Origin of the sequence: Burkholderia sp. CCA53 (genome assembly GCF_001685525.1) — a bacterium.
Taxonomy (GTDB): domain Bacteria; phylum Pseudomonadota; class Gammaproteobacteria; order Burkholderiales; family Burkholderiaceae; genus Burkholderia; species Burkholderia multivorans.
Map to the genome: position 1 here is coordinate 851,368 of NZ_BDDJ01000001.1, position 55,013 is coordinate 906,380.

General features: G+C 66.0%; 57 protein-coding genes, 1 tRNA gene, 3 pseudogenes and 1 riboswitch (1 of these 62 running past the window's edge). Of the genes and pseudogenes, 33 read left to right on the top strand and 28 right to left on the bottom strand.

Translation table 11 applies throughout. The features are described from left to right. The 4 genes from BCR55_RS03950 to BCR55_RS03965 all read left to right on the top strand — a co-directional run. On the top strand, positions 1-872 hold the 3' portion of the coding sequence (locus BCR55_RS03950) for a 2-hydroxyacid dehydrogenase (protein ID WP_006401540.1). Its footprint begins 127 nt before the window's first position; only the last 872 of its 999 coding nucleotides appear in the window; the start codon falls outside the window, past its left edge; it ends in the stop codon at positions 870-872. Between the two features lie 199 nt (positions 873-1,071). Then, complete coding sequence (bluB, locus tag BCR55_RS03955) at positions 1,072-1,899, top strand: 5,6-dimethylbenzimidazole synthase (RefSeq protein WP_006401541.1); 828 nt, start codon at positions 1,072-1,074, stop codon at positions 1,897-1,899. A 214-nt stretch (positions 1,900-2,113) separates the two neighbouring features. Next, entirely contained in the window at positions 2,114-3,283 is a 1,170-nt protein-coding gene (locus BCR55_RS03960; protein WP_006401542.1) for an MFS transporter, read from the top strand. A 116-nt stretch (positions 3,284-3,399) separates the two neighbouring features. Continuing rightward, the gene (locus BCR55_RS03965; RefSeq protein ID WP_006401543.1) at positions 3,400-4,560 is read left to right on the top strand and encodes an MFS transporter; all 1,161 of its coding nucleotides are present in this window, start codon (positions 3,400-3,402) and stop codon (positions 4,558-4,560) included. A gap of 96 nt (positions 4,561-4,656) precedes the next feature. Here BCR55_RS03965 and fahA read toward each other — a convergent pair whose 3' ends face one another. The 5 genes from fahA to BCR55_RS03990 are packed head-to-tail and all read right to left on the bottom strand — an operon-like array spanning position 4,657 to position 10,586. Continuing rightward, positions 4,657-5,961: a fumarylacetoacetase gene (gene fahA, locus BCR55_RS03970; protein ID WP_006401544.1), complete on the bottom strand. Its 1,305-nt coding sequence runs from the start codon at positions 5,959-5,961 to the stop codon at positions 4,657-4,659. After that, positions 5,958-7,292, bottom strand: coding sequence for a homogentisate 1,2-dioxygenase (gene hmgA / locus BCR55_RS03975; RefSeq protein WP_006401545.1), 1,335 nt, complete (start codon positions 7,290-7,292; stop codon positions 5,958-5,960). Before hmgA ends, fahA begins: the two co-directional genes overlap by 4 nt. Before the next feature lie 20 nt (positions 7,293-7,312). After that, on the bottom strand, positions 7,313-8,665 hold the full coding sequence (locus BCR55_RS03980) for an MFS transporter (protein WP_006406384.1): 1,353 nt from the start codon (positions 8,663-8,665) through the stop codon (positions 7,313-7,315). Next, positions 8,662-8,892: a DUF2783 domain-containing protein gene (locus BCR55_RS03985; protein WP_006406385.1), complete on the bottom strand. Its 231-nt coding sequence runs from the start codon at positions 8,890-8,892 to the stop codon at positions 8,662-8,664. Before BCR55_RS03985 ends, BCR55_RS03980 begins: the two co-directional genes overlap by 4 nt. A 26-nt stretch (positions 8,893-8,918) precedes the next feature. Further along, positions 8,919-10,586 carry an FAD-dependent oxidoreductase gene (locus BCR55_RS03990; protein WP_006406386.1) on the bottom strand — a complete coding sequence of 556 codons (1,668 nt, stop codon included), beginning with the start codon at positions 10,584-10,586 and terminating at the stop codon, positions 8,919-8,921. Between the two features lie 372 nt (positions 10,587-10,958). Here BCR55_RS03990 and BCR55_RS03995 point away from each other — a divergent pair, with 372 nt between their 5' ends. Continuing rightward, a complete protein-coding gene (locus tag BCR55_RS03995; RefSeq protein ID WP_006406387.1) occupies positions 10,959-11,762 on the top strand; it encodes an EAL domain-containing protein in 804 nt (267 codons plus the stop codon). A gap of 137 nt (positions 11,763-11,899) precedes the next feature. On the opposite strand, the gene BCR55_RS04000 is transcribed toward BCR55_RS03995, so the two are convergent. Together BCR55_RS04000 and BCR55_RS04005 are read right to left on the bottom strand one after the other, a co-directional pair. Then, positions 11,900-12,310: a GFA family protein gene (locus tag BCR55_RS04000; protein ID WP_065494215.1), complete on the bottom strand. Its 411-nt coding sequence runs from the start codon at positions 12,308-12,310 to the stop codon at positions 11,900-11,902. Between the two features lie 143 nt (positions 12,311-12,453). Next, positions 12,454-13,245, bottom strand: a complete 792-nt coding sequence (locus tag BCR55_RS04005) for an IclR family transcriptional regulator (protein ID WP_006406388.1) — start codon at positions 13,243-13,245, stop codon at positions 12,454-12,456. Positions 13,246-13,321: 76 nt separating this feature from the next. Here BCR55_RS04005 and BCR55_RS04010 point away from each other — a divergent pair, with 76 nt between their 5' ends. Continuing rightward, the gene (locus tag BCR55_RS04010) at positions 13,322-14,509 is read left to right on the top strand and encodes an acyl-CoA dehydrogenase (RefSeq protein WP_006406389.1); all 1,188 of its coding nucleotides are present in this window, start codon (positions 13,322-13,324) and stop codon (positions 14,507-14,509) included. 118 nt (positions 14,510-14,627) lie between these two features. Here the strand turns inward: BCR55_RS04010 and BCR55_RS04015 are convergent, their stop codons facing one another. After that, on the bottom strand, positions 14,628-15,266 hold the full coding sequence (locus BCR55_RS04015) for a peroxiredoxin (RefSeq protein ID WP_006401554.1): 639 nt from the start codon (positions 15,264-15,266) through the stop codon (positions 14,628-14,630). Positions 15,267-15,582: 316 nt separating this feature from the next. Here BCR55_RS04015 and BCR55_RS04020 point away from each other — a divergent pair, with 316 nt between their 5' ends. The 3 genes from BCR55_RS04020 (at position 15,583) to BCR55_RS04030 (ending at position 16,878) form a co-directional block, all read left to right on the top strand. Next, entirely contained in the window at positions 15,583-15,885 is a 303-nt protein-coding gene (locus tag BCR55_RS04020) for a YqjD family protein (protein WP_006401555.1), read from the top strand. Positions 15,886-16,004: 119 nt separating this feature from the next. Next, complete coding sequence (locus tag BCR55_RS04025; protein WP_006401556.1) at positions 16,005-16,394, top strand: phage holin family protein; 390 nt, start codon at positions 16,005-16,007, stop codon at positions 16,392-16,394. A gap of 43 nt (positions 16,395-16,437) precedes the next feature. Next, complete coding sequence (locus BCR55_RS04030; RefSeq protein WP_053297587.1) at positions 16,438-16,878, top strand: DUF3318 domain-containing protein; 441 nt, start codon at positions 16,438-16,440, stop codon at positions 16,876-16,878. 64 nt (positions 16,879-16,942) lie between these two features. Here the strand turns inward: BCR55_RS04030 and BCR55_RS04035 are convergent, their stop codons facing one another. From BCR55_RS04035 to glyA, 7 genes are all read right to left on the bottom strand, one after another. After that, positions 16,943-17,386 carry a type IV pilin protein gene (locus BCR55_RS04035; RefSeq protein WP_006406390.1) on the bottom strand — a complete coding sequence of 148 codons (444 nt, stop codon included), beginning with the start codon at positions 17,384-17,386 and terminating at the stop codon, positions 16,943-16,945. Between the two features lie 6 nt (positions 17,387-17,392). Then, complete coding sequence (locus BCR55_RS04040) at positions 17,393-17,890, bottom strand: hypothetical protein (RefSeq protein WP_006406391.1); 498 nt, start codon at positions 17,888-17,890, stop codon at positions 17,393-17,395. A gap of 86 nt (positions 17,891-17,976) precedes the next feature. Next, positions 17,977-18,819, bottom strand: a complete 843-nt coding sequence (locus BCR55_RS04045) for a type IV pillus assembly protein (protein ID WP_006408668.1) — start codon at positions 18,817-18,819, stop codon at positions 17,977-17,979. After that, the gene (locus BCR55_RS04050) at positions 18,809-19,225 is read right to left on the bottom strand and encodes a prepilin-type N-terminal cleavage/methylation domain-containing protein (protein ID WP_006401561.1); all 417 of its coding nucleotides are present in this window, start codon (positions 19,223-19,225) and stop codon (positions 18,809-18,811) included. The genes BCR55_RS04045 and BCR55_RS04050 overlap by 11 nt, the downstream gene beginning before the upstream one ends. After that, entirely contained in the window at positions 19,222-19,785 is a 564-nt protein-coding gene (locus tag BCR55_RS04055) for a GspH/FimT family pseudopilin (protein WP_006406393.1), read from the bottom strand. The genes BCR55_RS04050 and BCR55_RS04055 overlap by 4 nt, the downstream gene beginning before the upstream one ends. Positions 19,786-19,935: 150 nt before the next feature. Continuing rightward, positions 19,936-20,415, bottom strand: a complete 480-nt coding sequence (nrdR, locus tag BCR55_RS04060) for a transcriptional regulator NrdR (protein WP_006401564.1) — start codon at positions 20,413-20,415, stop codon at positions 19,936-19,938. Positions 20,416-20,421: 6 nt separating this feature from the next. Then, complete coding sequence (gene glyA, locus BCR55_RS04065) at positions 20,422-21,669, bottom strand: serine hydroxymethyltransferase (protein ID WP_006401565.1); 1,248 nt, start codon at positions 21,667-21,669, stop codon at positions 20,422-20,424. Positions 21,670-21,805: 136 nt separating this feature from the next. Beyond that, a riboswitch (ZMP/ZTP riboswitch) is annotated at positions 21,806-21,905 on the bottom strand. Positions 21,906-22,084: 179 nt separating this feature from the next. Between glyA and BCR55_RS04070 the strand changes: the two genes are divergently transcribed. The 9 genes from BCR55_RS04070 (at position 22,085) to BCR55_RS04110 (ending at position 28,601) form a co-directional block, all read left to right on the top strand. Then, complete coding sequence (locus BCR55_RS04070) at positions 22,085-22,831, top strand: SDR family NAD(P)-dependent oxidoreductase (RefSeq protein ID WP_006401567.1); 747 nt, start codon at positions 22,085-22,087, stop codon at positions 22,829-22,831. Positions 22,832-22,931: 100 nt separating this feature from the next. After that, positions 22,932-23,417, top strand: coding sequence for a tol-pal system-associated acyl-CoA thioesterase (ybgC, locus tag BCR55_RS04075; protein WP_012467499.1), 486 nt, complete (start codon positions 22,932-22,934; stop codon positions 23,415-23,417). Positions 23,418-23,580: 163 nt separating this feature from the next. Further along, entirely contained in the window at positions 23,581-24,258 is a 678-nt protein-coding gene (gene tolQ / locus BCR55_RS04080; protein ID WP_006401569.1) for a protein TolQ, read from the top strand. Between the two features lie 10 nt (positions 24,259-24,268). Next, positions 24,269-24,718 carry a protein TolR gene (gene tolR / locus BCR55_RS04085; RefSeq protein ID WP_006401570.1) on the top strand — a complete coding sequence of 150 codons (450 nt, stop codon included), beginning with the start codon at positions 24,269-24,271 and terminating at the stop codon, positions 24,716-24,718. After that, complete coding sequence (gene tolA, locus BCR55_RS04090) at positions 24,715-25,767, top strand: cell envelope integrity protein TolA (RefSeq protein WP_065494216.1); 1,053 nt, start codon at positions 24,715-24,717, stop codon at positions 25,765-25,767. Before tolR ends, tolA begins: the two co-directional genes overlap by 4 nt. Before the next feature lie 109 nt (positions 25,768-25,876). Further along, positions 25,877-27,172 (top strand): Tol-Pal system beta propeller repeat protein TolB, encoded by a 1,296-nt coding sequence (gene tolB, locus BCR55_RS04095; protein WP_006401572.1) that lies wholly within the window; start codon positions 25,877-25,879, stop codon positions 27,170-27,172. Positions 27,173-27,189: 17 nt separating this feature from the next. After that, complete coding sequence (pal, locus tag BCR55_RS04100; protein WP_006401573.1) at positions 27,190-27,699, top strand: peptidoglycan-associated lipoprotein Pal; 510 nt, start codon at positions 27,190-27,192, stop codon at positions 27,697-27,699. A gap of 19 nt (positions 27,700-27,718) precedes the next feature. Next, on the top strand, positions 27,719-28,468 hold the full coding sequence (gene ybgF, locus BCR55_RS04105) for a tol-pal system protein YbgF (RefSeq protein ID WP_006401574.1): 750 nt from the start codon (positions 27,719-27,721) through the stop codon (positions 28,466-28,468). A 57-nt stretch (positions 28,469-28,525) separates the two neighbouring features. Beyond that, positions 28,526-28,601, top strand: a tRNA-Lys gene (locus BCR55_RS04110). A gap of 286 nt (positions 28,602-28,887) precedes the next feature. Here BCR55_RS04110 and BCR55_RS04115 read toward each other — a convergent pair. The 8 genes and pseudogenes from BCR55_RS04115 to BCR55_RS04130 form a co-directional block, all read right to left on the bottom strand. Next, positions 28,888-29,139, bottom strand: coding sequence for a PAAR domain-containing protein (locus BCR55_RS04115; RefSeq protein ID WP_065494908.1), 252 nt, complete (start codon positions 29,137-29,139; stop codon positions 28,888-28,890). A 12-nt stretch (positions 29,140-29,151) separates the two neighbouring features. Next, positions 29,152-29,871, bottom strand: coding sequence for a hypothetical protein (locus BCR55_RS30105; RefSeq protein ID WP_208449861.1), 720 nt, complete (start codon positions 29,869-29,871; stop codon positions 29,152-29,154). A gap of 82 nt (positions 29,872-29,953) precedes the next feature. After that, a complete protein-coding gene (locus tag BCR55_RS04120) occupies positions 29,954-30,310 on the bottom strand; it encodes a lysozyme inhibitor LprI family protein (protein WP_065494909.1) in 357 nt (118 codons plus the stop codon). A 9-nt stretch (positions 30,311-30,319) separates the two neighbouring features. Further along, positions 30,320-30,727, bottom strand: a pseudogene (locus tag BCR55_RS32205) (hypothetical protein); the annotation flags it as partial. Between the two features lie 32 nt (positions 30,728-30,759). Further along, complete coding sequence (locus BCR55_RS30110; RefSeq protein ID WP_254661818.1) at positions 30,760-31,410, bottom strand: hypothetical protein; 651 nt, start codon at positions 31,408-31,410, stop codon at positions 30,760-30,762. Between the two features lie 8 nt (positions 31,411-31,418). Next, positions 31,419-32,708 (bottom strand): annotated as a pseudogene (locus tag BCR55_RS33250) (glycoside hydrolase family 108 protein); the annotation flags it as partial. Then, positions 32,707-33,360: pseudogene (locus BCR55_RS30125) on the bottom strand (phage late control D family protein); the annotation flags it as partial. The pseudogenes BCR55_RS30125 and BCR55_RS33250, both read right to left, overlap by 2 nt. A gap of 541 nt (positions 33,361-33,901) precedes the next feature. Further along, a complete protein-coding gene (locus BCR55_RS04130) occupies positions 33,902-34,852 on the bottom strand; it encodes an AraC family transcriptional regulator (protein WP_065494217.1) in 951 nt (316 codons plus the stop codon). A 129-nt stretch (positions 34,853-34,981) separates the two neighbouring features. On the opposite strand from BCR55_RS04130, the gene BCR55_RS04135 reads away from it, so the two are divergent. From BCR55_RS04135 to BCR55_RS04165, 7 genes are all read left to right on the top strand, one after another. Next, positions 34,982-35,311 (top strand): carboxymuconolactone decarboxylase family protein, encoded by a 330-nt coding sequence (locus BCR55_RS04135; RefSeq protein WP_006401580.1) that lies wholly within the window; start codon positions 34,982-34,984, stop codon positions 35,309-35,311. A gap of 97 nt (positions 35,312-35,408) precedes the next feature. Next, positions 35,409-36,242: a class II glutamine amidotransferase gene (locus tag BCR55_RS04140; RefSeq protein ID WP_012214048.1), complete on the top strand. Its 834-nt coding sequence runs from the start codon at positions 35,409-35,411 to the stop codon at positions 36,240-36,242. Between the two features lie 202 nt (positions 36,243-36,444). After that, complete coding sequence (rfbB, locus tag BCR55_RS04145) at positions 36,445-37,506, top strand: dTDP-glucose 4,6-dehydratase (RefSeq protein ID WP_065494218.1); 1,062 nt, start codon at positions 36,445-36,447, stop codon at positions 37,504-37,506. Between the two features lie 11 nt (positions 37,507-37,517). Further along, a complete protein-coding gene (rfbA, locus tag BCR55_RS04150; RefSeq protein WP_065494219.1) occupies positions 37,518-38,411 on the top strand; it encodes a glucose-1-phosphate thymidylyltransferase RfbA in 894 nt (297 codons plus the stop codon). Then, on the top strand, positions 38,396-38,947 hold the full coding sequence (gene rfbC / locus BCR55_RS04155; protein ID WP_048805208.1) for a dTDP-4-dehydrorhamnose 3,5-epimerase: 552 nt from the start codon (positions 38,396-38,398) through the stop codon (positions 38,945-38,947). Before rfbA ends, rfbC begins: the two co-directional genes overlap by 16 nt. Positions 38,948-38,955: 8 nt before the next feature. Then, positions 38,956-39,867, top strand: a complete 912-nt coding sequence (rfbD, locus tag BCR55_RS04160; protein ID WP_065494220.1) for a dTDP-4-dehydrorhamnose reductase — start codon at positions 38,956-38,958, stop codon at positions 39,865-39,867. A 134-nt stretch (positions 39,868-40,001) separates the two neighbouring features. Continuing rightward, entirely contained in the window at positions 40,002-40,814 is an 813-nt protein-coding gene (locus BCR55_RS04165; RefSeq protein WP_065494221.1) for a mechanosensitive ion channel family protein, read from the top strand. Positions 40,815-41,003: 189 nt separating this feature from the next. Here BCR55_RS04165 and BCR55_RS04170 read toward each other — a convergent pair whose 3' ends face one another. Beyond that, positions 41,004-41,687: a DedA family protein gene (locus BCR55_RS04170; RefSeq protein ID WP_006401587.1), complete on the bottom strand. Its 684-nt coding sequence runs from the start codon at positions 41,685-41,687 to the stop codon at positions 41,004-41,006. Positions 41,688-41,859: 172 nt separating this feature from the next. Between BCR55_RS04170 and mutL the strand changes: the two genes are divergently transcribed. Further along, complete coding sequence (gene mutL, locus BCR55_RS04175; protein WP_065494222.1) at positions 41,860-43,845, top strand: DNA mismatch repair endonuclease MutL; 1,986 nt, start codon at positions 41,860-41,862, stop codon at positions 43,843-43,845. Next, a complete protein-coding gene (miaA, locus tag BCR55_RS04180; RefSeq protein WP_065494223.1) occupies positions 43,842-44,819 on the top strand; it encodes a tRNA (adenosine(37)-N6)-dimethylallyltransferase MiaA in 978 nt (325 codons plus the stop codon). The genes mutL and miaA overlap by 4 nt, the downstream gene beginning before the upstream one ends. A gap of 93 nt (positions 44,820-44,912) precedes the next feature. Here the strand turns inward: miaA and BCR55_RS04185 are convergent, their stop codons facing one another. Continuing rightward, positions 44,913-45,308 carry an SgcJ/EcaC family oxidoreductase gene (locus BCR55_RS04185; RefSeq protein ID WP_006401590.1) on the bottom strand — a complete coding sequence of 132 codons (396 nt, stop codon included), beginning with the start codon at positions 45,306-45,308 and terminating at the stop codon, positions 44,913-44,915. A 100-nt stretch (positions 45,309-45,408) separates the two neighbouring features. Then, complete coding sequence (purM, locus tag BCR55_RS04190) at positions 45,409-46,464, bottom strand: phosphoribosylformylglycinamidine cyclo-ligase (protein ID WP_006406403.1); 1,056 nt, start codon at positions 46,462-46,464, stop codon at positions 45,409-45,411. 238 nt (positions 46,465-46,702) lie between these two features. Between purM and hda the strand changes: the two genes are divergently transcribed. The 6 genes from hda to panB are packed head-to-tail and all read left to right on the top strand — an operon-like array spanning position 46,703 to position 51,790. Further along, on the top strand, positions 46,703-47,437 hold the full coding sequence (gene hda, locus BCR55_RS04195) for a DnaA regulatory inactivator Hda (protein WP_065494224.1): 735 nt from the start codon (positions 46,703-46,705) through the stop codon (positions 47,435-47,437). Positions 47,438-47,448: 11 nt separating this feature from the next. Beyond that, complete coding sequence (locus BCR55_RS04200; RefSeq protein WP_006401594.1) at positions 47,449-48,126, top strand: HAD family phosphatase; 678 nt, start codon at positions 47,449-47,451, stop codon at positions 48,124-48,126. Between the two features lie 5 nt (positions 48,127-48,131). After that, on the top strand, positions 48,132-49,670 hold the full coding sequence (gene pcnB / locus BCR55_RS04205; RefSeq protein WP_065494225.1) for a polynucleotide adenylyltransferase PcnB: 1,539 nt from the start codon (positions 48,132-48,134) through the stop codon (positions 49,668-49,670). 35 nt (positions 49,671-49,705) lie between these two features. Then, entirely contained in the window at positions 49,706-50,245 is a 540-nt protein-coding gene (gene folK, locus BCR55_RS04210; RefSeq protein ID WP_006401596.1) for a 2-amino-4-hydroxy-6-hydroxymethyldihydropteridine diphosphokinase, read from the top strand. Further along, positions 50,242-50,928 carry a deoxynucleoside kinase gene (locus tag BCR55_RS04215; protein ID WP_006401597.1) on the top strand — a complete coding sequence of 229 codons (687 nt, stop codon included), beginning with the start codon at positions 50,242-50,244 and terminating at the stop codon, positions 50,926-50,928. Before folK ends, BCR55_RS04215 begins: the two co-directional genes overlap by 4 nt. A gap of 46 nt (positions 50,929-50,974) precedes the next feature. Further along, positions 50,975-51,790, top strand: a complete 816-nt coding sequence (gene panB, locus BCR55_RS04220) for a 3-methyl-2-oxobutanoate hydroxymethyltransferase (RefSeq protein ID WP_065494226.1) — start codon at positions 50,975-50,977, stop codon at positions 51,788-51,790. Positions 51,791-51,893: 103 nt separating this feature from the next. Here panB and pabB read toward each other — a convergent pair whose 3' ends face one another. After that, the gene (pabB, locus tag BCR55_RS04225; protein WP_065494227.1) at positions 51,894-53,756 is read right to left on the bottom strand and encodes an aminodeoxychorismate synthase component I; all 1,863 of its coding nucleotides are present in this window, start codon (positions 53,754-53,756) and stop codon (positions 51,894-51,896) included. Between the two features lie 3 nt (positions 53,757-53,759). Then, complete coding sequence (dnaJ, locus tag BCR55_RS04230) at positions 53,760-54,890, bottom strand: molecular chaperone DnaJ (RefSeq protein ID WP_053297605.1); 1,131 nt, start codon at positions 54,888-54,890, stop codon at positions 53,760-53,762. Positions 54,891-55,013 lie beyond the last annotated feature (123 nt).

Here is a 55,013-nt window from a genome sequence, read left to right on the forward strand (position 1 = left end):
ACGGCTACGACGTCGTGTGCCCGTTCGTCAACGACGCGCTGAATGCGGCGGTGCTCGAACGGCTCGCGGAAGGCGGCACGCGCTTGATCGCGCTGCGCTCGGCGGGTTTCAACCATGTCGACCTCGCGGCGGCCGAGCGGCTCGGCATCACGGTCGTGCGCGTGCCGGCCTATTCGCCGCACGCGGTTGCCGAACACGCGGTCGCACTGATTCTCGCGCTGAACCGTCGGCTGCCGCGCGCGGTCGCGCGCACGCGCGAAGGCGACTTCTCGCTGAACGGGCTGCTCGGCTTCGATCTGCACGGCAAGACGGTCGGCGTGATCGGCACGGGGCTCATCGGCAGCGTGTTCGCGAAGATCATGATGGGCTTCGGGATGCATGTGCTCGCGCATTCGATGCCGCCGTACGACGACGAGCTGATCGCGTTCGGCGCGCGCTACGTCGACCTCGACACGCTGCTGCGCGGCGCCGACATCGTCAGCCTGCACTGCCCGCTGCTGCCGTCCACGCATCATCTGATCAATGCGCGCACGCTTGCGCAGATGAAGCCGGGCGCGATGCTGATCAATACGGGCCGCGGCGGGCTCGTCGACACGCAGGCGCTGATCGATGCGCTCAAGAGCGGCCAGCTCGGCCATCTGGGCCTCGACGTCTACGAAGAGGAAAGCGGGCTGTTCTTCGAGGATCATTCCGACCTGCCGCTGCAGGACGACGTGCTCGCGCGGCTGCTGACGTTCCCGAACGTGATCGTCACGTCGCATCAGGCGTTCTTCACGCGCGAAGCGCTGGCGGAAATCGCGCATACGACGCTCGCGAACATCGAAGCGTGGCATGCGGGCACGCCGCAGAACGTCGTGGCGCCGAGCCGCTGACGAGCCGGGCGCGCCTTCCGCCTTCCGCCTTCCGCCTTCCGCCTTCCGCCTTCCGCCTTCCGCACTCCGTCTTCGGCCTCCAGCCACACACCGCACACTACCGCACACCTTTGCCGCGCCGGCGTTTTTCGCCGAAGCACCGCGGCGCGCCCGCACTCTGCTATCGTTCGCCGACCTTCCTCTGCTGCCGCTGCCCGTCATGCGTTTCGACGATTCCGCCCTCGACGCCGTTTACCGCGCCATCTTCGAGCGGCGCGACATGCGCCATTTCACGTCGGCTCCGGTCGATCCGGCCGTGCTCGCACGGCTGCTGCGCGCGGCACACCATGCGCCGAGCGTCGGCTTCATGCAGCCGTGGCGCTTCATCCGCATCACCGATCCGGCACGGCGCGACGCGATCCACGCGCTCGTCGACGCCGAGCGGCGCGCGACCGCCGACGCGCTCGGCGAACGCCACGACGAATTCATGCGACTGAAGGTCGAAGGCGTGCGCGAGTGCGGCGAGCTGCTCGTCGTCGCGCTGACCGACGATCGCGAGCGCCATGTGTTCGGGCGGCGCACGCTGCCGGAGATGGACCTCGCGTCCGCCGCGTGCGCGATCCAGAACATGTGGCTCGCGGCGCGCGCCGAAGGGCTCGGGATGGGCTGGGTCTCGCTGTTCGACGTCGACGCGCTGCGCACGCTGCTCGGCATGCCGGCCGGCGCGAAACCGATCGCCGTGCTGTGCCTCGGCCACGTCGACGCCTTCTACGCGAAGCCGATGCTCGAACAGGAGCGCTGGGCCGCGCGGATGCCGATCGAAGCGTGCCTGTTCGAAAACGGCTGGGGTGAGCCGGCGGGGCATGGGCCGGCGGTTACCGCGACGGTCGATCCCGATGGCGGATCCGGCCGCACGGCCGCCTCGGCCGTCAGCGAAGTGCCGACCGCCGCGCAACCCGACACGTCCGCTCCGACGCCTGCACCGCACGCCTGCGACCCGGAACCCGCGGTCGCGCTTTCCGCTCGATCGGCCGAACGACCGACCTAGGCGTGCGCCCGTCCCGACCCGCGCGCGATCGCTGCCCGCATCGCCGTCCCGTCCCACACTGGGGGCGCGGTCCGTCGCACGTCGGCAACATCCGTTCCGGCCCCCGGCATAAGGGTTTTTACTGAAGTAGAATCGCCGCTATCGCCCTGCCGTCCACCCGCTCCGCGCGTCCTGCGCCGCTCCTGGCCGACGGCCTTTCCCGGAATCCCCCGCGATGCCCTTACCTCTGTTCGCCCTCGCCGTTGCCGCGTTTGGAATCGGTACCACCGAATTCGTCGTCATGGGACTGCTGCCGAACGTCGCGCGCGACCTCGGCGTGTCGATCCCGGCCGCCGGCATGCTCGTGTCCGGCTACGCGCTCGGTGTGACGATCGGCGCGCCGATCCTCGCCGTCGTCACCGCGAAGATGCCGCGCAAGCGCGCGCTGATGGGGCTCATCGGCCTGTTCATCGCGGGCAACCTGTTCTGCGCGATCGCGCCCGGCTACGCGGTGCTGATGGCGGCGCGCGTCGTGACCGCGTTCTGCCACGGCGCGTTTTTCGGCATCGGTTCGGTGGTCGCGAGCAGCCTCGTCGCGCCGAACCGCCGCGCGCAGGCGATCGCGCTGATGTTTACCGGCCTCACGCTCGCCAACGTGCTCGGCGTGCCGCTCGGCACCGCGCTCGGCCAGGCATACGGCTGGCGCGCGACGTTCTGGGCCGTGACCGGCATCGGCATCGCCGCGGCCGCCGCACTCGCCGTCTGTCTGCCGAAACACCTCGCGATGCCCGAAACCAGCATCACGCGCGAATTCGGCGTGCTCAAGCACCCGCAGGTGCTGATGGTGCTCGGCATCAGCGTGCTCGCGTCCGCGAGCCTGTTCAGCGTGTTCACGTACATCACGCCGATCCTCGAGGACGTGACCGGCTTCTCGCCGCACCAGGTCACCTGGGTGCTGCTGCTGTTCGGGCTCGGGCTGACGGTCGGCGGCACGCTCGGCGGGCGGCTCGCCGACTGGCGCCGGATGCCGTCGCTGATCGCGACGCTCGCGCTGATCGGCGTCGTGCTCGCGCTGTTCGCGGCGACCATGCATTTGCCGTTCGCCGCGCTCGCGACGATCTTCGTGTGGGGCGTGCTCGCGTTCGCGATCGTGCCGCCGCTGCAGATCCTGATCGTCGATCGCGCGAGCGACGCGCCGAACCTCGCGTCGACGCTGAACCAGGGCGCGTTCAACCTCGGCAATGCCACCGGCGCGTGGCTCGGCGGCAGCGCGATCGGCGCCGGCGTGTCGCTCGTGAACCTGCCGTGGGTCGGCGTCGCGATGGCCGTCGCCGCGCTCGCGCTGACGCTGTGGTCCGCATCGCTCGAACGCCGCCCGGCTGCGGTACCGACCGAATACGTCTGACGCGCGCCGCGCGATCGTTGCTCGCGCATCGTAACGCGACGCAGCGCAGCTGCAGCGACACCGTACGCCGGCCGCGTCATGGACCGTTCAAGGGCTGCGGTGTAGCATCTCGGCCGATGAAAGCCATACTCAATCGCGATTTCGTCGCGCTGATCCTGAGCGTCGCGGTCGTCGGTCTCGGCACCGGCGCCACCCTTCCCCTCACCGCGCTCGCCCTGACCGAAGCCGGCCACGGCACGAACGTCGTCGGCATGTTGACCGCCGCGCAGGCCGGCGGCGGCCTCGCGATCGTCCCGTTCGTCACCGCGCTGGCGCGGCGCATCGGTGCGCGCCGCGCGATCGTCGTGTCGGTCGTCGTGCTCGCCGCGGCGACCGCATGGATGCAGTTCACGTCGAATCTCGTCGTCTGGGGCGTGCTGCGCGTGCTGTGCGGCGCCGCGCTGATGCTGCTGTTTACGATCGGCGAGGCATGGGTCAACCAGCTCGCCGACGATGCGACGCGCGGCCGCGTCGTCGCGATCTACGCGACCAATTTCACGCTGTTCCAGATGGCGGGCCCCGTGCTCGTCAGCCAGATCGCGGGCGCGACCGGCATCCGCTTCGCGCTCTGCGGCGCGCTGTTCCTGCTCGCACTGCCGACGCTCGCGACGATCCGCCGCGCACCGCTCGCCGGCGACGACGCACAGCACGCGCAACACGATCGCTGGCTCGCGGTGCTGCCGCGCATGCCGGCGCTGATCATCGGCACGGGTTTCTTCGCGCTGTTCGATACGCTCGCGCTGTCGCTGCTGCCGCTGTACGCGATGGATCACGGCGTCGCCAGCGAAACGGCGGTGCTGCTCGCGTCGATCATGCTGTTCGGCGACACCGCGATGCAGTTCCCGATCGGCTGGCTCGCCGACAAGCTCGGCCGCGAACGCGTGCATTTGGGCGCGGGCGCCATCGTGCTCGCGGGACTGCCGCTGCTGCCGTTCGTCGTCGCGAATCCGCTGCTGTGCTGGCCGCTGCTGTTCGTGCTCGGCGCGGCGGCCGGCAGCATCTATACGTTGTCGCTCGTCGCCTGCGGCGAACGCTTCCGCGGCGCGGCGCTCGTTACCGCGAGCTCGCTCGTCTCCGCATCGTGGAGCGCGGCCAGCTTCGGCGGCCCGCTCGTCGCCGGTGCATTGATGGAGCAGCTGGGCAGCAACGCGCTGGTCGGCGTGCTGGTCGTCTGCGTCGCCGCATTCGTCGCGGCCGCGCTGTGGGAGCGGCGTGCCGCGTTGTCGCGCGCCGTATGAGGCCCGTGCGCCCCGCGCACGCATCGTGACACCGCTGAAACGACGACGGCCCGCGCGAAGCGGGCCGTCCGGGACCAGCGCGTCACGCGCGATGCGTCACGCTTGCAATGCAGGCAGGATCTTGCCGACGCAGGTGCCGAAGCCGACACGATAGCCGTCGCCCTGGCACCAGCCGGCGAGCGTCAGCTCGTCGCCGTCCTCGATGAACGTACGCGTGCCGCCGCCGTTCAGTGCAACGGGCTCCTTGCCGTTCCACGTGAGCTCGAGCAGGCTGCCGAACGAATCCTTCGTCGGCCCGCTGATCGTGCCCGAGCCCATCAGGTCGCCGACCCGCGTATTGCAGCCCGACACCGTGTGATGCGCGAGCTGCTGCGCCATCGACCAGTACATGTACTTGAAGTTGGTCCGGCAGATCGTCGTCGCTTCGGCCGCGTCCTGCGCGCGCAGCGTCACTTCGAGCGCGATGTCGAACGCGTGCCGGCCCGCATGCTGCAGATACGCGAGCGGCTGCGGCGACTGCTCGGGCTGCGCGGTGCGGAACGGCTCGAGCGCGTCGAGCGTGACGATCCACGGCGAGATCGTCGTCGCGAAACCCTTCGAGTTGAACGGGCCGAGCGGCACGTATTCCCATTGCTGGATGTCGCGCGCGCTCCAGTCGTTCAGCAGCACCATGCCGAAGATGTGCGCTTCCGCGTCCTCGCATGCGATCGGCTCGCCGAGCGCATTGCCCTTGCCGACGATGAAGCCCGTCTCGAGCTCGATGTCGAGCTTGCGGCACGCGCCGAACACCGGGCGCTCGAGATCCGGCAGCTTCAGTTGCCCGTTCGGGCGACGCACCGGCGTCCCGCTGACGACCACCGACGACGCGCGGCCGTTGTAGCCGATCGGCATCTCCGACCAGTTCGGCAGCAGCGCATTCTTCGGATCGCGGAACATCGAGCCGACGTTCGTCGCATGCTCCTTCGACGAATAGAAATCGGTGTAGCCGGGAATGTCGACGGGCAGATGCAGCGTCGCATCGCGCTGCGCCACGAGCACCCGCGCGCGCAGCGCCGCATCGTCGCGCAGCCGCGCGTTGTCGCGCGAGAACAGCTCGGACAACTGCACGCGCACGCTGCGCCACGCATCGCGGCCGAGCGCGATGAAGGCGTTCAGCGTCGGCGCGGCGAACACGTCCGCGCCGCCCGGCAGCGTCAGCAGGCCTGCGCGCCCGAGCGCCGCGAGATCGACGATCGCGTCGCCGAGCGCGACGCCCGCGCGACGCGCCGGCTGCTTCGCATCGCTGAAGATCCCGAACGGCAGGTTCTGGATCGGAAAATCGCAGGCGGGATCGTTCGCCGACTCGACCCAGCTCTTGCGGGCCGGGTCGAGCGTCGCGCGCCAGTCTTGGGTATCGCTCATCGTTGCTCCGGATTGAAGTGTTTCCTGATGCCTTGCCAGCATTCGAAGTAGTTGGCCTGCAGCTGCGCAGTGTCGAGCGCGTAGCGCGTCGGCCGGATCAGCGTGCGCGTTTCGAACATGAACGCCATCGTGTTGTCCACCTTGTGCGGCTTCGTCGTATCGCTCGCCGACGCCTTCTCGAACGTGTCCGCATCCGGGCCGTGGCCCGACATGCAGTTGTGCAGGCTCGCGCCGCCCGGCACGAAGCCTTCGGCCTTCGCGTCGTACGCGCCGTGCACGAGCCCCATGAACTCGCTCGCGACGTTGCGGTGGAACCAGGGCGGACGGAACGTATCCTCGGCCGCGAGCCAGCGCGGCGGGAAGATCACGAAGTCGATCGCGTCGACGCCCGGCGTATCGGTCTGCGAATGCAGCACGAGGAAGATCGACGGATCGGGATGATCGAAGCTGATCGAGCCGATCGTGTTGAACAGGCGCAGGTCGTATTTGTACGGCGCATAGTTGCCGTGCCACGCGACGACGTCGAGCGGCGAATGGCCGATGTCCGCGCGCCAGAGCCGGCCGTTCAGCTTCGCGACGAGCTCGAACGCGCCTTCGCGGTCTTCGTATGCGGCCTGCGGCGTCAGGAAGTCGCGCGGATTCGCAAGCCCATTCGAGCCGATCGGGCCGAGATCGGGCAGCCGCAGCAGCGCGCCGAAGTTCTCGCAGATATAGCCGCGCGCATCGCCGTCCGGCAGCGCGACCGTGAAGCGCACGCCGCGCGGAATCACCGCGATCTCGAACGGCTCGACGTCGAGGCGGCCGAATTCGGTCGCGATGAAGAGCCGCCCTTGCTGCGGGACGATCAGCAGTTCGCCGTCCGCGCTGTAGAAGAAGCGGTCCCGCATCGAACGGTTCGCTGCATAGAGGTGGATCGCGCACCCGCTCATCGCGGCGGCCGAGCCGTTGCCGGCCATCGTCACGAGCCCTTCGACGAAATCGGTCGGCTCGCTCGGCATCGGCAGCGGATTCCAGCGCAGCTGGTTCGGCGGCGTCGGCGGCACGTCGGCCGAGTCGGCGAAGTCCGACACCAGGCGCTGCGCGCCCGCGAACGGTTCGAACGGCCGGTGCACGGCGGCCGGCCGGATCCGGTACAGCCACGAGCGGCGGTTATGGCCGCGCGGCGCGGTAAACGCGGTGCCCGACAGTTGCTCCGCATAGAGCCCGTACGGTGCGCGCTGCGGCGAATTGCGGCCGTGCGGCAGCGCGCCGGGCAGCGCCTCGGTCGCGAACTCGTTCGCGAAACCGCTCAGGTAGCCGGCGGTCGCCGGTTTCGACAAGTCAAGCGTCATCGTTTCATTTCTCCATCAATTCAGGCGGCATGCGGCGCCTGCGCACCGCTTCGCCGCGTCACCCCGGCCAGCCCGAGCACGAACAGCGCCGAGCACAGCACGGGTACCGCGGCCGCATGAAACAGCGCCCCGTTGGTCCAGTTCAGCGCAATCAGTTGTCCGCCGACGAGCGGCCCGAGCACCGAACCGATCCGACCGATGCCGAGGCTCCAGCCGATGCCGGTCGAACGCAGCGACGTCGGGTAATACTGGCCCGCGAGCGCGTTCACGGCCGGCTGTCCGCCGACTACGCAGAAGCCGCCCGCGAACACGACGATCAGCAGCCACGGCAGCGCATGCGCGACCGAGCCGATCAGTGCGACCGACACCGCCGCACACGCGAAGCACGCGAACAGCACGCGCACGAAACCGTAGCGTTCGATGAACCAGCCGAGCGACAGCGTGCCGATCACGCCGCCCGTCTGCAGCACGGTGCCGACGATCACCGCGGTGCCCGGCGAATAGCCGGCGTCGCGCATCACGGTCGGCAGCCAGTTCGAGAGGAAGTACAGATCGATCAGGTTCATGAAGCTGATCGCCCACAGCAGCAGCGTGACCGGCAGGCGGCCGCCGCGGAACAGTTCGGCGACCGGCGCGCCCGTCGTCGCACGCTCGCGCACGACGAGCCGCGTGCTCGCGTCGATGCCCGCATGCGGCGCGAAGCCGGCGAGCCAGTCGCGCGCCTGCGCGTCGCGCCCTTTCAGCACGAGAAACTGCAGCGATTCGGGCAGCCGCGCGGCCATCGCGATCGCGAGGACGAGCGGCACCGCACCGCCGACGAAAAACACGGCGCGCCAGCCGAGCGCCGGAATCAGCGCCGCGCTGATGAAGCCGCCGATCGCCGCGCCAAGCGTGAAGCCGCACGACACGATCATCATCCGCTTCACGCGATGCGCGCTCGGACTGAACTCGCCGACGAGCGCCATCGCGTTCGGCATGATGCAGCCGAGGCCAAGACCGGTGACGAAGCGCAGCGCCATCAGCACCGGGATCGAACCCGCGAACGGCGTCGCGAGCATCGTCAACGCGAAGAACAGCGTCGCGCCGATCAGCACCGGACGGCGGCCGATCCGGTCGGCCAGCACCGACAGCGCGAGCGCGCCGAGCAGCATCCCGAACAGGCTCGCGCTGAACACCGGCCCAAGCGCCTGCTTCGGCACGTGCCACTCGGCGATCACGCTCGGTGCGACGTAGCCCATCGCCTGCGCGTCAAAGCCGTCGATCACGAGGCACAGCCCGCACAGCGCGAGCAGCATCCAGTGAAAGCCCGGGCGATGCGTGTCGTCGATCACGCGCTCGACTTCGAGCGTACGCGCGTCGGCCGCGGCGCTCACGGCGTCACCTCGGCGGCCGGATGCACGGGCGGAGTCACGCCGCGGCGCGCGAGCGCCATCGCTTCGCGCAGCACGTCGAGATCGCCGATGTGGTTCGCGAGCAGCAGGATCAGCTTCGCGTTGACGAGCTGACTGTCCGCGTCCGACAGGTCGCGATGCATGTCGATCAGCGCTTCGTAAAACGCGTCCGGATCGGCGAGACGCGCGCGGGTATCGAGTGGGGGCATGAGGTGTCTCCGTATCGTTGTCGTATTCAGCCGGCGCAGATCGCGCGGGCCAGCGCATCGGCGATCGCCTGGCGGTCGAGCGCGCGCATCCGCGCGCACACGTGCTGGTCCGGACGCAGCAGATAGAAGGTGCCCGGCCGCGCGTCGTAGCGCTGGGCGGCGAGCCCGTCGACGTCCTCGACGACGTCGACGCCGGCCACCGGCTGCGCATGGCCGGCCGGCACGACGAGCACCGGCCGCACCGGCAGCGCGAGATCCGCGACCGCCTGCGCGAGCGCCGCGCCGTCGCCCGGCAGGCCGAACAGCACGCCGGCGAAGCCGCCGTGCAGATGCGGCAGCAGCCAGCTCGCGCCGTGCTCGGCGCGCACCGGCGCGTCGGCCGCGGCCGCGCCCGGACGCATCGCGCACGCGAACGTCTCGCCCGCGCGATCGGGCGTGTTCAGCGGCGAACCGTCGAGGACCGCGGGCGTCGACAGCCGCCCGCTGTTCACGATCTTGCGCGCGAACTCGCAGTCGCGCGCGAGCTTCAGCGTCGCGTCACGGAATACGCGCGACACCGCGCTTTTCGGCGTGATGAAGTCGGTCGAGCGCGTCGAGTGGCGGATGTTTTCGTCGGCCGCGTATTCGCGCTCGCTCGCATAGGTGTCGAGCAGCCGGTCGGGCGCGCGGCCGTCCAGCACGAGCTTCAGCTTCCACGCGAGGTTGTCCGCGTCCTGCACGCCGCTGTTCGCGCCGCGCGCGCCGAACGGCGACACGCCATGCGCCGAATCGCCCGCGAACAGCACGCGGCCGTGACGGAACGTGTCCATCCGCTGGCAGCGGAACGTATAGATGCTGACCCATTCGAGCTCGAACTCGACATCCGGCCCGAGCAGCGCGCGCACGCGCGGAATCACGCGCTCCGGCTGCTTCTCGGCGACCGGATCGGCGTCCCAGCCGAGCTGGAAGTCGATCCGCCAGACGTTGTCCGGCTGGCGGTGCAGCAGCACCGACTGGTTGCGATGAAACGGCGGATCGAACCAGAACCAGCGTTCGGTCGGGAAGTCGGCCTTCATCTTCACGTCCGCGATCAGGAAGCGATCCTTGAACGTGCGGCCGCGGCTTTCGAGGCCCATCATCGTGCGCATCGGGCTGCGCGAGCCGTCGGCCGCGATCACGTACTGCGCGCGCAGCGTGTCGACGCCTTCGGGCGTCTCGACCGTCAGCACCGCATGCTCGGCCGCCTGCTCGATGCCGGTCACCTTGTGCTTCCAGCGGATCTCGAGGTTCGGCAACTCGAACGCGCGCTCGGCCAGATACCCTTCGACGTAGTACTGCTGCAGATTGATGAAGGCCGGACGCGCATGCCCTTGTTCCGGCAGCAGGTCGAACGCGTACAGCTGCTCGTCCTGCAGAAACACCTTGCCGACGTGCCAGCTCACGCCCTTGTCGACGAAGCGTTCGCCGCAGCCGAGCCGGTCGAAGATCTCGAGCGTGCGCTTCGCGAAGCAGATCGCACGCGAGCCGGTGGACAGCGTGTCGTCGTCGTCGAGCAGCACGACGGGCACGCCCTGCTGCGCGAGATCGATTGCCGCGGCGAGGCCGACCGGCCCCGCGCCGACGACGATCACGGGCCGGACGGCCGCATCGTCGGCGATCGCGCGCTCCGCGCGCGGGCGGTACGCAAACTTCAGGCTCTGGTAATCGACGTTCATGACCCGCGCGCCCCCACTGCCGCGACGCGCGCACCTGCGCACGCCGTCGTTGCGCCCGTCGCGTACCGGCCTGCCGGCCCGCCCACGTCCTCCGTCCATTTGCTGTCAACCGCCACGTCTCGCTCCTTGCTTCCTGTTGATCTCGGGCCGGCACCGCCGCGGCGCCCGTAGCCGCCTGCCGTGATCCGCCGCACGTCTTTGGATTTACGAATAGTAAAACCAATTACGAATAGTGAAATCAACGTAAACCCTAGGGATCGGTTCGGGGACGGGATAACGATATGAACGAAACGCCGAGCCGAGCGGCGCGGGCGCTGCTACTATCCAGACATGAGGCGGCCCGTTGGCCGCCGTTTTTCCTTGTCGACGCCGATGATTCCGCCCACCATCCCCGAGCTGGTCGCCCGTGCCGGACAACTGCCGTATCTGCGGGAGCACATCGCGCTCGCCGACGACGGCACCGCATGCGCGCGCCTGCCGGAGCGCACGCTCGGCAGCACGTACGAGCCGATCTACGACGTGACGATGCCGGGCGCGCCGCAGTCGACGTCGTTCGCCGATGCGATCGAGCGCTACGGCGACGAACTCGGGTTCCAGGCTGTCACGCAGGTGACGGGCGCGCCGCACGATCCGGTCGACTCGGCCGTCGACGACCAGACGCTCGTCGCGCTCGACCGCCTGTCGCGCGCGCTGCACGCGATCAACTTCTTCGGCGCGCAGCGCCACGGGCTGCTGTTCCTGCGCGTGCACGAGCGGCTGCTCAAGAGCGTGAAGTACGATCACGGCAAGCATTTCTCGTCGGTACTGCAGCGCTTCGGGCTGCCGCCGGAGCGGATCGTGATCGAGCTGCCGGCCGTCGCGGTCGCGCACAAGACCTTCCTCGGCTATCTGACGCGCAGCTACCAGCATCACGGCTTCAAGGTCGCGGACAAGCTGCCCGATCCGGGGCGCATCCTCGCGGTCGAATCGGAGATGGCGCGTCCCGACTACATCAAGATGGACGCCGGCATCGCGCTGCGCGACGGAATGGTGAAGGCGCTCGTCGCATATGCGCAGCGCGTGCGGATTCCGCTGATCTTCGATGGCGTCGTCGACGAGACGCAGTGCGAACTGCTGCGCCAGCACGACGTGCGCTTCATGCAGGGGCCGGTGTTCGCGAAGGTGATGACGGTCTAGCGCCCGTTACGGCGCGGGCGCGGGCGCGGGTCGCGGCCTGCCGGCCGCTCGCGCGTTGCCGACGGGTTTTCAGGATGGGTTTTGCCGGTGCGTTTTGCGGATCGCCGCGCGCGAATCGGGCGCGTCGCGCGGCCGTGTCAGTCGCGGCCGCCGTCCGCGTACTTCGGCAGATCGTCGCCGATCTCGATGCCGGGAAACCGGTCCGCATACCAGACGTGCCAGCGCGGCTGCAGCCGCGACGGATCGTCGAGCGTCGCCGTGTTGATTTCGACCGTCTGCGGCGCGTCGCGGCGCCGGTACTCGAGCTGCGCGCCGCAACGGCCGCAGAAACGCCGCTCGCCCCACGCACTCGACGCATAGACGACCGGCTCGCCCTGCAGATATGCGAACGCGCCGATCGGCACCGATGCGGACGCGACGACCGCCGCGCCGGTCGTTCGTTGACAGAGCCGGCAATGGCAGAAGCCGGCGTCGGTCGGCACACCGGCGATCCGGTAGCGGATCGCGCCGCATGCGCAGCCGCCGTCGAGCGTGTGGGATGCAGTCATCGTGTTCCTCGTCGTCGAAGTCGGTAGACGGACGAACGATGATGAGCGCGGTCCGCGCGGTCCGCAACCGCCGGCCGGGCGCGGCTGCCGATTTCGCTGATCCGCTGCCGAACGGCGCCGCCGCGGTCTCACGCGGCCGTTCGTCAGAGCGTCTGACCGAGCCGCTGCGCGAGCGCCCTCAGCTTCGGCCCGACCTGCGTGCGGAACACCTCCTCGCCCATCGACGACGCCGGCCCGCTGCAACTGAGAATCAGCCAGCGCCCTTCGCGCGGTTCGCGAAACGGCACGGCCGCCGCATTGACGTCCGCGTGCCATGCGCGGAACGAATAGCAGCAGCCGCTTTCCGGAAATTCGGCGACCGCCGCCTGCGCCGCGGCGACCAGCGCATCCGCATCGTCCGCGCCGCCGGCCGCCTTGTGCAGTTCCGCGTACAGCGCGCGCCGCACGTCGTCGGGCTGGACGGCCAGATAGGCGCGGCCCATCGAACTCGTCAGCATCGACAGCCGCGAGCCGGGCGCCAGCCCTAGCGTCAGCGCCGTTTCGCTGCGGATCGTCTCCAGGTAGATCATGTCGAGCCCGTCCCGGCAGCCGAGCGACACGGCCGCGCCGATCTCGCGTGCGAGCGCCTGCATGTGCGGCCGCGCGAGGTCGATCGTGCCGGCGCCCGACAGCAGCGCATAGCCGAGCGACAGCACGCCGGCGTCGAGCGCATACTTGCCCAGCGTCTCGTCGTAGCGCAGATAGCCGAGCACCGTCAGCGTATACGCGAGCCGGTTCACGGTCGCCTTCGGCAAGCCGGTGCGCTCCGCGAAGTCGCGATTGCCGAGCATCGTCTCGCCGGGCCGGAACGCGCGCAGCAGGTCGAGCCCGCGCGCGAGCGCGACGACGAACTTGCGCTCGTCGATCGCGGTGTCGTCGATGGTTGAAAGTGTCATCCGATGCTACACTGGGATCAATTTGCAAAACATTGTTCCGCATAGCGGAACTCCAGTCAAGTGAGGAGATGACACGATGAGCGCTGCAACTTTTCATTGGGACGATCCGCTGCTGCTCGATCAGCAACTGACCGAGGACGAGCGCATGGTGCGCGACGCCGCGCACGCGTATGCGCAGGACAAGCTCGCGCCGCGCGTCACCGAGGCGTTTCGCCACGAGCGCACCGATGCCGCGATCTTTCGCGAGATGGGCGAAGTCGGCCTGCTCGGCCCGACGATTCCCGAGCAATACGGCGGCCCCGGGCTGAACTACGTGAGCTACGGGCTGATCGCGCGCGAGGTCGAGCGTATCGATTCGGGCTATCGGTCGATGATGTCCGTGCAATCGTCGCTCGTGATGGTGCCGATCTACGAGTTCGGCTCCGACGCGCAGAAGGAGAAATATCTGCCGAAGCTCGCGACCGGCGAGTGGATCGGCTGCTTCGGGCTGACCGAGCCGAACCACGGCTCGGACCCGGGCAGCATGGTCACGCGCGCGAAGAAGGTGCCGGGCGGGTACTCGCTGTCGGGCGCGAAGATGTGGATCACGAACTCGCCGATCGCCGACGTGTTCGTCGTCTGGGCGAAGCTCGACGAGGACGGCAAGGATACGATCCGCGGCTTCATCCTCGAGAAGGGCTGGAAAGGGCTGTCGGCGCCGGCGATCCACGGCAAGGTCGGGCTGCGCGCGTCGATCACGGGCGAGATCGTGCTCGACGAGGTGTTCGTGCCCGAGGAAAACCTGATGCCGAACGTCAGCGGCCTGCGCGGGCCGTTCACCTGCCTGAACTCGGCGCGCTACGGGATCGCATGGGGCGCGCTCGGCGCCGCGGAATCGTGCTGGCATACCGCGCGCCAGTACGTGCTCGATCGCAAGCAGTTCGGTCGCCCGCTCGCCGCGAATCAGCTGATTCAGAAAAAGCTTGCCGACATGCAGACCGAAATCACGCTCGGCCTGCAAGGCGTGCTGCGTCTGGGCCGGATGAAGGACGAAGGCACGGCGGCGGTCGAAATCACGTCGATCATGAAACGCAATTCGTGCGGCAAGGCGCTCGACATCGCGCGGCTCGCGCGCGACATGCTCGGCGGCAACGGCATCTCGGACGAATTCGGCGTTGCACGCCACCTCGTGAACCTCGAAGTGGTCAATACGTATGAAGGCACGCACGACATCCACGCACTGATTCTCGGCCGCGCACAAACCGGCATCCAGGCATTCTTCTGAGCAATCGGCGCAGCGTGTCCGTATTACACGCGATGGGCGGAAACGACACGGCCCGCCCGGCATGACTGCCGGGCGGGCCGTTTTGTGCATGCCGCCGATACGGCGCGCGACGATGGCTTTACTTGTTCGGCTGCGGCGTCAGACGCAGATACGGACGCACCGCGTTGAAGCCCTTCGGGAAGCGCTTCTTCAGTTCTTCCGGATCCTGCAGCGACGGCACGATCACGACGTCGTCGCCGTCCTTCCAGTTGCCGGGCGTCGCGACCTTGTAGTTGTCGGTCAGTTGCAGCGAGTCGATCACGCGCAGCACTTCGTCGAAATTGCGGCCGGTGCTGGCCGGATACGTGATGATCAGCCGCACCTTCTTGTTCGGATCGATCACGAACAGCGAGCGCACCGTCAGCGTCTCGTTCGCGTTCGGATGAATCATGTCGTACAGCTGCGAGACCTTGCGATCCGCATCGGCGATGATCGGGAAACCGACGACCGTCGACTGCGTTTCGTTGATGTCGTTGATCCAGCCTTTGTGCGATTCGACGCCGTCGACCGACAGCGCGATCACCTTCACGTTGCGTTTCGCGAATTCGTCCTTCAGCTTCGCGGTCAGCCCGAGTTCCGTCGTGCACACCGGCGTGTAGTCGGCCGGATGGGAGAACAGGACACCCCAGCTATCGCCGAGCCACTCGTGAAACTTGATCGGGCCCAGGCTCGATTCCTGCTCGAAATCCGGTGCGATGTCGCCAAGACGCAGACTCATGGTGTTCCCTCCTCGAACGATGCAAGTTGAAACCGCGCGCGGTCGGCGCGGGACAGTCCATCAGCTTACGGGAAGCAATGGGCCATGCGAACGATTATTACGTTTGATATTCATATCTTTTTGTCATTTTTTCGATCGGTCGGACGACGATCGCGGGTGCTGGCGAAACTTTTTCGGTTGCTTGCCGCTCTGTTAGGGATTACGAGTCGTTTACCATTCGGTCTGGCACTGCCGCCGTGCGTCTTCCCGGCTCGCCAGCAAGCAGGCGTTTCGCTACGATGTGAACCTGCAGCATGACAGCACGAAGGGAGTTGCAATGTCGGAAATCAACAAGGAGAAACTGATGTCGGATATCAAAACCGTTCTCGCGGACGCCGAAGACCTGCTCAAGCAAGCCGCGAGCAGCACGGGCGACCGTGCGGCCGAGCTGCGCGAGAAGGCGATGTCTCGCCTGAAGCAGGCCAAGGAAAAGGCAGCCGACGTCCAGGTCGTCGTGGTCGAGAAAGGCAAGAAGGCCGCGCGCGCGACCGACGACTACGTGCATGAGCATCCGTGGACCTCGATCGGTATCGCGGCCGGCGTCGGCGTGCTGATCGGTCTGCTGATTAACCGCAAGTAACGCGCGCCGTTCCGTGTCGCGGGCCGCCCGGCGGCCCGCAGGATGCCGAAGCCCGGCCGGCGGTTCGCCGCCGGCCGGCTCGGTCCCAGCCGCCTATTGCACGCGCAAGCCAATCATCCATGACGACAGACACCACCTCGCAGGCGTCCGGCCACGGACCGCTGCGCCGCCTCGTCGGCTCGGCGATCGCCCTCCTGCAAACGCGTCTCGAGCTCGTCGGCATCGAGCTGGCCGAGGAGAAGGAACGCCTGATGGGCGTGCTGTTCCTCGGGCTCGCGGCGATGATGCTCGCGACGATGGCGCTCATCAGCCTGACCGTGCTGATCGCGATCGCGTTCTGGGACACGTACCGCTGGCAATCGCTCGCCGGGATCACCGCGCTGTACGCGATCGGCGGCATCGTCTGTGCGCTGAAGGCGCGCTCGGGCCTGCGCGATGCGCCGACCGTGTTCGACGCGACGCTGGCCGAACTCGAGAAAGACCGCGAGCTGTTCCGCGGCAAGTCGTGAACGCTCGCGCGTTCATCCTCGTCACCCACTTCGCCGACGCGCCATGAACCAGAATGACACGGGCACACGCCGCCCTCCTTCGTCGCGGTCGAAATGGAACGCCGCGCAACGTCGTGCGCTCCGCAAGGAGCTGCTGATCCTGCAATCCGAAGTCGAACGGCTCGAGCTCGCGCAGGCCGCGTCCGAAATGCGGCACGCGGTCACGCGCTTCAGCTGGCTCAAGGTATTCATCCCCGGCCTGTCGAGCGGCAAGTTCAGCCATTCCGCGAAAACCCTGAACGCGAGCCTCGGCAATCTCCTGAACCAGTATCCGATGCTGAGCTCGGTCGCATCGCTCGTGCTCGCGAAACCGATGCGCTCGCTATTGCGCGCAAGCGCCGGCCCGGCGTTGAAGTGGGGCACGCTCGGCTTCGCCGCGTGGGAAGCGTATCGGATCTGGAAGCAGTCGCGCAGCGAACGCCAGGTCGATACGTTGCGCGACTGAGCCCGGCGCTGCGATCGGGCATGCGCGTCGGATGCATCCGTCGCACTGCGCATGTCGATCGCGTTCAACGTACGCCCCAGCAGGCGGGTTCCCATTCGTCGGTGCCGTCGCGCTTCCGGTTTCCCTTCGTCCCGTCCGAACGCAAGATGAATGTGCCGCATGCATCGTCGCGCATCGGCCCAGTGTCGAGCGGCATTGCGTTCAGTTCATCAGCGGCCGCAGCGGCGTCGCCCTGTTGCGGCGGGCGTAACGCGATCCGATAGACGGGACGGCCGTCCGGAGGTGCGTGCGCGAGTGCTTCCGGCACCGTACGCGGCAGCCCGACGTCCAGCGTCTCGGTCTCGAGATAATGCGCCGCCCGATAGAGCGCCGATACCGCGGACGCGCGATGAACGCGCGCCATATGGTCGCGATACGACGGAATGCCCCATCCGGCAAACAAGCCGACGATCGCGAGCACGATCATCAGCTCCAGCAACGTAAATCCCGTTCGTCGTGCCATATGCATGCTCGCTCATCGATGCAGCGCCGCAACGCGACGCCAGCGTTGCGCGACGACACGGCCTCCGCGCACGGCGAGCTGCGTTTGCAGCCAGACCGCGCTCGACGCCTGCGCGCCGACGCCGCGTGCGGTGATTAGATAAGCGCGACCGTCCGGCGGATCGGCATCGGGCCACGCCTCGATCAGGCAACGCGGCGGCTGCGCGGCCATCGGCCAATCGGCGAATGGCGAGAACGCATCGGGATGCGCGAGCGCCGGCATGCGTTGCCACATGGTCGGCTCGCGTTGAGGCTGGCCGTGCGGCTCACCTTGCAGTTCACCCCGCGACGCGTGTGCGCTCGAGTAGCGTGCAGTACCGCGCAACAACGCGGCGGTACACGCGCCGAGCGCAGCATCGGCCGCATGGAACGCGATCAAGCGGTCGGACAGCGCGCGCGTGCGACGCGACTCCGTCAACGCGGATTCGAACCAGATGGCGGTCAACGCTGCGACCGCTGCACTCACCGCCATCACGGCAGGCAGCGCGAGCCCGGCGTCGCGATGCCGGGAACTGCGACCGCGCCCCGCACCAGACCGTGTACTCGTTGCCCCGGGCGTCATTGCGAGTCCTCGCGTGCAGGTCCAGCGGGCGACGCTCTATCGTCGGACCGCACGGACGCATTGCGCAGCGCGACGATGCGGTGCAACGCGACACGCGCGCGCCCGTCTCGCGCCACGGATACGCGTTCGTCACAATCGGTGTACCGAACGCGCGCATGCATCGCTTCGCCGCGCGCCTGCACGCATAAATGTACGGCGACGACGTTGCGCCAATCGTCCGCCCGCATGACATCCGCACGGACGAACTGCGTATCGCCGCGCCGCAGATAACGCACGCGCAACTGCTCGATACCGGACACCACCGGTTGAGGGACGCCGGCCCGGCCGCTACCCTCGCAGTACAGTTCCGGTTCGCCGGTCGAAGGGCTGACGTGCGCGTCGAAACGATTGGCGACGAGCGGCCGTTCGCCCGGCGTCCCGACACCCTGCCCCAGACAATCGGACACGTGCCCGCTCGCAGTCGGCCATGTCGACACGGCATCGCCGATATAGCGCACGAGCAGCGCGTCGGACGATTGCCGGACGGAATCGCACTGCAGTTGCGCAGCGTCGCCTCGCATGCGCGCGGACGCACAGCCGAACACCGGCGACCACGACGACGAAGACGACGATGCACCGACATCCAGCGGACGAAACCCGGCCATCTGGACTTGCTGGCCGATCAGCATCAGCGCGGTTCCCGCCGCATCGCGCAGCGTGAATGCATCGTCTGCGCGCCGCTGTGCGATGCGCTGAGCGTGATACAGCGCGCCGGCTGCGGCCAGCACGAGCAGTCCGACGAGCATCGCGATCAGCACTTCGAGCAGCGTATGCGCACGCATCCGGCGTTCAGCGTTCATCCGCATCGACCTCCCGAAACGGAATGCGCACGCATGATGGCGGCTGCGCCGAGGGAATCGCGTTCCCGCACTGCGCCTGCGAAGGCGCTACGGTACGCTCGCCGCGCCAGGCCACGATCGCGAATTGCACGCCGCCGGGCCCGCTCGCAATCGCAGTCGAACCGCCGGGCAACGATGCAGCCGACAACGTCGCGACGCCACCGTCCGCGCCGCGAGCGGCACGCCGATATTCGAGGCGCGCGTCGGCAAGCCACAGCGCACGCTCGCGCCATACCGTCGCCCGCTGCGCACGCGCCATCGCGAGCTGGCTGCCCGCCACCGCCAGCATCACGATCGCGAGCAGCGCGATCGCCAGCATCGCTTCGAGCAGCGACGTGCCGCGCGACCGGTTGCGCGCCGCGATCATGCCGCGTCGCACCGGCCGGTCGACAGGCGCGCGCGGCCGCCCGCCGCAAGTCGTACGCAGCGGGACAGGCGCGCGCCATCGAGCGCCGGCACATCGCGCCGCGGACGCAATTCGAAGCGCCGGATTCCGCCGATCACCTGCCCCGCGGGCGGCACGAAAGCCAGTTCCTGCGCGGCGCCCGCCACGGCAATTTCCCGATCCTGCGGATAGCGCCGCAACACGCGCAACGCGCCTTCGAGCTCGCCCGCGACGACCCAGTCGCATGACCACTCGGCCGACCCGCAGCGCTGCGCGGCGTGCAGACAACCGCCGTTGCGGTCGGCACGACAGAGCGTGACGCGTACGCCGAGACGCGTTGCCTCGGCGCGCGCGAACGACAGCGCACCGAGCAATGTGCGAGCGCGCGCATCGACACGCTCGCGCATCCGCCACTGATCGAAGACGGGCACGGCGTAGAGGCCGAGACCGGCCGCAATCGCAATCGCGACCATCAGTTCGACGAGCGTGAAGCCGCCGACGTGTCGCCCGCCTTTCATTCCTGCCTGCCCGCACCGTTCCATCGCCGCGCTCCGCCAACGTGATGCAACGACTCTAGCGACGTGCGGCGACGCGCACCATATGCCGAACGGCCGACTGACGGCGAGCGCGTGCAACCGACACAATCGGCGCGAACTGAACGACAGGAGCAGGCGATGAACGGACGCAGCGCGTCAGCGCTTACGCGGAGGCTTGGCGGGAGAGGCGCGACGGAACTCTTCGATCACGTCGGCAAATTCGGACACGTCCTCGAACCGGCGATACACCGATGCGAAGCGGACATAGGCAATCGTATCGAGGCCGCGCAACTCGTTCATCACGAGTTCGCCGAGCTTCTCGCTACGGACTTCACGCTCGCCGGTTGCGAGCAGTTGATATTCGATGCGAGCGACCGCCGCGTCGATCGCATCCGCAGCAACGGGCCGCTTGCGCAGCGCGAGTTGCATGCTGGCGACGATCTTGCGACGGTCGAATTCGGTGCGGCTGCCGTCCTTTTTCACGACGGACGGCAGAGCCAGCTCGACCCGTTCGTACGTCGTGAAACGCTTGTCGCAAGCCGAGCAGCGACGGCGCCGGCGAATCGCGGCGCCATCTTCGGACACACGCGAGTCAACTACCTGCGTGTCGTCGTGCCGGCAGAACGGGCAGCGCATCGTCGATCAGCGGTAGACCGGGAAGCGCTTGGTCAGCTCGGCGACCTGAGCACGCACGCGCTCGATCGTCGCTGCGTCTTCCGGGTTCTCGAGCACGTCGGCGATCAGGTTGCCGACCTGCTCCGCTTCGGCCGGGCCGAAGCCGCGCGTGGTCATCGCCGGCGAGCCCAGACGAATGCCGCTCGTCACGAACGGCTTTTCCGGATCGTTCGGAATGGCGTTCTTGTTCACGGTGATGTGCGCGGCGCCCAGCGCGGCTTCCGCCGCCTTGCCGGTGATGTTCTTCGCACGCAGGTCGACCAGCATCACGTGGCTTTCGGTACGGCCCGACACGATCCGCAGGCCGCGCTTGACGAGCGTCTCGGCCAGCACGCGTGCGTTCTCGACCACCTTCTGCTGATAGGCCTTGAACTCCGGCGACAGCGCTTCCTTGAACGCCACGGCCTTCGCCGCGATCACGTGCATCAGCGGACCGCCCTGGATGCCCGGGAAGATCGCCGAGTTGATCTGCTTCTCGTACTCGGCCTTCATCAGGATCACGCCGCCGCGCGGGCCGCGCAGGCTCTTGTGCGTGGTCGTCGTGACGAAGTCGGCGTGCGGCACCGGGTTCGGATACACGCCGGCGGCGATCAGCCCCGCGTAGTGCGCCATGTCGACCATCAGGTATGCGCCGACCGACTTCGCGATCTTCGCCAGACGCTCGAAGTCGATCTTGAGCGCGAACGCCGACGCGCCCGCGACGATCAGCTTCGGCTTGTGCTCCTGCGCGAGCTTCTCGGCCGCTTCGTAGTCGATGTCTTCGTTCTCGTTCAGCCCGTAGCTGACCACGTTGAACCACTTGCCCGACATGTTGACCGGCGAGCCGTGCGTGAGGTGGCCGCCGTGCGCGAGGCTCATGCCCATGATCGTGTCGCCCGGCTTGAGCATCGCGAAGAACACGCCCTGGTTTGCCTGCGAGCCGGAGTTCGGCTGCACGTTGGCCGCTTCGGCGCCGAACAGTTGCTTGACGCGGTCGATCGCGAGCTGCTCGACGACGTCGACGTACTCGCACCCGCCGTAGTAGCGCTTGCCCGGATAGCCTTCCGCGTACTTGTTCGTGAGCTGCGAGCCCTGCGCGGCCATCACGGCCGGGCTCGTGTAGTTTTCCGACGCGATCAGCTCGATGTGCTCTTCCTGGCGACGGTTTTCCTGCTCGATCGCTGCAAAGACTTCGGGATCGACGTTCGCGATGGTGCTTTGGGCTCTGTCAAACATACGGTTTCCGTTAAGTGTGTACAGGTTGACCGGGTGGCCGAGTACACTGCGCTGCTGGCAGGACCAGCTCGACGTGGCGGAAGAATCCGAGGGACGCGAGGCAGGACAGCCACCGGCGATGCACGCGACGGCGCACAACGGCTGCCCAGGCGAACGGCAAAAACGGCGCCCTGCGCTTCACGGTGGGATGCTCCACCTTGAACCCGAGGGTTCTATCGCCAGTCACGCAGGGGTGATGAGCGCGTTAGTGTATTGGATGCGCCATGAATAGGCAACCGCGCCCCCGGCCGCACGAAGAATCGGGGCCGGAACCGAGTCGCCTTGTCCGGCGCACGCGACGCCGTTGTCGCGGTGCGGCAATCCCGGCGCGTTTGCGCGATACTACGCGCTACTTTTTTACCGACCAGGAGCAGCAATGATCGTGTTCGTCACAGGCGCGTCCGCCGGCTTCGGCGCCGCCATCGCCCGTGCCTTCGTCAAGGGCGGCCATCGCGTGGTCGCCACGGCGCGCCGCAAGGAGCGGCTCGACGCGCTCGCCGCCGAGCTCGGCGATGCGTTGCTGCCGCTCGAGCTCGACGTGCGCGACCGCGCGGCCGTGGAAGCCGTGCCGGCCGCCCTGCCCGCCGAGTTCGCGGCGCTCGACGTGCTCGTCAACAACGCGGGCCTCGCGCTCGGCGTCGAACCGGCCCACAAGGCGAGCCTCGACGAGTGGCACACGATGATCGACACGAACTGCACGGGCCTCGTCACCGTCACGCACGCGCTGCTGCCCGGCATGATCGAACGCGGCCGCGGCCACATCTTCAACATCGGCTCCGTCGCCGGCTCCTACCCGTACGCCGGCGGCAATGTGTACGGCGCGACCAAGGCTTTCGTCAGACAATTCAGCCTGAACCTGCGCGCCGATTTGCTCGGCACGCCTCTGCGCGTGACCGACATCGAGCCGGGCCTGTGCGGCGGCACCGAGTTCTCGAACGTCCGCTACCGCGGCGACAACGAAAAAGCCGCCAATGTGTACGCGAACGTGCAGCCGCTGATGCCCGAGGACATCGCCGACACCGTGTACTGGATTGCGACGCGTCCCGCCCATGTGAACGTCAACGCGATCGAGCTGATGCCGATCGCGCAAGCGCCGGGCGGCCCGACCGTGCATCGCGGCTGAACCGCCGTGCGGGCCCGGCCGACGGCCGGCCCGCGGTGTACTGCGACTACTACATTCCGTTACGAATCGGTTGCGAATCGGACCCTTCCCTTCCGGTAGAATGCGCGCCATGACTCAGCCTACCCGCTCGTCGGACGTGCCTTCCGGCTTTACCTGGCCGGTGCGCGTGTACTACGAGGACACCGATGCCGGCGGCATCGTTTTCTACGCCAACTACCTGAAATTCTTCGAGCGCGCCCGCACCGAGTGGCTGCGCGCGTGCGGTATCGACCAGCGTCGGCTCGCCGACGAGACGGGCGCGCTCTTCATCGTCCGCAGCACGTCGCTCGACTACCGCGCGCCGGCGCGACTCGACGACATGCTGACGATCACGAGCCGTCCCGCACGCATCGGTCGCGCATCGGTGGAATTCGTACAGGAAGCATGGCGTGGCGACACGCTGCTCGTCGCCGGGCAAATCCGCATCGGCTGCGTCGACCGCACCGGCATCCGGCCCGCGGCGATCCCGCCGGCCGCGCTCGATGCGCTGCAACGCGGGCCCGTCGCGAATGCCGGGCCCGGCGAACTGTCAACGAAGCTCGCATGAGCGCCGTTTAGACAAAGCCTATGAACTCGCCTTTCTGAATCGATACTAAGCAAGGTTCGACCTCAGGCGCGGCAGGCGCATTCCGGCCCCGCTCGCCGGCGCGTCGCACTGCACGCACACCGGGCGCCCCGGGCACCCCGAAGGGACGTTACTTCAAACCTCTATGAACACTTCTCAAGACCTGTCGATCATTTCCCTCGTTCTCAACGCGAGCGTGCTGGCCCAGGCCGTGATGGGGCTGCTGCTGCTGCTGTCGCTGATGTCGTGGACCTTCATCTTCCGCAAGTGGTTCGCAATCCGCCGCGCGCGCGCGCAGACCGAGCGCTTCGAACGGGACTTCTGGTCGGGCGGCGATCTGCAGGCGCTCTATCAGAGCGCCGCGAACAACCGCCACACGATCGGTGCGCTCGAGCGGATCTTCGAGTCGGGGATGCGTGAGTTCCTGAAGGCGAAGGAAAAGCGTCTCAGCGATCCGGGCCTCGTGCTCGACGGCGCCCGGCGCGCAATGCGCGCATCGTTCCAGCGCGAGATGGACGTGCTCGAATCGAACCTCGCGTTCCTCGCGTCGGTCGGCTCGGTGAGCCCGTATATCGGTCTGTTCGGCACCGTCTGGGGGATCATGAACTCGTTCCGCGGGCTCGCGAACGTACAGCAGGCCACGCTGGCGAACGTCGCGCCGGGCATCGCCGAGGCGCTCGTCGCTACCGCGATCGGCCTGTTCGCCGCGATTCCGGCCGTCGTCGCATACAACCGCTACGCGCACGACATCGACCGCCTCGCGATCCGCTTCGAGACCTTCATCGAAGAGTTCTCGAACATCCTCCAGCGTCAGGCCCAGTAAGGAGCACGCGATGGCAGGCACCCCCATTCGATCGAGCATGCGCGGCGGCCGCTCGCGCCGCGCGATGGCCGACATCAACGTCGTTCCGTACATCGACGTGATGCTCGTGCTGCTCGTGATCTTCATGGTCACGGCGCCGCTCGTCGCCCCGTCGATCATCAATCTGCCGACCGTCGGCAACGCGGCGCCGCAGGAGCAGACGCCGCCTGTCGTCGTCAACATCAAGGCCGACCGCACGATGAGCGTCAAGTACAAGGGCGACTCCGGCGCGACGCAGGAAGACACGATGACGAAGGCCGAGCTCGACAGCTTCATTTCGGCCCGGCAGGCCGATCACCCGGATCAGCCGGTCGTGATCGCAGCCGACAAGACCGTGCAGTACGATGCAGTCATGACCGTGATGTCGGATCTGAAGGCGCGCGGCGTCAAGCGCGTCGGCCTCCTCGTCAAATCGCAATGAACCGGTTATCCCCGCGCAGCACCGCCTATCCGCCTCAGCCGCCGCGCGAGCGCGGCACGTGGCGCGCGTTCGCGCTCGCCGCGCTGATGCATGTGCTGCTCGCGCTGTTTCTCTATCATGGCGTGCAGTGGCAAAACAGCACGCCGGCCGGCGCCGAAGCCGAACTGTGGACGGAGGTGCCCGACGTCGCGGCGCCGCGTCCGGTCGTGACACCGCCGGCGCCTGCGAAGGTCGCGCCGCCCCCTGCCCCGGTTCGCGACGAGCAGGCCGACATCGCGCTTCAGCAGAAGAAGCGTCAGCAGGAAGCGGCCGCACGCGAAGCGCTGCTCGAGCAGCAGCGCCGCGCGCAGCAGCAAAAGTCACGCGAGGAAGAGGAAGCGCGACGCCAGCAGCTTGCGGCCCAGCAGGCGGCGGCGCTCGCCGCGCAGAAGGCGGCCGAACGCGAAAAGCAGAAGCAGGCCGAGAAGCTCAAGCAACAACAGCTCGCCGAGCAGCAGAAGCTCGAACAGCAGAAACTCCAGCAGCAGAAGCAGGCGCAGCTCGAGGCGCAGCAGGCGGCAAAGGCGAAAGCGGAAGCGGCCGCGAAGGCCAAGGCGGAGGCCGCGGCAAAGGCGAAGGCCGAAGCAGCGGCGCGCGCGAAGGCCGATTCGGCCGCGAAGGCGAAGCTCGACCAGGAACGGCGCGCGCGTCTCGCGCAGATGCAGGGCTTGGCCGGTGCAGGTGAAGGCGGCGGCGAAGGGCTCGCGAAGAGCGGCACCGGTTCCGGCGCCGGCGGCAATGCGGCATCGCCCGGCTATCCGGACAAGGTGCGCCGCCGCGTGAAGCCGAATATCGTCTGGGGCGGCGAGCGTGCCGGCCTGACGACGGTCGTCGCGATCCGCTGCACGCCGTCGGGTAACGTGTTGAGCGTATCGATCCGCCGTTCGAGCGGAAATTCGGGGTGGGATCAAGCCGTGGTCAATGCGATCCAGGCGTCGGTCCCGTTGCCGCCCGATTCTAACGGTCGTACCCCGGCGGACATTACGATTACCTTCAAGGCGGCGGAGTGACGGGAAATGCGCTTACACTCCGGCCGTCGCTGTCCGACGGGAACGAATCGGGTATTTTTACAGTCTCTGCGGTTGCGCAGCGATCCATGTCATACGGGAAGCAAGAAGCATGAGTTTGATGACGAAGCTAGGTTTCAGGGCACTCGTGGCCTCGTGCCTGATTGCGGCCGGCAGTGCCGCTAACGCGCAGGTCAACGTGCTGATCACCGGCGTCGGTTCGACCCAGTTCCCCATCGCCACCGCGAACTTCGCGAATGAGGCAGGCCTGCCGCAGCAGGTCACGTCGATCGTCCGTGCCGATCTTGCCCGCAGCGGCAAATTCACCAACATCGACGCGGGCAGCACGCCCGTGCCCGAGACGGCCTCGGTCGATCTCGGCGCGTGGAAGGCCAAAGGTGCGAACGCATTCGTCGCGGGCAGCGTGAACCGCGAGGGCAACGGTCAGTACAAGATCAACTTCATCCTGTACGACACCGTGAAGCAGCAAAGCCTCGGCGGCCTGTCGCTCAGCGCCAACGACACGACGCTGCGCACGGCCGGGCACAAAATCGCCGACTACATCTACCAGAAGCTGCTCGGCGTGCGCGGCGTGTTCGCGACGCGTCTGTCGTACGTGATCAAGACCGGCAATCGCTACCAGCTGCAGATTTCGGACTCGGACGGCCAGAACGCGCGCATCGCGCTGTCGAGCACCGAGCCGATCATCTCGCCGGCGTGGTCGCCGAGCGGCACGAAGGTCGCGTACGTGTCGTTCGAGCGCAAGAAGCCGATCGTCTACATCCACGATCTGCCAACCGGCCGCCGCTACATGGTCTCCGACCAGAAGGGCAACAACAGCGCGCCGGCGTGGTCGCCGGACGGCAATACGCTCGCGGTCGCGTTGTCGCTGACGGGCAACACGCAGATCTACTCGGTCAATTCGAACGGCGGCGGCCTGCGCCGTCTCACGCAGAGCAGCTCGATCGACACCGAGCCGTTCTACTCGCCGGACGGCCACTGGATCTACTTCACGAGCGATCGCGGCGGTGCGCCGCAGATCTATCGGATGCCCGCGCAAGGCGAAAGCGCCGGCGCGGCGCAGCGCGTGACCTTCACCGGCAGCTACAACACGAGTCCGCGCGTAAGCCCGGACGGCAAGCTGCTCGCTTACATCTCCCGTACGGGCGGGGGCTTCAAGCTGTACGTTCAGGATCTGCAAACCGGCGCGGCGAACGCTATCACCAATACGAATCGCGACGAATCGCCGAGCTTCGCGGCAAACGGCCAGTACATTTTGTACGCCACGCAGTCGGGCGGTCGCAACGTGCTCGCTGCGGTGCCTTCCGACGGCAGTGCGCCGCCGCAGATTCTGTCCGTCCAGGGCGGCTCGGTTCGTGAGCCGTCGTGGGGGCCCTTCATGCAATGACCACAAGGAGAGTAACCATGATGTCGAAAAAAGTTCGTCTGGCCCTGGCCGTGATGATGATCGGCGCGCTCGCAGCGTGTAAGTCGGGTGTGAAGCTCGACGACAAGGCAAACGCCGGTGCAATGAGCACGCAACCGAGCGCCGACAACGTCGCGCAAGTGAACGTCGATCCGCTGAACGATCCGAACAGCCCGCTCGCGAAGCGCAGCATCTACTTCGACTTCGACAGCTATTCGGTGAAGGACGAGTATCAGCCGCTGCTGCAACAGCACGCTCAGTATCTGAAGAGCCACCCGCAGCGCCACGTGCTGATCCAGGGCAATACCGACGAACGCGGCACGAGCGAGTACAACCTCGCGCTGGGCCAGAAGCGTGCGGAAGCCGTGCGCCGCGCGCTCGCGCTGCTCGGCGTTGCCGATTCGCAGATGGAAGCCGTGAGCCTCGGCAAGGAAAAGCCGCAAGCAACGGGTCACGACGAAGCGTCGTGGGCGCAGAACCGCCGCGCCGATCTCGTCTACCAACAGTAAGTAACGGAAGAATCGCTGTATGACGCACCGTGTAACCTGGCTGCGCGCGGTCGCAGCATTCTGCGTCGTCGGCGCGGCGTGGTCGGCCGCGCCGGCGCACGCCGGCATGTTCGACGACAACGAAGCACGCCGCGCCGTGCTCGATCTGCGCAGCAAGAGCGACAACCTGGCGAACCAGTTGTCGGCTGCCCAGCGTACGATCCTCGATCAATCCGCCCGCCTCGACCAGCTGAACCAGCAGGTCGCGACGCTGCGCGGCGAGAACGAGGATCTGACGAACCGGCTGACGACGCTCGAGCGGCAGCAGAAGGAGTACTACGAAGATCTCGACACGCGTCTCAAGAAGTTCGAGCCGCAGCAGAAGACGATCGACGGCGTGGAAGGCACCGTGCAGCCGGGTGAAACGGATGCGCTCAACGCGGCGCAGCAGCAGTTCCGCAACGGCAACTTCAAGGCGGCTGCGGCTTCGTTCCGCAGCTTCATCGCGAAGTATCCGCAGAGCCCGTACCAGCCGACCGCGCAATACTGGCTCGGCAATGCGCAATACGCGCTGCGCGACTACCGCGGTTCGACGGCGACGTGGCAAGCGATCGTGAGCAAGTACCCGCAGCACCCGCGCGCCGCCGACGCCCTCGTGGCGATCGGCACGAACCAGCTCGAGCAAGGCCAGAAGGCGGCCGCGAAGAAGACGTTCGAGCAGGTCGTGTCGCAGTACGCGGGATCGAACGCGGCGCAGACGGCGCAGGGTAAGCTCGAGTCGATCAAATAATTATCGCGGCGGGTTGTTGACGAACCCACAATCCGTCGCTATAATCTTTTGCTCTTTGGGTCGTTAGCTCAGTTGGTAGAGCAGCGGACTTTTAATCCGTTGGTCGCAGGTTCGAATCCTGCACGGCCTACCAAAGAATTCAAGGACTTACATCGCTTCGGCGTGTAAGTCCTTTTCTATTTCCGGCGTCTGTGGGTGGTTCTTATCCACATCCACATCGGTCCATATCGCTGACGATGTGCTTCCTTGGCGCTTCGGTGCGTTACCGCAGCCGGTAGCCCCATTCAATTTGGTCGTTGACTCATGAGAAGCGACCTACATCAGCCCTCCCGGCGCGCGACGAATCGAGTTGCTCGATCTGACGGACGCGCTTCTCGGTGCTCCGACTGAACTGCATGCGGCGCAACGCCGCAAGCGGATTAGACCAGACTCGAAATCAGATGACAGCCGCACGTAGCGCGATGGCCGTGGCGCGCGATCGGAATGCCGTCGTCCGTTATCGATGAGTCGCCCTCTTCAATGAGGTTCGGTGATACGTCGGGGTGCTGCGGGCAAGAAACGCGATCGCCCTTGCGAGCAACATAGCGACCATCGAAACGCATGGTGGCGGAGCCCGTTTCCACCTTCCCGCCGTGGTCGGTGTCGTCGCCGATGCGGATTAGGTTCATCACGATAAGCACCGTTTAAGGATACATATATTCAGTGTGGTGTCCGACAAATTTATCGCCAACAAACTCGAAACAAAAATTCCCCTCTTCAAACGCCCTATATACCAATATTGCACCACTAATGCACACTTTGTTGCTTTTAAGGGAATAGCTGATCTTTCCTTCGTCCTTGGCAACCGATCGTCCACGCATAAACCCGGAAAAAGCATCTATCGGAAGTGGATATACCACACCGGTCTTAGTGTCGATAGCGACAACCGATCTCTGATGATATTCCTTGAACTCAGGATAGGCTAAAATAATATAATGACCATTGAAGTTCGCCGATTTATCCCTAAGCACATCATTATATGCCGCAACATGTTTTTCGTCGCAAAAGTCGATTGGACTGTACTGAAATGAACACTTCGTCAACTCCGATGTTGCGTAGGATATTTTCACCTCAGTGTATGCGTGATTGCTTTCAGAAATCACGCTAGATTGTTTTGCGAAAACCGCGAAGGATAAAATCGCACAGATAGTGACAGCAAACTTTTTAATCAATTTCATCACCCGCTTTTCCCACGTCGACCTTTGGATTCCTTCAAGCATTTCTCGAAGCTGATTATTGATGCCGTACTGCCATCGTGACGGGCAGTTGCAAGCTGTTCCACTATTCAGCGAGTTTGGTGACACGTCGATATGCCCCGGGCAGGAACCGCTATCGCCTTTGCAGGCAGCCACGACCGTTGACACGCGTCGTTCTCGAGCAGGTTTCCACCTTGTCGCCATGTTCGGTGTCGCCGACGATACAGATCAGGTTCATCACACCGATTCCCTATCGCCCCAGAAGGGTCTTTAAATAATCAACACGCTGCTTGGTGATCGCATACAGGCAGTCTTTCGTGATCAATGCTGGGCCGACGCCTTGGGATTGCGACGCCTCGGCTGCCACATAACCTCTACACTGCTTTTCCCTATAATTCAGCCAAGCCTTCTGAGACTGCTCAAACTCGCTCTTGTATTGGGTTGACGAATATATTTTCTTATAGATTTCGTTAAGGTCTTTTTTCGCCTCATCCAGCGCTCGATCAACACAAGACAAATCACTATAAGCATTCCCACCGTTATCGCACGCTTCAGCGAACGAGGCGAGCGGAAACAGCAAGAATGTCAAAAGAACAATATTTCTCATGGCGATATCAATATATCCGTCATGGTTGACGTCGATCGCCTTCTCCAGCGTCGTGATCAGCGCGCTGCCGTTGACGGTCGCCGCACTCGTCTCGAACTCGGTTTTGTCTTCGTCGACCAGGGACTGCTCGGCCACGTAAATGTAGCGCTTCTGCATGTCGAGCGGCTTGATGCTGCTGTTATCGACGAGTTCGAAGCCCGGCCAGTCACACGGTCCACACGTGCGCACGAGCGGATGCTCCTGCTCGCACACCCAGCCTTCACGTGTGCCGCCATCCTTGGTGCCGATCGTCACGTAATACCAGCGCCGCCCCTTCTCGTCCTTTGCACTGCTCTTGTCCAGATCGGCGATGCGCAACACGTCGCGGAAATCCGCGCCCGGCCCTCTCGCGCTCGAGATGTTCAGCGGGAAATCCTTTCAGCCGGCCACGATGTCATCTTCGCTCCGGGCTATGGACATGCGTTAACGGTGCCACACTCAAGCCAGCGCTCTATAGTCCTTCCGTCCTTCGCGGTATATCTGATTTTCCAAAATTTTAGATTCTCTGAAATATTCAATAGCTCAACCTCATCGCCCTTTATTAGATATGCCTTTGATTTACTTTTTCTTGCCGGCCCCAAATATAAGTACGCCCGATTAGTGACCACCATTTTATTCTTAGACGCCCTTTCACTCTTCGTTAGAAAAACATCGAATGGACCATAGAAAAAATCACCATCCGGATTTTTTACAACCTTCCAGTGCAATTCGCCGTTATTTAACGAAATATCTGCGATCCCGTTCCTTGCGCCAAAAAACGAGAAGAAATTGATCGTGGCCTGCAATCCGCCCGCCGATATTACGCCACCCAAATTACTCACCCCCTCCGGATCGCAATCAATTCTCCGACCTTCTTCAGTGATAAAGCAATAGCTGCCCGTAATTTTATTGCTTGAAGATTCGTGCAATTTAATGACAAAAGTGGAATAAGGCCTCCCCCCTTCGTGTTGCGTAGAAACATACCTCCATTCGCCAAGAAGTGGGCTTACCTCACTTCGAGCCCCTTGCGCGATCGCCGTGCCCAATCCAATAAGAAGGCACAGACCAATAAAAATTTGCATCAATCTATTCATAATTTCACCTGAAGACAATCGTTAACACGGTCGAGCCATCCTTTCAAAAAAACGGCCTGACTGGAATCATTGTCGACCAACATCCTGTAATATTTTCGGCGAATGTCCGCGATATCCTGGAGCAATTGGTCCTGGTCTTGAACCTTGTTTATCGCTTTGATCGTGGAGGGCCCAAGACCGCCATCTTCGCTCACACCAGCTCCGTATTTTGAATTGAGCATTTTTTGAATTTGCCTCACTGCGCCGCCAGATGTAATCGTCCAATCGTATGTCATAACAGCAACGCGGTCGTCACGGAATTGGCAAAATCCTTTTGGCTCCCAAAATCTCTTTAAGTAAATTACCTCTGCTTGACTCTCGGTGAGCGCCTTTAGATTTTCGGCAGTTGGCTCAACCCCAAGATCTTCCTTGGCATATTTCTGCCACGTCAGCCAGGCTATCCCTCTATTTGTGAGTCCGCCTTTATCGTTTTTGTTGTTCACAATTCCGCCCTCGTGCTTCAGAATAATTTTAGATATCTTCTTGAAGCGGGCAGCGCAATCGCCACAACCCTCTTCGCCTTTTTGGGCGAAGTTTCCAATTAGCCCAATTGGATGAAAGTGCCACGGATTGGGCTCCTTCGGAAACCCTTCAACGCCGACCACCTGCTCCCACCACTGCAATTTCCCGATCCGCTCGATCTCGGCCTTCCACAGCCACAGCAGCTTCTTCATCAGCGGCGACAACGCTTCCCACTTGCCAAGACCACCGCCCCACTCGCTCTCGCAGCGCACGACGATATGGGACAGCGCTTCCGCCGTCCAGCGGATTTCCTGGGCATGCTTGAGTTCCTGCGCAGTGACCTTTCCGTCATGGTTGACGTCGATCGCCTTCTCCAGCTTCGTGATCAGTGCGCTGCCGTTGACGGTCGCCGCACTCGTTTCGAATTCGGTTTTGTCTTCGTCGACCAGGAACTGCTCGGCCACGTAAATGTAGCGCTTCAGCATATCGAGAGGCTTGATGCTGCTGTTGTCGACGAGTTCGAATCCCGGCCAGTCCCAGGGTCCGCACGTGCGCACGAGCGGATGCTCCTGGTCGCACACCCAGCCCTCACGTGTGCCGCCATCCTTGGTGCCGATCGTCACGTAATACCAGCGCCGCCCCTTGTCGTCCTTTGCACTGCTCTTGTCCAGATCGGCGATGCGCAACACGTCGCGGAAATCCGCGCCCGGCCCTTTCGCGTTCGAGATGTTCAGCGGGAAATCCTTCCAACCGGCCACAATTGCATTGGTTGTCGTATTGGCAATCCTCCTCCGCGCCGGCACGACTGAATTTCATTTCCGGCTTCGGCAACGACGGCCCGAAATAGAGGTCGTCCATCACTACGACCTGATGCGACTTGCCGTCCTTCGCGAAATCGAAGCGCGCAAACACCCCGACTTCTTCCATGCTGCGGTGCACGAAGTTCCAGTCCGTTTCCCACTGCACGCGGTGCGAATATGAGCGAATTGCTCCACGCAGCTCGGATCTGTATTGACCGTTGGACTGTGGATGCTTGTCGAACACGTCGGCGAGAATCTGCCAGCCGCCGGCTTCCTGCCAGTCGCGGCGATCGCTGCTGAGCTTGAGGAAACTCAGCCAGGACGCAAAACGCAGTTGAAAATATGACAGCGCGCCGTCGCTTCCCAAACGGCGAACCTGCTGCACGTAGCCGTGAATCGGCAGATACGCGCCGTCGGTCTGGCGAATCCAGAGTGTCACCGGCTGCAGCATCAAGGCATTGAGCTTGATTTTGTCGCCGACGACCGACGATGCGTCGACAGTCACCTCGAAATTGCGCCCGAGCCGTGCGTTGATTTTCACATAAAGCGGCACGAGCCAGTCGTTACCCAGCGGAGTGTCGAGTTTGACGATGCGATCGAACTGCGCGTAGCCGCCGCGCAGCACATTGAGCAGGATTTCCCAGCCATGCGATTTCCCCGTCGCGGGAAGCACGCCGACGATTGCTCTCAGACAATGCGGCGCGCCCATTAGTGTCATAGATTGAATGCAAATCGAAAGGCATCGGCCGTTCAATCAATCGCGAAGCATAGCAAACGATGGCGACCGTGCAATGAGTGTAAGGACTCGAAATAGCCAGCGGCACTCTTGGCATTCCTGGAGTTGCCGTTGTCACTCGGAACGCGTGCATACCGTAGATTAGTGACGCCGCAGGCCGCCTTAGCCCCAAAATGCTGAGTAATTCGGTGCGCAATTTGCGGCTCGAACGCAATACTGTGGATCGGTCGATCGAATTGACGCTAAATAATCGCGTGACCGCTCAGTAATGCGCCAAACCCCCGAGCACTGCGATCCCCGATGCAGTTGCGAACGCGAACGACGGTTGCTGAATGGATTTCCGGTCTCTGTTTTCCTCTGTCTGCTGTCGGAAACGATTCCGCCTGACTGCCGCCCGGCATGCCAAGGCCCTATCGTCGAACCGCCATTCGCACCGCCGCCCCTACACGCCCCTCCACGCCCGCCGCCACCTCCCAGGCGTCGTACCGAGCACCGCACGAAACGCCTTCCCGAACGCCGCCTCCGACTGATACCCCACCGCCTGCCCGATTTCCGCCTGTCCGCGCTGCGTCTCCCGCAGCAGCGTGCACGCATGCATCATCCGGATCTGCGCGACAAACGCACCGACGCTCATCCCCGCCTTCTCGCGAAAATGCCGCGCATAGGTCGCACGCGACATCGCGACGGCGTCGCCGAGCGACTCGACCGTCCACGGCTTCGCCGGCGCCTGCAGCACGGCCAGAACCGACGGGCCGAGCCGCGCGTCGGCCGCGACTGCGAGCCAGCCCGACGGCATCCGCGTATCGCGCCCGTACGCGCGCAGCGCATACGCGAGCAACGCCTGCCCGAGCGCATTCACGATCGCCCGCGCGCCCGGCTGCGCGCTCGACGCCTCGCTGCGCAGCGCATCCGTCAGCCACTGCAGCGGCGGCGCCGTCGCGAGCCCGTCGCGCAAACCCACGTGCAGCATGCGCGGCAGCGTCCGCATCAGCAATTCTCCGGCGCCGCGTGCGTAGACGAAGCGTCCGCAGAGCAGATCCACGCTCGCGCGATCCCGGTCGGCTGCCCCCAGATTCGACTTGATCGGCAGCACCGTGCCGCCGTCGCGGTCCGGCTCGCGCAACGGCGCGGTGGCGCGCGACCGGACCGCGATCGCGTCGAGCAGATCGTGCGCGTCGCCGCCCGGCAGCAACACGAAGTCGCCTTCGGCCAGTTGCAACGTACGGCCGCCGGCGGTACGCAGCCGGCAACTGCCCGCCAGCACCAGATGAAAGGCCGCCTCGCCGGGCGGCAGCGATGCGTGCGGCATTGCGAACGCGCCGTCGAGCAGACAGCGCAGATCGAGCTCGACGTGGCTGCGCCCGAGCAATAACAGTTGACTCAATGCATCCATGAGACGATTGCGCTAAAAATCGACACTGTAGCGTATCGAAAGCCTCAGTGCGAACGCGCAGAATAGCCCCTGCATCGCCAAGATTGCGGCTGCGGCCGCCCTCCTCACCTCTTTTCCAAAGGACGCATCATGCTGAACTGGAACGAATACCGGAAGGAACTCTCGACGCGCATCGGCGAAATCGCGAAGCTGTCGCCCGATACGCTGGCCGGCTACAAGGCGCTGTCCGGCGCCGGCGCGAAAACCGGCCATCTCGATGCGAAGACGCGCGAGCTGATCGCGCTCGCGGTCGCCGTAACGACGCGCTGCGACGGCTGTATTGCCGTGCACACCGCGGAGGCGGCGAAGCACGGCGCGACGAAGGAAGAAGTCGCCGAAGCGCTCGGCGTGGCAGTCGCGCTCAATGCCGGCGCCGCGCTCGTCTACTCCGCACGCGTGATGGACGCGATGGGCGACTGACGCGCCGCGGCCGGCGCGACGCGACGGCTTCGCGCCACGCCGGCCGCGCATGGAACTCGGCTACCATGCGCACAGATACATCGCGAAGGAGCGTTTCATGTGTCGCTGGCTCGCCTATACGGGCAACCCGATCCATCTCGAGACCGTGCTGTTTCGCGCGAAGCATTCGCTGATCGATCAGAGCCTGCATTCCGAACTCGGCGCGACGACGACCAACGGCGACGGCTTCGGCATCGGCTGGTACGGGCACCCCGACGAACTGCCGTTCCGCTATCGCTCCGTGCATCCCGCGTGGAACGATCGCAATCTGCGTGAAGCGGCGCGCGCGATCCGCTCGCCGATGTTCGTCGCGCACATCCGCGCGGCAACCGACACGCCGGTGCAGGAAACCAACTGTCATCCGTTCAGGCACGGCCGCTGGCTGTTCGTGCATAACGGACTGATTCGCGATTTCCACAAGCTGCGTCGCGATCTGACGATGAAGATCGATCCGGCGCTGTTCCCGACGCTCGAAGGCTCGACCGATTCGGAACTGATGTTCCGGCTCGCGCTGACGTACGGCCTCGAACAGGCGCCGCTGCCGGCGCTCGAGCGGATGGTCGGCATCGTCGAGGAAACCGCGGCTCGGCATCGCGTCGCCGAGCCGCTGAACATGACGATCTGCGCGACGGACGGCGAACGGATCATCGCGGTGCGCTACTCGAGCGAGCGGCAATCGCGGTCGCTGTTCCACAGCACGTCGTTCAAGCACCTGCACGCTCTGTATCCACATAATCCGCGGATCGCGGAAGCCGGCGACGATGCGTTCATGGTCGTGTCGGAACCGCTCGTCGATCTGCGCGGTGCGTGGGAGCAAGTGCCGGAGAGCACGGCGATCGTGGCGCACGGCGCGGAGGTTCGGCGTATGGGGTTTGCGCCTCGGCATAAGTAGGAGACGGATGTCGGTAAGATAAACTCGACCGTTTGACGCGAGACGGCGCCCCCGAGGGCCGCCCGCACCCCACGGTCGAGCCGGCCGGACCGGACGCCCGTTCGGCCCCGCGGTTTCTTGATATTCTTCGCGCGGCCTTGAACGGGCCTTGCCGACCATGGAGCGCGCAAGGCTCGCGTCCGCTCAACGTAAAAGGGACTACATGATATTGGTGACAGGAGGCGCAGGCTTTATCGGCGCCAACTTTGTACTCGACTGGCTGCGCGCATCCGACGAAGCCGTGCTCAACGTCGACAAACTGACCTACGCGGGCAACCTTCGTACGCTGCAGTCGCTAGAAGGCAATCCGAAGCACGTGTTTGCGCGCGTCGATATCTGCGACCGCGCTGCGCTCGACGCGCTCTTTGCGGAGCATAAGCCGCGCGCGGTGCTGCACTTCGCGGCAGAAAGCCATGTCGATCGCTCGATTCACGGCCCGGCCGATTTCGTGCAGACCAATGTGGTCGGCACCTTCACGCTGCTCGAAGCCACGCGTCAATACTGGAACGCGCTGCGCGAAGCCGACAAGGCCGCGTTCCGCTTCCTGCACGTCTCGACGGACGAAGTGTTCGGCTCGCTGTCCGCCACGGACCCGCAATTCTCCGAGACGACGCCGTACGCGCCGAACAGCCCGTACTCGGCAACCAAGGCCGGCTCCGATCATCTCGTTCGCGCATACCATCACACCTACGGCCTGCCGACGCTGACGACGAACTGCTCGAACAACTACGGCCCGTACCAGTTCCCGGAAAAACTCATTCCGCTGATGATCGCGAACGCACTCGCCGGCAAGCCGCTGCCCGTGTACGGCGACGGCCAGAACGTGCGCGACTGGCTGTATGTAGGCGACCACTGCAGCGCGATCCGTGAAGTGCTCGCGCGCGGCGTGCCGGGCGAGACGTACAACGTCGGCGGCTGGAACGAGAAGAAGAACCTCGAAGTCGTGCATACGCTGTGCGATCTGCTCGATTCGAAACGGCCGAAGGCAACGGGCTCGTATCGCGATCAGATCACGTACGTGACAGACCGCCCCGGCCACGATCGCCGCTATGCGATCGACGCGCGCAAGCTCGAGCGCGAACTGGGCTGGAAGCCGGCCGAGACGTTCGAAACGGGTCTCGCAAAGACGGTCGACTGGTATCTCGACAACCAGCAGTGGGTCGACGAAGTCGCATCGGGCGAGTACCGCAAGTGGGTCGAGACCAACTACGCGCAGCGCGCGTAAGGGTGGCAGACATGGCACGCAAAGGCATCATTCTCGCGGGCGGTTCCGGCACGCGGCTCTATCCGATCACGCATGCGGTATCGAAACAACTGCTGCCCGTGTACGACAAGCCGATGATCTACTATCCGCTGTCGACGCTGATGGTCGCGGGCATTCGCGACGTGCTGATCATCTCGACCCCGCAGGACACGCCGCGCTTCGAATCGATGCTCGGCGACGGCAGTCAGTGGGGGATGAACATCCAGTACGCGGTGCAGCCGTCGCCCGACGGTCTCGCGCAGGCGTTCATCATCGGTAAGGACTTCGTCGGTAACGATCCGTCGGCGCTGATTCTCGGCGACAACATCTTCTACGGTCACGATCTCGCCAAGCAGCTCGAGCACGCCAACGCGCAGGAGCACGGTGCGACCGTGTTTGCCTATCACGTGCACGATCCCGAGCGGTATGGCGTCGTCGAGTTCGACAAGGACTTTCGCGCGCTGTCGATCGAAGAGAAGCCGGCCAAGCCGCGTTCGCACTATGCGGTCACGGGCCTGTACTTCTACGACAACCGCGTGTGTGACATCGCGGCCGACATCAAGCCGTCCGCGCGTGGTGAACTGGAAATCACCGACGTCAATTCGCGCTACCTCGCCGATGGCACGCTGAACGTCGAGATCATGGGCCGCGGCTACGCCTGGCTCGACACCGGCACACACGATTCGCTGATCGAAGCGGCGAGCTTCATCGCGACGCTGCAGAAGCGTCAGGGGCTGGTGGTCGCGTGCCCCGAGGAAATCGCATACCGCCGCCAGTGGATCGATGCGGAACAAGTGCAGAAATTGGCCCAGCCGCTGGCGAAGAACGGCTACGGCAAATATCTGCTGAACATTCTTACGGATCAGGTTGCATGGCCATCACGGTAACTGCTACGGCACTGCCCGAAGTCAAAATCATCGAGCCGAAGGTATTCGGCGACGCGCGCGGCTACTTCTACGAAAGCTTCAACGGGCGCGAGTTCGCGGAGCAGGTCGAGCCGGGCGTCGAGTTCGTGCAGGACAACCATTCGCGCTCGGCGAAGGGTGTGCTGCGCGGGCTGCACTATCAAATCCAGCATGCGCAGGGCAAGCTCGTGCGCGTGGTCGAAGGCGAAGTGTTCGACGTAGCCGTGGACATTCGCCGCAGCTCGCCGAACTTCGGCAAGTGGGTCGGCGTGACGCTGTCGGCGGACAACCATCGGCAGCTTTGGGTGCCGCCCGGATTCGCGCACGGCTTCGTCGTGCTGTCGGAGGCGGCGCAGTTCCTCTACAAGACCACCGACTATTGGTACCCCGAGCACGAGCGCAGCATCGTGTGGAACGATCCGGACATCGGCATCGAGTGGCCGATCGATTTCGAGCCGTTGCTGGCCGCGAAGGATGCGGCAGGCAAACGGCTCGCCGAAGCCGAGTGCTTCCAGTGAGGGCCGCCGTGCAGACCTCCGATCGCAAAACGATTTTGCTGACCGGCATCAACGGCCAGGTCGGGTTCGAATTGCAGCGTACGCTGCAGGGGCTCGGCAACGTGGTCGCCCTCAATCGCAGCCGGCTCGACCTGTCGCGTCTCGATCAGGTGCGCGACGTCGTACGCGACCTGAAGCCCGATCTGATCGTGAATCCCGCCGCTTATACGGCGGTCGATCAGGCGGAGACCGACGTGGCAATGGCCACACGGCTGAATGCGGAAGCGCCGGCCGTGCTCGCGGAAGAAGCGAAGCGCATCGGCGCCGCGCTGATCCATTATTCGACGGACTACGTGTTTTCGGGCACGAAAGCAGGCCCGTACGTCGAGGACGATCCCGTCGACCCGCAAAACGTGTACGGCAGGACGAAGCTCGACGGCGAACGCGCGATCGCGGCATCGGGATGCGCGCATCTGATTTTCCGTACGAGCTGGGTCTACGGCACGCGCGGCAAGAACTTTCTGCTGACGATGCTGCGGCTCGGCGCCGAGCGCGACGAACTGAACGTCGTCGCCGACCAGATCGGCGCGCCGACGTGGTCGAATACGATCGCAACACTGACCGCGCACGTCGTCGCGCAAGCCATATCCGCCCCGATGCGCGACGAATGGTGGCATGCGCATTCGGGTATCTATCATCTGTGCGCCGCCGGCTCGACGTCGTGGCATGGCTTTGCCGAAGCGATCTTCCGCCTCGCCGATCTGGCGAAGAAGCCGGCGGTAATGCCGATTCCCGCCAGCGCATATCCGACGCCCGCGAAGCGGCCGGCCAATTCGCAGATGTCGAATGCGAAGCTCGCCGAGCATTTCGGTCTGCACGCGCCGCACTGGGAAGCGGCGCTCGCGCTCTGCATGATGCAGACGGTTCGGCATTCCGCTTAGATCGCGCGCGAAACGCGCGATTTCCCCGCGATGCAGTGCAGTCTTTAACATTTGTTGATCCTGCATCGCGGGCGCTTCGGTTATAACCATCGGTCCCCAAGCCGCCTGTCGGCCCCTTCACCCACGGAGCCCCCATGCTGAACCTGGAAACCGCCCAACAATTCCTGATGACCCGCGGCCTCGACTTCGGCCTGAACCTCCTCGCCGCGATTGCGCTCTGGTTCATCGGCCGCTGGGCGATTCACGTCGGCACACGCCTGCTCGGCAAGGTCGTGCGCCGCTCCGGCAAGGTCGACCCGACGCTCGCCGACTATCTGAGTTCCGTCGTCAGCGTGCTGCTGACGATCCTGCTGATCCTCGCCATCCTGCAGCTTTTCGGCGTGCAGACCACGTCGTTCGCCGCGCTGCTCGCCGGCCTCGGTCTCGCGATCGGTACGGCATGGGGCGGGCTGCTGTCGCATTTCGCCGCGGGCGTGTTCATGCAGGTGCTGCGCCCGTTCAAGGTCGGCGACGTGATCAGCGCGGGCGGCGTCACCGGCACGGTGAAGGAGCTCGGCCTGTTCGGCACGACGATCATCACGGCCGACAACGTCGTGACGATCGTCGGCAACAACAAGATCTTCTCGGACAACATCGCGAACTACAGCGCAACGCCGTACCGCCGCGTCGATCTGACCGCGAAGATCGCGAACGGCGTCGATGCGGTCGACGCGATCAACCGGCTGAAGGCCGCGGTCCAGAAGATTCCGAACGTGCTGACCAATCCGGCGCCCGACGTCGGCGTGCTGCAGTTCACGCCCGAAGGGCCGCTGCTGTTCGTGCGACCGTCCACGCAGCCCGCGAACTACTGGCAGGTCTACTGCGACACGCACCGCGTGATCCTCGACACGTTCCGCGACGCGCAGTACCCGACGCCCGAAACGCCGGTCGCGCATCGCAGCGCATGACGGCATCGCGACGCAAACGCGACACGCGACACGACAGCCTCCCCGAAACGACGAACGAACAAGGCGGGCGGACGGCGCGGAAAGCGGCCGCCACAAAACAAAACCCCTCGCAGTACCACGCGAGGGGTTCGTCGATCGTCGATGCGCGGCACATCGCCACGCTCGTTCACCGCACTTCCGTAGCCGGCGTCACCGCCCGCCGGTCTTCTGCGTCGTATCGGAATGCCGCCCGCGCAGGAGCTTCCATAGCGCGCCGATCGCGACCGGCACCACCGCCGCGCCGATCCCGGCCAGCACGATCACGTTCAGATACTGGCGGATGAACGGAATGTTGCCGAAGAAATAGCCGAGCAGCACGAGCAGCAGCACCCAGATCAGCGCGCCGAGCACGTTGAACAGCTGAAAGCGCGCCGCGCTCATCGCCGAAGCGCCCGCGACGAACGGTGCGAACGTGCGCACGACCGGAATGAAGCGCGCGAGCACGATCGTCTTGCCGCCGTGCTTTTCATAGAACGTGTGCGTCTTCTGCAGCGCCGCGCGATCGAGGAAGCGCTCGAGCACCGGGATGCGCGTATTGAACACCTTCGGCCCGACCCAGCGGCCGATCAGATAGTTGACGGTATTGCCGCCTATCGCCGCGACGAGCAGCAGCACGATCAGCGCACCGACATTCATTTCGCCGGTCGCGGCGAACGCGCCGCCGATGAACAGCAGCGAATCGCCGGGCAGAAACGGAAACACGACCAGCCCGGTCTCGCAGAACACGATCAGGAACAGCACCAGGTACACCCACGCGCCGTACTGCCGGATGAAATCGCCGAGGAAGGCGTCGATATGCAGGACAAGGTTGACGAAATGAAGCAGCGTATCCAAATGCGATTCCTCGAAGGCGAAAGGGCCAGACCGGCCACCGGGGTGAAAACGGCGTCCGGCAAGGCCGGCGCGCGCGACGCAGCCATGATACCCAAACTGCCTTCGCGCTCCGTGAAAAAACGTAACGGCCGGGCGCGCCGGCACGCATCCGCGGCCTCGCTATAATTCGGCCATGTCCGAATTCACCGAAACGGCCGCGACCGCCGCGCCCGCCCCTGCTCCGCGCCCGCTACGCGCGATCCAGCCCCTGCCCGACCAGCTGATCAGCCAGATCGCCGCGGGCGAGGTCGTCGAACGTCCAGCGTCGGTCGTCAAGGAATTGCTCGAGAACGCGATGGACGCCGGCGCGACGACGCTGCGCATCGTGCTCGAGGAAGGCGGCGTGAAGCGCATCTCGATCACCGACGACGGCTGCGGGATTCCGCCCAACGAGCTGCCGCTCGCGCTGATGCGCCACGCGACGAGCAAGATCCGCTCGCTCGAAGAGCTCGAAGCGGTCGCGACGCTCGGGTTCCGCGGCGAGGCGCTCGCGTCGATCGCATCGGTCGCCGAGATGTTCATCACGAGCCGCACGGCAGACGCCGCGCACGCGACGCGCATCGACGCGCAGACAGGCGTGCTGTCGCCCGCGGCCGGCGCGGTCGGTACGACGATCGAGGTGCGCGAGCTGTACTTCAACACGCCCGCGCGCCGCAAGTTCCTGAAGAGCGAGCAGACCGAATTCGGCCACTGCGTCGAAATGATTCGCCGCGCGGCGCTCGCACGGCCGGACGTCGCGATCTCGGTGCTGCACAACGGCAAGGCCGTCGAGCACTGGAACGCGACCGAGCCTGCGCAGCGCGTCGCGAAGATCCTCGGCGACGGTTTCGCGACCGCGCACCTGCCGCTCGACGAGCGCGCGGGCCCGCTCGCGGTCTACGGCTGCGCCGGGCTGCCGACTGCAAGCCGCGGCCGCGCGGACCAGCAATACTTCTTCGTGAACGGCCGCTTCGTGCGCGACAAGCTGCTCACGCACGCAGTGCGGGCCGCGTACGAAGACGTGCTGCACGGCGACCGCTATCCGTCGTACGTGCTGTTCCTCGACCTGCCGCCGGAAGCGGTCGACGTCAACGTGCATCCGTCGAAGATCGAGGTGCGGTTCCGCGATTCGCGCTCGATCCACCAGTTCGTATTCCACGCGGTGCAGCGCGCGCTTGCACGCCATGCCGGCGCGTCGCCGGAAACCACCGCGGGCGGGCACGCCGCGCATCTCGAACCGGCGCCGCGCGGCCCGGCGTCGTTCCTCTCGACGCCGCTCGGCCAAAGCCAGAATCAGCCCGCATCGACGGCCGGCAGCGGTTTCTCGTCGCCGTCTTCGTCGGCGCCGGGCAGCACATGGCTACGCCAGGCGCGGATGACGCAGGGCACGCTGCCGGTCGCGCAGCCGCTCGCGCTCTACGATGCGCTGTTCGGCCGCAAGGACACGGGCGCCGGCACGCCGGACGCCACGACGACGGCGCGCGACGCGGCCGACGACCCGGCCGCGCCGCTGCCCGGGTTCGCGGCGATGCCGTCCGCTGCTTCCATGCACGACGAGCAGCCGCTCGGTTTCGCGCTCGGCCAGATCCACGGCATCTACGTGCTGGCGCAGAACGCGCACGGGCTCGTGATCGTCGACATGCACGCGGCGCACGAACGCATCCTGTACGAGCAGTTCAAGAACGCGCTCGCGGACCGCGCGGTGGCCGTGCAGTCGCTGCTGCTGCCGGTATCGATGACGGCGACGCCGGTCGAGATCGGCACCGTCGAGGAAGAGCGCGACACGCTCGAAGCGCTCGGCTTCGACCTTGCGGTGTTGTCGCCGACGTCGCTCGCGATCCGCGCGGTGCCTGCACTGCTGAAAGACGCCGACCTGCAGGCGCTCGCGCGCGCGGTGCTCGCCGATCTGCACGCGTTCGGCGGCTCGCGCGTGCTGACCGAACGCCAGCACGAACTGCTCGGCACGCTCGCCTGCCATCACGCGGTGCGCGCGAACCGGCGTCTGACGCTCGACGAAATGAACGCGCTGCTGCGGCAGATGGAAGCGACCGAACGCGCGGACCAGTGCAATCACGGCCGGCCGACCTGGTATCAGCTCACGCTGAGCGATCTCGACCGCCTGTTCATGCGCGGCCAATGAGCGTGTCCGCGCAGTCCGTCCCGACGACGATCGCCTGTCTGCTCGGCCCCACCGCATCGGGCAAGACCGCCGCTGCGCTGGCGCTCGCCGCGCGCCGATCGATCGAGATCGTCAGCGTCGATTCGGCGCTCGTCTACCGCGACATGGACATCGGCACCGCGAAACCGACGCGCGAGGAGCGCGCCCGCGTGCCGCACCATCTGATCGACATCATCGACCCGGCCGACGCGTATTCTGCGGCGAGCTTCCGCGCGGACACGCTGCGGCTGATCGGCGAGATCGTCGCGCGCGGCAACACGCCGCTGCTCGCGGGTGGCACGATGCTGTACTACAAGGCGCTCACGCAAGGGCTGAACGATCTGCCGACCGCCGATCCCGCGGTGCGCGCCGAACTCGACGCCGAAGCCGCACGCGACGGCTGGCCCGCGCTGCATGCACGGCTCGCGCAGGTCGATCCGGCAACGGCCGCGCGGCTCGCGCCGAACGACGCGCAGCGCATTCAGCGCGCGCTCGAAGTCTTCATGCTGAGCGGGCAGCCGATGTCCGCGCTACTTGCGGCGCCGCGTCCCGCCGACGACGCGGCCGCCGCCTACCGCTTCGTGCCGGTCGCGCTCGAACCGTCCGATCGCGCGGTGCTGCACGCCCGCATCGCGCAGCGCTTCGACGCGATGCTCGCCGCGGGCTTCATCGACGAAGTGGAACGACTGCGCCGCCGCGACGATCTGCATCTCGGCCTGCCGTCGATGCGCTGCGTCGGCTATCGGCAGGCATGGGAATTCCTCGACGGCGACATCGATTACCGGACGATGCGCGACAAGGGCATCTTCGCGACGCGGCAGCTCTGCAAACGGCAGATCACGTGGCTGCGCGCGATGCCGGAACGGATCGTCGTCGATTGCATCGCGCCCGATTCGACCGCGCGCGCGCTCGACGCGCTCGAACGCGTGCTCGACGGGCACATTCCCGCGGGCTGAGCCAGACGACATCGCCCGGTCGCGCGCCGCGACGGCGCCGCTACGCGGCGCCCCGCGCAGCGCGGCCGGAGCAGCTCTGCACCGTCGCCGCGCTCATTGCGCGAGCGTCACGAGATTCGCGTCGCGCACGAGCTGCCAGCGGCCGTCCTGCTTGCGGAAGATCGTCAGCGTATGACCGGACCGGCGCACGGTATCGCCGCCGGGAGGCGTCGCTTCGATCTCGATGAAGTTGCGCATGTACGCCCAGTCGCCGAGCACGCGCAGTTCGTCGATCCGGTAGCGGCCGTCGATCTTCGGCGCGTCGGTGCCGCCGGTATTCGCATCGCGCGACGCGGCCGCGAACGCCGCCTTGTCGAACGGCGGCCGGCCGGCCACCATGAAGATCGCGTCGTCGGCGATCAGGTCGAGTACGGTGGCCAGATCGCCGCGCCGGCTCGACACGAACCAGGTGTCCACCAGTTCGCGAATCGCCCGTTCGTCTTCGCTCATCGTCGTCCCTCCTTCGGCAGCGCGCCGTACGGCGCCCGAAAAAAAACCGCCCGGTGCCAGCCCGGGCGGTTTTGCTGATCCATCGGCAGAACGCGGCGCGTCAGACCACGACCGTCTGCGCCTCGCCTTCGCGGCTCGCGCGCACGGTGCCGATCTTCCACACCTGTTCGCCGGCAGCCGTCAGATCGGCGACCGCTGCGTCGGCATCCGCCGCCGACACGATCACGGCCATCCCGATCCCGCAGTTGAACACGCGGTGCATTTCCGCATCGGCGACGCCGCCGTGCTCCTGCAGCCACTTGAACAGCGGCGGCAGCGGCCACGCCTTCTGGTCGAGCTCGGCCGTCAGGCCTTCGCGCAGCACGCGCGGAATGTTCTCGACGAGGCCGCCGCCCGTGATGTGCGCCATGCCCTTCACGGCGATCTTCTGCATCAGCGCGAGCAGCGGCTTCACGTAGATGCGCGTCGGCGCCATCAGCGCGTCGGCGAGCGAGCGGCCGTGGAAATCGGCCGACAGGTCGGGATTCGCGCGCTCGATGATCTTGCGCACGAGCGAGAAGCCGTTCGAGTGGATGCCGCTCGATGCGAGGCCGAGCACGACGTCGCCCTCGGCGATCGTGCTGCCGTCGATGATCTTGCTCTTCTCGACCGCGCCGACCGCGAAGCCGGCCAGATCGTATTCGCCGTCCGGATACATGCCCGGCATTTCGGCCGTTTCGCCGCCGATCAGCGCGCAGCCCGACAGTTCGCAGCCTTGCGCGATGCCCTTGACGACCGTGGCCGCCGTGTCGACGTCGAGCTTGCCGCACGCGAAGTAGTCGAGGAAGAACAGCGGCTCGGCGCCTTGCACGAGGATGTCGTTCACGCTCATCGCGACGAGATCCTGGCCGACCGTGTCGTGTTTGTTCAGATGAAACGCGAGCTTGAGCTTGGTGCCGACGCCGTCGGTGCCCGACACGAGCACGGGCTCCTTGTACTTCTTCGGCACTTCGAACAGCGCACCGAACCCGCCGATGCCGCCGAGCACGCCATCGCGCAGGGTTTTCTTCGCAAAAGGCTTGATCTTGTCGACGAGGGCGTCGCCGGCATCGATGTCGACGCCTGCGTCGCGGTAGGACAGACCCTGAGCGTCGGGAGCGGATTTCGGAGGATTCATGGGGGAATGCGAGAAGGTCGGTAAAATGCGATTTTACCCGAAGCCGGCCCGCTGGCCGGAATTCCCCGCATCGAATCGTCAGGGATCGCATCTTGGCCAACACGTCCCCGTTTTCCTCGCCGAGCGAGCCGCGCACGACGCCGCGCGCCGCCCTGCGTACGGTCGCGCGTGCCGCCAACCGGCCTGCGTTCCGCGGTGCGTGCCCGGCGCCCGGCACGCGTTTTTCCAATCGACCCGCATGGTGACCCGTCAACTGACGCTCGATCTCGGCACGCCGCCGCCCGCCACGTTCGACAACTTCATCACGGGCGAGAACGGCGAGCTCGTCACGCGGCTGCAGAAGCTCGATCTCGCGCTCGCGGCGGGCCCCGTGCCCGACCGCTCGTTCTACATCTGGGGCGAGCCCGGCAGCGGCCGCAGCCATCTGCTGCAGGCGCTCGTCAGCGACGCATCGTACGGCTACGCACGCTATCTCACGCCGCAAAGCCCGCTCGGCGCGTTCACGTTCGATCCGCGCATCGGCATCTATGCGATCGACGATTGCGACCGCATGTCCGATACGCAGCAGGTCGCGCTGTTCAATCTGTTCAACGAAGTCCGCGCGCATCCGTCGAGCGCGTTCGTGGCGGCAGGCCCGGCGGCGCCGCTTGCGCTCGACGTGCGCGAGGATCTGCGCACGCGGCTCGGCTGGGGGCTCGTGTTCCACCTGTCGCCGCTGTCCGACGCCGGCAAGATCGAGGTGCTGCGCCTCGCGGCGAAGGAGCGCGGCATCACGCTGACCGACGACGTGGCCGCCTATCTGCTCACCCATTTCCGGCGCGACATGCCGAGCCTGATGGCGCTGCTCGACGCGCTCGACCGCTTCTCGCTCGAGCAGAAACGCGCGGTCACGCTGCCGCTGCTGCGCCGGATGCTGGCCCGCCCCGGCGACGACATCGGGCCGCCCGGCGCGGGCCCGAACCGCTTCGAGTAAAATGCGCTTCCATGACTAATCTGGCACTCTTTGACCTCGATCACACGCTGATCCCGACCGATAGCGACCACGAATGGGGCCGCTTCATGGTGAAGCTCGGCATCGTCGACGCGGAAAGCTTCTCGCGTCAGAACGATCAGTTCTTCGCCGACTACAAGGCCGGCAAGCTCGACATCCATGCGTACCTGACGGCGATGCTCACGCCGCTCGCGAAGTATTCGCGCGAGCAGCTCGCGCAATGGCACGAGCAGTACATGCACGAGGTGATCCGGCCCGCGATGACGCCCGCCGCGCTCGAACTCGTGCGTACGCACCTCGACGCGGGCGATCTCTGCTGCATTGTCACCGCGACGAACGAATTCATCACGCGGCCGATCGCGGCCGCGTTTGGCGTCGAGACGCTGATCGCGTGCGAGGTCGAGACGATCGACGGCCATCCCGATTCGCCGTACACGGGGCGGCCGACCGGTACGCCGAGCTATCGCGAAGGCAAGATCGTGCGCACCGAAGCCTGGCTCGCCTCGCTCGGCAAGCACTGGGACGACTTCGAGCGCAGCTACTTCTACAGCGACTCGCACAACGACATCCCGCTGCTCGAGAAAGTCACCGATCCGATCGCGACCAATCCCGACGACACGCTGCGCGCGCATGCCCGCGACCGCGGCTGGCGCATCCTCGATCTCTTCTGAACGTCGTGATCAAGAAACTCATCCGCAAGCTGCTCGGCCAGGACGACGCCGTGCAAACCTCCCCCGCCGCGAGCGCGGCCGACGCACCGGCCTCGGCCGCGCCGCGGCCGGCCAAATCCGCGCGCGCCGCCGCCGCGAAAAAGCCGCGCAGCAATCACGAGCCGACCATCGTGCCGGCCAGCGTGCACGGGATCGATCCCGCGCTGATCTCGAAGAACGCGGTGCGCGTGACCGACACGCTGCAGCAGGCCGGTTACCGCGCATTCATCGTCGGCGGCGCAGTGCGCGACCTGCTGCTCGGGATCGCGCCGAAGGATTTCGACGTCGCGACCGACGCGACGCCGACCGAAGTGCAGCGCCTGTTCCGCCGTGCGCGCCTGATCGGCCGCCGCTTCCAGATCGTCCACGTGCAGTTCGGCCAGGAGCTGATCGAGGTGTCGACGTTCCGCGCGCTCGTCGATGCGCCGCCCGAAGCCGCGACGGCCGAGCCGCCCAGGCGCCTGAAGCGCGACGAGCTCGATCGCCGCACGCATGCGGTCGACGCGAGCGGCCGCGTGCTGCGCGACAACGTCTGGGGCGAGCAGCACGAAGACGCCGCGCGCCGCGACTTCACGATCAACGCGATGTACTACGACCCGTCGACGCAGACCGTGCTCGACTACCACGACGGCATGGCCGACGTGCGCGCGCGCCTGCTGCGGATGATCGGCGATCCGGCCACGCGCTACCGCGAGGATCCGGTGCGGATGCTGCGCGTCGTGCGCTTCGCGGCGAAGCTCGGCTTCGAGATCGAGCCGCACACGCGCGAGCCGATCAACGCGCTCGCCGATCTGATCAACAACGTGCCGGCCGCGCGCCTGTTCGACGAAATGCTGAAGCTGCTGCTGTCGGGCCATGCGCTCGCGTGCCTGCAGCGGCTGCGCAAGGAAGGGCTGCACCACGGGCTGCTGCCGCTGCTCGACGTCGTGCTCGAACAGCCGCAGGGCGAGAAGTTCATCGCGCTCGCGCTGAACAATACGGACGCGCGTGTGCGCGCCGGCAAGCCCGTATCGCCGGGCTTCCTGTTCGCGACGCTGCTGTGGCACGACATGCGCCAGCGCTTCGAGCAGTACACGGCCGAAGGCGAATTCCCGGTGCCCGCGCTGCATCGCGCGATGGACGACGTGCTCGACATGCAGACCGAAAAGCTGGCGATCCACAAGCGCTATTCGGCCGACATGCGCGAGATCTGGGGCCTGCAGCTGCGCCTCGAAAAACGCTCGGGCCGCAGCGCGCTGCGGCTGCTGGAACACCAAAGATTTCGAGCGGGGTATGATTTCCTCCTGTTACGCTGCGAATCCGGCGAGCTCGACCCGGCTGTCGGACAGTGGTGGACGGATTTCATCGAAGGCGACGCGGCCGCGCGCGAGGCACTGCTCTCGCAGGGCGGGTCGAAGGAAAAATCGCCCCGCAAGCGGCGCCGCCGCGGCGGTGCGCGCAACCGCAAGTCGGGCGAAGGCGCCGCCGAGCAGGCGCCCGATACCGCGGGCAGCTCCGACGACTGACGCGCTCGCCGGCGAACGACGCAGGAAGTGATGCCATGACGGTTGCATATCTCGGGCTCGGCGCAAATCTCGGCGATGCGCGCCAGACCCTGAAGGACGCGGTGGTGTGTCTCGCGCAGCAGCGCACCATCACGATTCTCGACAAGTCGAGCCTGTACCGCACCGCGCCGATCGATGCGGGCGGCGACGACTACTACAACTGCGTCGTCAAGGTCGACACGACGCTCGCCGCCCGCGAGCTGCTCGCGCTCTGCCAGAAGATCGAACATCACTTCGGCCGCGAACGTCCGTACCGCAATGCGCCGCGCACGCTCGACATCGACATCCTGCTGTTCGGTGCCGATTCGATCGACGAGCCCGACCTGATCGTCCCGCATCCGCGCCTGACCGAGCGCGCCTTCGCGCTCGTGCCGCTCGTCGAGGTCGAGCCGCTGCTCGACATTCCGGCGCGCGGCCGCGCCGACGCATTCCTCGCTGCGGTCGCGCACCAGCGCATCGAGAAGGTGCAGACCTGTCAGTGCCTGATGAAGGCGCTCGCCGCCGGCGACGGCGCCGACAAGAACCGCTGCCGATGAACCCCACACCGCTGACCGTCACCGCGCCCGATCTGCGCGCCCCGCATCGCTATCTCGTGATTGAAGGGCCGATCGGCGTCGGCAAGACGACGCTCGCGCAGCTGCTGGCCGAACGCTGGTCGATGCAGACGCTGCTCGAGCGGCCGCAGGACAACCCCTTTCTCGAGCGCTTCTATCGCGACACCGCGCGTTATGCGCTGCCGACGCAGCTGTCGTTCGCGCTGCAGCGCGCGCAGCAGGCGGCCGAGCTGATCGGCGCGCTCGATACGGGCCGGCCGGTCGTCGCCGACTTCATGCCGCAGAAGAACGACATCTTCGCGCGGCTGAACCTGCCCGAAGACGAATGGCAGCTGTACCGGTCGATCGCCGCGCATCTTGAAGCGCCGCGTGCGCCGGCGCCCGATCTCGTCGTCTATCTGCAGGCGAGCCCCGAAGTGCTGTTCGCGCGGATCCAGAAGCGCGGGCTGCCGATGGAACTGCAGATCGGCGATGCGTACCTGCGCGCGCTCGTCGACGCCTACAACGAATTCTTCTATCACTACGACCGCACGCCGGTGCTGACGGTCGCCGCGGAACACCTGAACCCGCTGGATTCCCCCGAAGACTTCGCGCTGCTGGTCGAGCGCATCGAAACGATGCGCGGCCGCAAGGAATTCTTCGTCAAGGGCGAGACGACGCGCTGACACGCGTCCCGCCCGTCGTTTTTCACTCATCGAACCGGATTTCTCCATGACCTATCTCCAGGAATCGAGCCGGCCTGCCGTGACGGTGCCGAAGCTGCAGGCGATGCGCGACGCCGGCGAGAAGATCGCGATGCTCACGTGCTACGACGCGAGCTTCGCCGCATTGCTCGACCGCGCGGGCACCGACGTGCTGCTGATCGGCGATTCGCTCGGCAACGTGCTGCAGGGCCACTCGACGACGCTGCCCGTGTCGCTCGCCGACATCGCGTATCACACCGCATGCGTCGCGCGCGCGCAGCCGCGTGCGCTCGTCGTCGCCGATCTGCCGTTCGGCACCTACGGCACGCCGGCCGATGCGTTCGCGAACGCGGTCGAGCTGATGCGCGCAGGCGCGCAGATGGTCAAGCTCGAAGGCGGCGAATGGCTCGCCGAGACGATCCGCTTCCTCGTCGAGCGCTCGGTGCCGGTATGCGCGCACCTCGGCCTCACGCCGCAGTCGGTGCACGCGTTCGGCGGCTTCAAGGTGCAGGGCAAGACCGAAGCCGGCGCCGCGCAGCTGCTGCGCGACGCGCGCGCGGTCGAGGCGGCCGGCGCACAGCTCGTCGTGCTCGAAGCGGTGCCGACGCTCGTCGCCGCCGAAGTCACCCACATGCTGAAGATTCCGACGATCGGCATCGGCGCGGGCGCCGACTGCTCGGGGCAAGTGCTCGTGCTGCACGACATGCTCGGGATCTTCCCCGGCAAGCGGCCGCGTTTCGTGAAGGACTTCATGCAGGGGCAGCCGAACATCGAGGCGGCGGTCGATGCATACGTAAAGGCAGTGAAGGACGGCTCGTTCCCCGGGCCCGAGCATTCGTTCTGAGCATCCATCGCGGCGCGCCCACGCGAGCCGTCGATAAACGAAAGCGCGACGTCCGTTGCCGGGCGTCGCGCTTTTTACTTGCGGCGGGAGGGACCGTGCCGCGCTACTTCGTCAATACCGCGTCGAGCGCGCCGCGCAGCGCGTTCGTGAGCAGCAGCGCCTGCGCGCGCGAGAGATCGTCGCGCGTGACGATGCGCTCGACCGCGCCGAAGGCCGGATCGTCGAGCAGCACGGCGCGCATCACGCCCGGCAGCACGCCCGACGCGAGCGGCGGCGTCACCCATTGCCCGTCGAGCTTCACGAACAGGTTCGAGCGCCCGCCTTCGGTCAGCTCGCCGCGCTCGTTGACGAACAGCATGTCGAAGCCGCCGAGTGCTTCCGCCGCCTGCCAGGCGCGATCGTAGTCGGCGCGGCGCGTCGTCTTGTGCAGCAGCAGCGCGTCGTTCGCGCGCGTCGGCGCGAAGCCGTGGTCGGCTGCGAGCCAGACGCGCACCGGCCCCGCAGGCAGCGGCTTCAGCGCTGCGGCGACGATGTCGAGCGTGCCGTCCTTCGCAAGCGAGAGCTTCATCCGGTACGGCCCGTCGCCGTCCAGCGCCGCGCAGCGCGCGTCGATCGCGCGCCGCAGCGCATCGGCATCGAAGCGAAAGCCGAACGCGTCCGCGCTGCGCTGCAGCCGCGCGAGGTGGCGATCGACGTGGCGGATGCCGTCCGCGCGCGTCGCGCAGGTCGTCTCGAACAGCTGGAAGCCGGGATCGGCGTCGGTCAGGAAGCGTGCTTTCAATTCGCACTCCGCGTATTCGTCGGCGGCCACGCTGTCGAGCACGATGCCGGCGCCGACGCCCATCGTCCCGCGCCGCCGGTCGTCGCCCGCCGGTGCGGAGGCCGGCGGCGCGTCGAGCGTCAGCGTCCGGATCGCGACCGACAGACAGAAATCGCCGCACGCCGCGGCCGCATCGCGCGGCGCATCGAGCCAGCCGATCGTGCCCGTGTAGAGGCCGCGCGGCGTCGTCTCGATCGCATCGATCAGCTGCATCGTCTTGTGCTTCGGCGCGCCCGTGATCGAGCCGCACGGAAACAGCGCGCGCAGCATGTCGGCGAATGTCGTGCCGTCGCGCCAGCCGGCCTCGACCGTCGACGTCATCTGCCACACCGACGCATACGGTTCGACCGAAAACAGCGCCGGCACGCGGACCGTGCCCGTGCGCGCGATCCGCGACACGTCGTTGCGCAGCAGATCGACGATCATCACGTTTTCCGCGCGGTTCTTCGGATCGTTCGCGAGGAATGCAGCGGACGCCGCATCCTGCTGCGGATCGGCCGAACGCGGCGCGGTGCCCTTCATCGGCCGCGCGCGCAGCAGCTCGCCGTGCTTCTCGACGAACAGCTCGGGCGAGCACGACACGATCCACGCGCCGTCGGGCAGCGCGATCAGCGCGCCGTAGCGCACCGGCTGACGCGCACGCAGCCGCCGGTACAGCGCGAGCGGCGTGCCGAACACCTCGAAGTTCAGCCGGTACGTATAGTTGATCTGATACGAATCGCCGGCGCGCAGCGCGTCGTGCACGGCGGCGATCGCAGCGCCGAACGCGTCGCGCGTCACGCTTTTCCGCACGTGCGCGACACCCGCGATCGACGGCGTATCGGCGCCGTCCTGCGCCGCGAGCCACGCGTCGACCTCCGCGCGCGACAGACGCTCGCAGCGTGCATACAGCAAAAAGCGCAGCGGGGCATGGCCCGGCTGCGCACGTTGCAGATTGCGTCCGAATTCATAGTCGCCGACGACGACCGCATGCAGGCCGTCGCGCAAGTCCTGCGCGAGCGCCGCATCGAGCGCGTCGAGCCGTGCGGGATCGGTACACACGCGTTCACGCACGAAGCCCGAATACAAACGACTCGACCGCGCGGACGCGGTCGAGTCGCAATCGTCCAAGAGCGCGAACGACGCGCTCCCGTTGCCGTCAGTCATGACTTACTCGAAGAAGCTCTTCACGCGGTCGAACCAGCTCTTGCTCTGCGGGCTGTGACGCGCACCGCCTTCAGCCAGCGACTTCTCGAACTGCTTGAGCAGATCGCGCTGATGGTCGGTCAGCTTCACCGGCGTTTCGACCTGGACGTGCACGTACAGATCGCCGGCAATGCTCGAACGCAGCCCCTTGATGCCCTTGCCGCGCAGACGGAACGTCTTGCCCGACTGCGTGCCTTCCGGCACCGGGAACGTCGCACGACCGGCCAGCGTCGGCACCTCGATCTCGCCGCCGAGCGCCGCCGTCGTGAACGGGATCGGCATCTGGCAGTGCAGATCGTCGCCGTCGCGCTCGAACACCGCGTGCGGCTTGATGTGGATTTCGACGTAGAGGTCGCCCGGCGGCCCGCCGTTGATGCCCGGCTCGCCGTTGCCGGCCGAGCGGATCCGCATCCCGTCGTCGATCCCGGCCGGGATCTTCACTTCGAGCGTCTTGGTTTCCTTCACCTTGCCCGAGCCGTGGCAGTGCGCGCACGGCTCCGGGATGTAGGTGCCGGTGCCGTGACACTTCGGGCAGGTCTGCTGGATGCTGAAGAAGCCCTGCGACATGCGCACCGTGCCCTGGCCATGACAGGTCGGGCAGGTTTCGGGCTTCGTGCCCGGCTTCGCGCCCGAGCCGTGACAGACTTCGCACGATACCCAGCTCGGCACGCGGATCTGCGTGTCGTAGCCGTGCGCGGCTTGCTCCAGCGTGATTTCCATGCTGTAGCGCAGATCGGCGCCGCGATACACCTGCGGGCCGCCGCGGCCGCCGCGACCGCCCGCAGCCTGACCGAAGATGTCGCCGAAGATGTCGCCGAACGCGTCCGCGAAGCCGCCGAAGCCCTGTGCGCCCGCACCGCCCATGTTCGGGTCGACGCCCGCGTGGCCGTACTGGTCGTACGCGGCCCGCTTCTGGCTGTCCGACAGCATTTCGTAGGCTTCCTTCACCTCCTTGAAATGCTCTTCCGCATCCTTGTTGTCCGGATTGCGGTCCGGGTGGTACTTCATCGCCAGCTTGCGATACGCCTTCTTGATTTCGTCGTCGCTCGCGTTCTTCGCGACGCCCAGAACCTCGTAGTAATCCCGTTTCGCCATATCGATTCACCGCCGCCGCGCGCCGCACGCGCGTCGGCTCCTTTCGCCCGCAGTAAAGTCTCTCGACTCGTCCGGCGCCGCAGAGGTTACGCAGCGCCCGCCAAAAAACAAATGTGCCCGGAG

Excerpts from the sequence above, each read along its gene's own strand:
- bluB (WP_006401541.1), top strand. The coding sequence starts at position 1,072 with ATGCGTTTCGACGATTCCGCCCTCGACGCCGTTTACCGCGCCATCTTC.
- BCR55_RS03960 (WP_006401542.1), top strand. The coding sequence starts at position 2,114 with ATGCCCTTACCTCTGTTCGCCCTCGCCGTTGCCGCGTTTGGAATCGGT.
- BCR55_RS03965 (WP_006401543.1), top strand. The coding sequence starts at position 3,400 with ATGAAAGCCATACTCAATCGCGATTTCGTCGCGCTGATCCTGAGCGTC.
- fahA (WP_006401544.1), bottom strand. The coding sequence starts at position 5,961 with ATGAGCGATACCCAAGACTGGCGCGCGACGCTCGACCCGGCCCGCAAG.
- hmgA (WP_006401545.1), bottom strand. The coding sequence starts at position 7,292 with ATGACGCTTGACTTGTCGAAACCGGCGACCGCCGGCTACCTGAGCGGT.
- BCR55_RS03985 (WP_006406385.1), bottom strand. The coding sequence starts at position 8,892 with ATGCCCCCACTCGATACCCGCGCGCGTCTCGCCGATCCGGACGCGTTT.
- BCR55_RS03990 (WP_006406386.1), bottom strand. The coding sequence starts at position 10,586 with ATGAACGTCGATTACCAGAGCCTGAAGTTTGCGTACCGCCCGCGCGCG.
- BCR55_RS03995 (WP_006406387.1), top strand. The coding sequence starts at position 10,959 with ATGATTCCGCCCACCATCCCCGAGCTGGTCGCCCGTGCCGGACAACTG.
- BCR55_RS04000 (WP_065494215.1), bottom strand. The coding sequence starts at position 12,310 with ATGACTGCATCCCACACGCTCGACGGCGGCTGCGCATGCGGCGCGATC.
- BCR55_RS04005 (WP_006406388.1), bottom strand. The coding sequence starts at position 13,245 with ATGACACTTTCAACCATCGACGACACCGCGATCGACGAGCGCAAGTTC.
- BCR55_RS04010 (WP_006406389.1), top strand. The coding sequence starts at position 13,322 with ATGAGCGCTGCAACTTTTCATTGGGACGATCCGCTGCTGCTCGATCAG.
- BCR55_RS04015 (WP_006401554.1), bottom strand. The coding sequence starts at position 15,266 with ATGAGTCTGCGTCTTGGCGACATCGCACCGGATTTCGAGCAGGAATCG.
- BCR55_RS04020 (WP_006401555.1), top strand. The coding sequence starts at position 15,583 with ATGTCGGAAATCAACAAGGAGAAACTGATGTCGGATATCAAAACCGTT.
- BCR55_RS04025 (WP_006401556.1), top strand. The coding sequence starts at position 16,005 with ATGACGACAGACACCACCTCGCAGGCGTCCGGCCACGGACCGCTGCGC.
- BCR55_RS04030 (WP_053297587.1), top strand. The coding sequence starts at position 16,438 with ATGAACCAGAATGACACGGGCACACGCCGCCCTCCTTCGTCGCGGTCG.
- BCR55_RS04035 (WP_006406390.1), bottom strand. The coding sequence starts at position 17,386 with ATGCATATGGCACGACGAACGGGATTTACGTTGCTGGAGCTGATGATC.
- BCR55_RS04040 (WP_006406391.1), bottom strand. The coding sequence starts at position 17,890 with ATGGCGGTGAGTGCAGCGGTCGCAGCGTTGACCGCCATCTGGTTCGAA.
- BCR55_RS04045 (WP_006408668.1), bottom strand. The coding sequence starts at position 18,819 with ATGAACGCTGAACGCCGGATGCGTGCGCATACGCTGCTCGAAGTGCTG.
- BCR55_RS04050 (WP_006401561.1), bottom strand. The coding sequence starts at position 19,225 with ATGATCGCGGCGCGCAACCGGTCGCGCGGCACGTCGCTGCTCGAAGCG.
- BCR55_RS04055 (WP_006406393.1), bottom strand. The coding sequence starts at position 19,785 with ATGGAACGGTGCGGGCAGGCAGGAATGAAAGGCGGGCGACACGTCGGC.
- nrdR (WP_006401564.1), bottom strand. The coding sequence starts at position 20,415 with ATGCGCTGCCCGTTCTGCCGGCACGACGACACGCAGGTAGTTGACTCG.
- glyA (WP_006401565.1), bottom strand. The coding sequence starts at position 21,669 with ATGTTTGACAGAGCCCAAAGCACCATCGCGAACGTCGATCCCGAAGTC.
- BCR55_RS04070 (WP_006401567.1), top strand. The coding sequence starts at position 22,085 with ATGATCGTGTTCGTCACAGGCGCGTCCGCCGGCTTCGGCGCCGCCATC.
- ybgC (WP_012467499.1), top strand. The coding sequence starts at position 22,932 with ATGCGCGCCATGACTCAGCCTACCCGCTCGTCGGACGTGCCTTCCGGC.
- tolQ (WP_006401569.1), top strand. The coding sequence starts at position 23,581 with ATGAACACTTCTCAAGACCTGTCGATCATTTCCCTCGTTCTCAACGCG.
- tolR (WP_006401570.1), top strand. The coding sequence starts at position 24,269 with ATGGCAGGCACCCCCATTCGATCGAGCATGCGCGGCGGCCGCTCGCGC.
- tolA (WP_065494216.1), top strand. The coding sequence starts at position 24,715 with ATGAACCGGTTATCCCCGCGCAGCACCGCCTATCCGCCTCAGCCGCCG.
- tolB (WP_006401572.1), top strand. The coding sequence starts at position 25,877 with ATGAGTTTGATGACGAAGCTAGGTTTCAGGGCACTCGTGGCCTCGTGC.
- pal (WP_006401573.1), top strand. The coding sequence starts at position 27,190 with ATGATGTCGAAAAAAGTTCGTCTGGCCCTGGCCGTGATGATGATCGGC.
- ybgF (WP_006401574.1), top strand. The coding sequence starts at position 27,719 with ATGACGCACCGTGTAACCTGGCTGCGCGCGGTCGCAGCATTCTGCGTC.
- BCR55_RS04120 (WP_065494909.1), bottom strand. The coding sequence starts at position 30,310 with ATGAGAAATATTGTTCTTTTGACATTCTTGCTGTTTCCGCTCGCCTCG.
- BCR55_RS30110 (WP_254661818.1), bottom strand. The coding sequence starts at position 31,410 with ATGCAAATTTTTATTGGTCTGTGCCTTCTTATTGGATTGGGCACGGCG.
- BCR55_RS04130 (WP_065494217.1), bottom strand. The coding sequence starts at position 34,852 with ATGGATGCATTGAGTCAACTGTTATTGCTCGGGCGCAGCCACGTCGAG.
- BCR55_RS04135 (WP_006401580.1), top strand. The coding sequence starts at position 34,982 with ATGCTGAACTGGAACGAATACCGGAAGGAACTCTCGACGCGCATCGGC.
- BCR55_RS04140 (WP_012214048.1), top strand. The coding sequence starts at position 35,409 with ATGTGTCGCTGGCTCGCCTATACGGGCAACCCGATCCATCTCGAGACC.
- rfbB (WP_065494218.1), top strand. The coding sequence starts at position 36,445 with ATGATATTGGTGACAGGAGGCGCAGGCTTTATCGGCGCCAACTTTGTA.
- rfbA (WP_065494219.1), top strand. The coding sequence starts at position 37,518 with ATGGCACGCAAAGGCATCATTCTCGCGGGCGGTTCCGGCACGCGGCTC.
- rfbC (WP_048805208.1), top strand. The coding sequence starts at position 38,396 with ATGGCCATCACGGTAACTGCTACGGCACTGCCCGAAGTCAAAATCATC.
- BCR55_RS04165 (WP_065494221.1), top strand. The coding sequence starts at position 40,002 with ATGCTGAACCTGGAAACCGCCCAACAATTCCTGATGACCCGCGGCCTC.
- mutL (WP_065494222.1), top strand. The coding sequence starts at position 41,860 with ATGTCCGAATTCACCGAAACGGCCGCGACCGCCGCGCCCGCCCCTGCT.
- miaA (WP_065494223.1), top strand. The coding sequence starts at position 43,842 with ATGAGCGTGTCCGCGCAGTCCGTCCCGACGACGATCGCCTGTCTGCTC.
- BCR55_RS04185 (WP_006401590.1), bottom strand. The coding sequence starts at position 45,308 with ATGAGCGAAGACGAACGGGCGATTCGCGAACTGGTGGACACCTGGTTC.
- purM (WP_006406403.1), bottom strand. The coding sequence starts at position 46,464 with ATGAATCCTCCGAAATCCGCTCCCGACGCTCAGGGTCTGTCCTACCGC.
- hda (WP_065494224.1), top strand. The coding sequence starts at position 46,703 with ATGGTGACCCGTCAACTGACGCTCGATCTCGGCACGCCGCCGCCCGCC.
- BCR55_RS04200 (WP_006401594.1), top strand. The coding sequence starts at position 47,449 with ATGACTAATCTGGCACTCTTTGACCTCGATCACACGCTGATCCCGACC.
- folK (WP_006401596.1), top strand. The coding sequence starts at position 49,706 with ATGACGGTTGCATATCTCGGGCTCGGCGCAAATCTCGGCGATGCGCGC.
- BCR55_RS04215 (WP_006401597.1), top strand. The coding sequence starts at position 50,242 with ATGAACCCCACACCGCTGACCGTCACCGCGCCCGATCTGCGCGCCCCG.
- panB (WP_065494226.1), top strand. The coding sequence starts at position 50,975 with ATGACCTATCTCCAGGAATCGAGCCGGCCTGCCGTGACGGTGCCGAAG.
- pabB (WP_065494227.1), bottom strand. The coding sequence starts at position 53,756 with ATGACTGACGGCAACGGGAGCGCGTCGTTCGCGCTCTTGGACGATTGC.
- dnaJ (WP_053297605.1), bottom strand. The coding sequence starts at position 54,890 with ATGGCGAAACGGGATTACTACGAGGTTCTGGGCGTCGCGAAGAACGCG.